Genomic DNA, 57,671 nt, shown 5'->3' with positions numbered 1-57,671 from the left:
TGGTATCCCTTCGGACCACCATGCAGGCAATGTCCGTAGTTATTGCGCGGCAACTGGTATTCAACACCATCCAGCGTAAACTTTCCCTGATTGATGCGATTGGCATAACGGCCTATGCTCGCACCAAAATCCGAAGGTTTGCTGATATAATCCTGAATGGAATCGAAGCCAAGTACCACATCACGCATCACCCCGTCTTTACCGGGAACCATCACCGAAACGATGCGTCCGCCAAAGTTAGTGACACAAACCTCCATGTTGTTCTGATTCCGGAGTACGTATAAATCGGTTTTCTTTCCGTTCACTTCAGTCCGGAAGTTACTCTTCACCAAACCGGAATCCGTAGTAGTCTGTTCTGTCTTTGCACAACCGGCTACAAAGAGGGCACCAAGTGCCCATACAGCTAATTTCTTCATGATTAAACTGTTTTGAGTTCACCATAGATTACACAGATTTCCACAGATTAATAAATTGTCCTATTGAGACTTTATATCAAAAATTCTGTGGTAATCCGCGTAATCTGTGGTGAATCGTATTCTTTTCTGTTTCGTTATATTCTTATTGTATACTATTCAGCATATCCACTTTACCTTCGTTCACCAGTTTCAGGATCAATTCGCCGAACAAAGTGTTCTGCCACGCAAACCAGGCACGGGTAAATTTCTCCGGATTGTCTTTGTGGAACGATTCGTGCATAAAGCCTGTACCCGCATCCGTATTCATCAGCATTTTAATGCACGACTTGATTTCTGCATCGTCTTTGCTGGTGAAAGCCTTCATCATGATACTCATAGGCCATACCATATCGTAACCGATATGCGGTCCGCCAATGCCTTCGCCTGCCTTACCTTTAAAGAAGTAAGGATTGTCGAGGCTCCACACAAAGCGACGGGTATTCTGATAAATCGGATCGTCCAGTGAAACATCGCCCAGATAAGGCATAGCCAGCAAACTCGGAACGTTTGCATCGTCCATCAGCATATGGTTACCAAAACCGTCTACCTCGAAAGCATAGATCTTTCCGTATTTGGGATGATTGTAAACAGCATATTTTTTCAAGGCTGTCTCCACTTCATCTGCCAAAGCCTTACATTCGTTGGCCAAAGCGGTCCTTTTATTTACCGTTGTCAGAATCTCGGCTGCCTTACGAAGCGAAGACACGGCAAAGAAATTCGAAGGAACCAGATATTGCAGTGTAGTAGCATCATCCGAAGGACGGAAAGTAGAAACAATCAGTCCGACAGGTTTCACCGGGTTACCCAGTCCGTCGTTAGTCACCGTGTCGAGTGCACGCTCTGTCTTACGCTGAAACTTATACGGGCCTACACCGTCTTTACGCTGTTGTTCTTTAAAAGTACGCAATACATTGGTAATCGCCTGTATCCATTCTTCATCGAAGATACTGGCATCACCTGTTGTCTTCCAGTACTGATAAGCCAGACGCAAGGGATAGCAGAGTGAGTCGATTTCCCATTTACGTTCATGCAGTTCAGGCTTCATGTCCGTCAGGTCACTCATCCATTCGCCGCCTTTAGGACCGTCATTGAACGCATTGGCATACGGATCGATATTGATACACTTGAATTGGCGGTTGATCACTCCGGCAAGCATTTTTTTCAACTCCGGATCGGAGTTGGCGAGCTGTACATAAGGCCATACCTGGGCGCCCGAGTCGCGAAGCCACATGGCATGAATATCTCCGGTATAAACAAAAGTATCAGGTTTGCCATCCTTGCCCATACGAAAGTGTACGGTGGTATCCAGCGTATTCGGAAAACAGTTGGTAAACATCCAGGCCAACTTCGAATTACGCAACAACTTCTGTACGCGGATAATTTCATTTTCTACTGCCTGTGAACGGAACAGACGTTTAGCCGGTTCCGGACGGTTGTCTTTCTGAATAGCATCTGCCACACAAGTATAATGTGACAACATACCTTCTGCCTTCAGAACCGAAGGTACACAGAGCAATGCCGCAGTTACGACACATGCCCCGATCATTTTCTTTGAGTTTTTTCCTGGCATAATCTTGATTGGTTTATATAAGTTATCTTTTTTGCAGCCTCAACGAACTTCTTTAGAAAACGAATATGGAAAATCCGATTCACGCACTCCGCGCTGTTTGTTGGGAGTAGACGACATTTTCATCGTGATCTTCGCACCGTTCATCAGTTCTTTATGTGTCAGGTAATTGCGGGTTGACGACTTACCATTTACAGTCATCGACGCGATGTAACGGTTTTCATCACTATTACCCGGTGCACTGATTACCACCGTCTTGCCATTTTCGAGATGCAGTTTCATCTGCTTGAAGTACGGTGTACCCATCACGTACTGATCCGTTCCCGGACATACAGGATAGAATCCCATTGCAGAGAACACATACCAGGCCGATGTCTGCCCGTTGTCTTCGTCGCCGCAATAACCGTCAGGATTGGGTGTATAGAGTTTATCCATCACTTCACGAATCCAATGCTGTGCTTTCCACGGTTGTCCCGAGTAATTGTACAGATAAAGCATATGCTGGATAGGCTGGTTACCGTGGGCATACTGTCCCATATTCATGATCTGCATTTCACGGATCTCATGAATCACACCACCGTAATAGCTGTCATCAAATACAGGAGGCAGGATAAACACCGAGTCCATCATTTGGTTGAATCCTTGCTGTCCGCCCATCAGATCGATCAGTCCCTGAGGATCATGGAATACGGACCAGGTATAATGCCAGCTGTTTCCTTCGGTGAAAGCGTCACCCCACTTCAGCGGGTTGAATGGTGACTGGAATTGTCCGTCCTTATTCTTGCCACGCATCAGCTTATGTTCTTTATCGTACAGGTTCTTATAATTCATGGCACGCTGTGCATAGACGGCTATCTCTTCTTCGGGCTTATTCAGCGCCCGGCCCAGTTGATAGATACACCAGTCATCATAAGCATATTCCAGCGTACGGGCGGCATTCTCGTTAATACCTACATTGTAGGGTACGTAACCCAGTTTATTGTAATACTCGTAACCGAGACGTCCGGTAGAGGAAACCTGCGGATGAACAGCATTCGCACCATGCTTCACTGCCTCCCAGAGGGTTTCTATCTCGTATCCTTTCAGACCTTTCAGATAGGCATCGGCCACTACCGAAGCGGAATTGTTTCCTACCATACAGCCTCTGTGACCCGGGCTTGCCCATTCGGGAAGAAATCCACTCTCTTTATAAGTATTCACCAATCCTTCTTGCATCTTTTCGTTCATCGAAGGATACATCAGGTTGAGGAACGGGAACAGGCAACGGAAAGTATCCCAGAAACCGGTATCGGTAAACATATAACCCGGCAAGACTTTCCCATTGTAGGGGCTGTAATGTACCGGGCTTCCTTTGGCATCCAGTTCATAAAAACTTCTCGGGAAGAGTACCGAACGATACAGACAAGAATAGAACGTGCGGAGATGATCCATATTATCGTCTTCCACCTCAATGCGTCCCAGCACCTTGTTCCACTCCTGGCGTCCTTTGGCAGCAACAGCTTCCAGATTGTCTTTGCCCAGTTCTTTCAGGTTCTGTTCAGCCTGTTCGGGACTGATGAAGGAGGAAGCGACACGCACGTTTACCGTTTCTCCACGACGGGTGGAGAAACCGATAATACCACCGGCATGTTTATCTTTCGATTCCAATTCACCCGGACGGATATTACCGTTGGTTACTGCCGCAGTGAAAGTGAACGGTTTATCGAAAACCAGTACAAAGTAATTTTTAAAGTTCTCGGGTACACCTCCACTGTTCTTGGTCGTGTATCCGATGATTTTATTCTCTTCCGGAATCACCTTCACATACGAACCGTTGTCGAAAGCATCTACCACCACATAAGAGTCATTGCTTTCAGGGAAAGTGAAACGGAACATAGCCGCACGGCTGGTCGGAGCAATCTCGGTAGTTACATCATGATCGGCCAGATATACTTTATAATAATACGGTTTGGCAACCTCAGCTTTATGCGAGAACCAGCTTGCGCGCTGATCCTGATCGAATACCACCTTTCCCGTAACAGGCATAATGGCAAACTGCCCGTAGTCATTAATCCACGGGCTGGGCTGGTGAGTTTGTTTAAACCCTCTGATTTTATCAGCATCATACGTATAAGCCCATCCGTCACCCATTTTCCCGGTTTGTGCCACCCAGAAGTTCATCCCCCAAGGCATGGCAATAGCCGGATATGTATTTCCGGTAGACAAAGCATGTTTTGACTGGGTACCAACCAACGGACTCACATAGTCCACCGGCTCTGTTGTGTTCTTTGCAAAAGTACAAAGAGCAGTACCCAGTACGCCAACAAGTAATAGCGCTAATTTCTTCATGATAATAATGGTTTTAAATTCACCACAGATTACGCGGATTAACACAGATTTTTTAATCTTCAATATCAATGGGAAAAATGATTAACCTGTGAAAATCCGTGTAACCTGTGACAGAATCTTATTTTTTCAACTTCTTCTCAAGCATCTTGATATAGTATCCGCCTACTACCGAACGAGCCTGGAAACCTCTCTGGTTGGGACGATCGGTAAATACCCAGTCAGACATCGGTACACGGTCGGTAGTCTCGTTCATGAACAGGTAAACCGGGTCGATAAACTTCTCGAATGTGGCTTTATCCGGTGCCAGTGTAGCAGTCCACATAATCCAGTCGGTCTTGGTATAAGTTTCACGGTTATCCAGCGGCAATCCATATCTGTTCTGCTTGCCAAGATAGTAAGCTATCTCTTTCTGTGCAACTGTTTCAGGGAATATCTGCAGATTCATCAGTTTATCCCATACCAGATTGTACTTCTGGCTCCAAGTTCCGGGCTTGTCAAAGGTCAGGCGGTAGTGATCACCGTCATCTGCCATCTTCACCCATTCGGCAGCCATTTCTTTGGCTTTCTGTGTATATTTCTCAGCCACTTCTTTCTTGCCCAACTTATCAGCCAGGTAGCCATAAGATGCTACACCCAGAATGGCTTTGATAGACAGGTTGGCGTTGTGTGCAAAGTGTCCGGCAAAGTCGTCTGTACACAACTGGGTATCCGGATCCAGACCGTATTCTGCCAGATAATCCGTCCAGGTGGTCAGTACATCCCAATGTTTCTGAGCATAGTCGGCATTCCCCTCAACAGCAGCGACAGCAGCAGTCAGTACCAATATATTTCCCGATTCTTCTACCGGCATATCGCCACCGTATGTCTGACCGTTAGCCAACGGATAAGTACCTACATCATGTGCGGCAAACGGCTTGTTCCATTTTCCACTTTCGCTATAATAGAAGATGTGGTTCATCAAACCTTTTGCCAATTCCGGATTGTACATAAGGAACAAAGGAGAAGAAGGATAAGTGATGTCTACCGTACCGATTGAACCATTGCTGAAGTTTTCTTTTGAAAGGAACAGCAGGTCCTTGTTCGGAGCTTCCACCAACTTATGGGCAGCGATAGCCTGGCGATAAGCCAGCGCACAGAGCTCGGCATATTTACGCCCACCGGCCTCGGTGGCTTCTTTCATCAGATTGGCATCGAATGCGGCACATTTATCCATCAATGCATCGTACTCTTTATCGGCTTTTGCAAACTGTGACAGAATGGTTTCGGTTCCGGTACGATTCCAGTACGGACGGAGGTTCTCACCAAAATACTGAACAGAATATAAATCATCGTATCCCAGGAGCAGATGTCCTTCTGCTTTCTTCGTTTCACCCAGTGAGCGAACCAATGCCAACTTATCACTTCCATCGGTTTTCGATGAAGTCAGTTGTCCGTCGATGAAGCTCTTTCTCAGTGTTTTTCCATCTCCGGTTGCACAAGTGCTGTTTTCCTTGTCAGCAGCCAGATAGAAATATCCCCAGTCAATGCGGACATCATCGCCTTTTTTACCCAATATTTCCTGATTGCGGCTTCCTGTCTTGAGGTATACCAAATCACCTTCGGTAAAGCTTTCGGCTACGGCTTCTTGATGAGGTTGGTCGAGTGCCCACTGCGGACCGGCTTCAAAATAAAGTTCTACGTTATGTGTTTTTCCATCATTCGAAGCTACTTCATATGTAAGGTAGTTCACCGGACGAGCCATCAAATCGAGATTGTCCATAAAGAGAGGTGAAGTGAAGATAAGTTTCAGATCCACCGGTCCACAAGTAAATTCGTAATTGGTCTGCATTGCCTGCACATCTGCTGATTTCTGCACGGCTGTCTGAGTAAAGTTCTGTGTATTGTCCTTCTCTACCAACAGACCGCAATCGATCAGACCGTTGGCAACACGGTTGTTACAGTAAATTGCAATCAGGTTCTCTCCCTGTTTCAGTGCGGCCACAGCCTCTTCCGGCAGTTTGGCAAGCATGTGTTTTTTAGCCGAGTTACCGGTATCCACCACCTTCACGCCATTCACATAGATGATGGCGTCATCGTCGTGAGAATATTCCAGATATACATTTTTACCTTGCAGGTTGTCTTTAATATCCGCTTTACGGCGTATCCAGATATACTCTTCTCCCCATTGGGTTTTGGCTGTACTTTCATTTTCCATAGTACCGAAAGCGCCCTCGCCTTCTTTCCATGCAGCATCATTAAAATCGGCATTTTGCCAGCCGTCAGCCGGTTTCGTTGTTGTATACTTAGCCGTCCACTTGCCCTGTTCCGAGGTCTTTACCAGCGGGAGCAGTTCCAGTTCTTCCGTTCCCATGAAACGGTAAATCTGTCCGTCTACCTTGGCAACACCCAGGAACGGGAAATCCTTACCCGTCCAGTGTTTCACCGGTCCGTCATACAGATTATCCGTAAACGACCAGGCACTGGTATAAGGGTCAATTGTCACCAACGGATAAGCCGGCGCACGCAACTCATTTTTGTCACTCTTGATGTCCTGCGGTGCACCACAACTGCTCAGCATGGCGGCTGCACCTAAGAACAGAGTCGATAGTTTAAGTTTCATAACTTCAGATTCTTTTTTTATAGTTTTTACCATTCAATATCTACTTGCACGCCGGCGGGATCATTCTCAAACCTCAACAGTAAGGTACCCGAACGCTCTTCCCACAATTTTCCCGGTTCAAGTTCTTCTTTCCCGTTCACACAAACCCGTCGCGGTTGTTTCGGAAGAAGCACTCTCGAAACATTGGTTGTATGCAACGGGCTTTTCGCAACAAATGAATAACTGCGTTTTCCTATCTTTTCATCATATATCCGGGAAGCACCGCAAAGGACTTTTGCCTTTGTCCGGCCCGGAACCCGATCGACATTATATAAATAACCCTGTTCACCGGGACGAATTACTTTACGAGTCAGCACCGGAAGATCTTTATCAAACAGATCGATATATAATCCCGAAAGTTCCATCGGAGCATCAGAGACGCTTTCGTTCAATACGGCAGCAATGGTATAGGGTCCCCGTTCAAGCAGGAAACTATTTTTCAGTTCTATTTCTTTCTTGGCAGTCTTTCTGTAAGCAGCCGAAACCGTGTCAAAATATCGTTGGTCATTCCCACTTTTCAGCACAAAATGTTTCGGATCCTCACGCAGGACGGTCACTGTTCCTTTCCCACAAGAATAAGTCCCGTTGACAGGCGACTTATCCAGTCCCAGCTTTTCGAACAAATGTTCCGAAGGGACTTTATACCGGTTACCATTGGAGTTCCACCATTCCAGTACTGACTGATAGGGGTCAATATCTTCACCACAATAAATCAAGGCTCCCCCTTTTTTCACCCAGGTTGCCAGGAAATCATGGTAACGGGATTCCATCGGCTTCATATTCGAATAAGACATGACCAACACTTTCAACCCTTCAAACGTCTCCTCAAACGGAGTATTCTCCATATGTACCAATTCTACCGGTATTCCCCTTTTAAGTAATGGCAAGGTCTGCCCATAGAAACTGCTGAATTGCGGATCGTCATAACCATCGTGGTCGGGAAAGCGCTGGAACATCAGTGAATTTGCCATCAGCACTCCGATGCCGTGCGTACCGCTTACCCGGGTTTCCGAAGTCCGTATATCGTTCAGCGTATTTACCATAATCTGCATTTGTGTAGAGTAGTCACGCGGAATACGTTCTTTCCGGTCTGTCCCCGCCACACGATACAATCCCTGATAAATGCGATCCGGCCAAGGCATCACCTCGTACGTGTCTACTGTCGGATACATCAGTTGGGCAGCAAAAGTAGCCTGATAGTTTATCTTATAGTCAAGCCAGTCCTTCGCCCGATCTTCAATAGGGTCCGTCAGAAAATACATCTTACGGTTCAACGGAGCCGTCATCGATTTCATACATCCATATTCGAGAAAAGCATTCTCAAATACCCGCTCTTTCTTCACTCCGTTATAATAGTTCGGTTCGCGGGCAGTTCCTGTCCAGACTTGCGCTATATATCCATCTACACAATCCAGCGAAGCCAGACTCGCTTCGGGGCTTACAATCTGCCACGACGTATAATTGACCAGTGAATGTGTAGGCACAAAGCACTTCACATCCAGCCCCTTCGATTTTCCATATGCTTTGGCATACGTAAATATCTCGTTAAGAGCGTTATAATAAAGATAATATTTCAGTTTATTCGATAAGTACGTATTCTCAGGAGATTCCTGTTGATCTCTCCAGGGAAATCCGTAATATTTCTGCCATTCGGACTTGAAAGCTTCACTATATCCGCTCCGCATCCAAAATTCCGGTTCTTCCAGATAAATAGAAGTAATGCCCGCATCGATCACCCGTTTGATCTGCTTTTCCTGCATGTAACGGATAAAGCTCTCGGTAGGTACGATATAAGGAATCAGGTGCCCGTGCGCAATTTCCCGTCCTTCGCGGTCACGCTGCCCCTCTTTGAGGTGATCTTTCACCCCATCCCATTTTCCAAGAAAATAATCCTGATAATCTCCCCAGGCCACCCCTGTCATAAACTCGGCCCGGTATCCTTTGTCTCTCCACGATTGTACGCGTTGCTCAAAAGTAACGCCTTTCTTATCCAGCGTTCCGTATACCATCACGGCATCGGCACGCACATCTGTTTCCGGTTTCCACGGCTCTGCTGTCTGGAAATTCGTTTTTGTGCCTGTGGCGGTTTGAGAATAGACGCCGCCACAGGCCAAAAACAAACCAATCAAAACTAATACCCTCTTACTCATGTGTTTGTGTTGTCACGTGTTTGTGTTGTTATTTGAATGGAGAAATCACTTGCATCAAAGCGGGACATCCGCTGGCATCATAGCTTTCCATCACACCTGTCGGACAGGGTTTGGCTGCATCTTTGAATGTCACGTTGCGTTTCATATCCCGGTTGTTCCACGCCACGTCTATGTTGTGGCGTAACCAATCCATATACTGAGGCTGATTGCCATCTTCTATCAGGCGAATGATGTACTGTGCAAAGATGGCGGCATAAATACCTTGTTCCACTCCGTTCTTGAACGGCAGCAGTCCGTCAGAATCACACATCTCGTTGCGAACATAGTCCGCAGCCAGAATGGCATCGTCCAAGTAAGACTTTTCGCCGGTTGCTTTGTAAAGCATCACTGCCGATCCGATGAATGTAGCCTGATTATAAAGTTGGGTGGTCCAGTCAATATCCATACCATTCTGTCTCTGGAAATGATAGTGCATATTGTCTGCTATACGGCCTTTCTCTTTATCGAAGAAAACATCCCTCGACCATGCATATACATTTTTAGCCTTTTCCAGATAGTCGGGATCTTTGGTTACATTATAAAGAGTCATGGCACCCACCGTAGTCGGATAGTTGATGCAAGCCATCTTGCCATCGTGCTTGAAGTTCCACCACAAGCCACCCCGCTCTTTATCATACGACTCTTTCCAGACATGGTAGAATCCCGAAGAGGCATGTGCCAGATATTTCGGATCATCGGTGATTTCGTAAGCACGCGCCAACGAAATAATCCACCACATCATATCGTCATAAATAAACCATTCTATTTTATTGTCCCAATTGTATTTATCGTATTGTTCGTATCCGCCTTGATACACCTCTTCTATCAACCGGCGATATTCAGGAGCCTTCGTACGTTTATACGCGTTCATAATCATATCCCAATAGATAGCCTGTACCCAGATGGCAGCTCTTCCTTTCATATCCGAAGAAATGGCATACAGTTTCATCTCCGGATTATAAAAAGTAGAATGAAAAGCATCGATTGCCGTCGTTGCGTCTTTCTTCGTAAAGTGCTTCAGTTTTCCATCCCCGGGCTGAGCGGCCCATGCGAGTGTACAGGGAAGAATTAATAAGATAGTTACCAGGGTCAGTACTTTGTTTTTCATGTCTTTGCCTCAGATTTTAAATTTTGATGTTACAAAGATTGGGGAAATATTGGAGAAAGGAGGATAATTATTATTCAATAAATAGCAAAAACTGACCAAAAACAAGGGATAGAACACTTAATATCAATATTGGAACATTTGTAGCAGGCTTTTGACCTGAATTTGTTCATTCCATATTCTGCGTGACCAAGAAACACATTCAGCAATATGAAAAGAATTCATTTGTAGTTCTCGCTATGCCGTCTCTCATACAAAAAATGCATTCCAATCTTCCATCTTCCACCTTTCAACGATTATCATTCTAATAATCAGCAGGATGACTTGGTGGAAGATCGCGTTTTCAGCCCGTTTATCTTCCACCTGTATCTTCCATCTTCCACCCACTGTTTTAGGAGAATAATTCAGAATAAAGAACTGATTCACAAAGAATAAAGTCGAGTTTTCTAAGCAAATATGCCGTATAAAGCATTTTGTTTTTCCCTATTACTTAGCTGAAAATGGTGCGATGTTTACCCCGTCCCGTATGCCCGGGCCCATGAGCCCGCGTGCCTGTGCCCATGAGCCCGCATACCCGGGCCCGTCAGCCCGGGTATGCGGGACGAGATAGAGATAACGGAATAAGACGTAGCATATCGGTATACAGACCATTAGAAGTATAGCAGAATACTGATGTTTACCCCCTTATTTGTGCCGGATAACAGGGGCTTTTGCTTGCAACGACGGTGTATCCCCCTCTACAACAGGCCACCCTTTTTTCCAGTTTACACGGTCGAGCATCAACACTCTTCCTTCAGGATTGGCTACACTGACAGCGTGATAAAACATCCAGTCCGCTCCTTTATCATCTGTTACGATTTCAGAGTTATGCCCGGGGCCCACGAATGCTGCATTTTTATCAATCAGCACTTCGTGGTGATTCTCCAGCATCGATGCCCCTTTTTTATCTACGTAAGGACCGAATAAGTGTTTTGACCGCCCCACTACCGTGGTATAGGTACTCTTTAACCCTTCACAACAGCGCCCGATGGAAGCAAACAAATAGTAGTAACCTCCCCGCTTGTGAATATAAGTTCCTTCATAGGCTGTGCCTGCCACCTGCTGTGGTTTCATTCCTTCTTTCAGTAAGAGTCCGTCATCACTCAACTCGGCTCCATAAATGCCATGAAAACTCCCCCAAAAAAGATATTTCTTGCCGCCATCTTCTATATAGAAAGGATCGATACAGTTCTGAATTTCGATTTCGTTACTGCGGAACAGTTTCCCATGATCGGTAAAAGGTCCCTCAGGTTTATCTGCCGTAGCCACACCAATCCCACAGGTCCACTCTCCACCCCAAACAGACATGGAGTAATACATCACATACCGATCACCGATTTTATTTATATCCGGCGCCCAAAGATTTCCTTTCGGCTCGAATGTAGGGCGGGTTTCATTGGTAAAAGCCGTACCCACAAAGCTCCAGTTTACCATATCTTTCGATCGGTGAATAGGGAGATTCCGGATATTTTCCGTTGCATACAGGTAATAATAACCATCATCTGCCTTGATAACCGTAGGGTCGGGAAGGCTGTAATTAATAACGGGGTTGGAATACTGCTGTGCAATGGAAGGAACACAGAAAGAAAAAACAGTAAAAAGGGAAAATAAAAGTTTCTTCATGCTGAATATATAAATTAAGAAAAGTCCCCTTATTCAGAATCTTCGGAATGTGATCTAAATAAGGGGAAACTTTTGATTTAACAAGCTATTAATTTATCTTTCTCTGATATAATAATACCGAGTTTCATATTTAATCGTAGAGCTACTGCTACTCTCATTATAACTAGTACTGATGGTAAAACGATTTGCTTTAATTTCTTCGGTTATTATCTCCCCGGTCCAACTATCTGCTGTATACCACAATCTATAAGAATCACCATTATCTACATGACAGAATATCTCTACTCTTCCACCACGTTTTGTTTTAATTCTCAAGACTTTCTTAGTAGGATCCAATAATTCTATTTCTTCAAACAAACCGGAACCACTCTGAGTACCAATCTCCAAATAATATTCGGTAGTAGCCACTTTATCCACACTACTTACCTCAATTTGTTCATTATCCGACGTATTAGCCATCACATTTGTCATACCTAAAGATACTAACACTAACGCAGTTATAAAAAATTTCTTATTCATGATAACATAAAATTTAAAAATTAATAAAAAGTTTACTAAAAAAAGAAAAAGGTATCAGGAAAGCCGGATACCCTTTTCCCTATTAAACATTGATATAAATTATTTCAGTCGGACCACAGGAGAGTAAATTCCCTGATCTGCGCCAGAAGACCAAACACATACACGAGCGAAAACAGTTTTTGCTTTTTGGAAAGCATCGTTATCTGTTAGATCCCGTTCCATAGAATAAGCTCCTTCTGCATTCCATACACTTTCTCTGTCAGCATCATCTGCACGCAGAATATTATGCCAAACATCATCTACAAAATTAGTGGTATTCATCAACAAAATGATACGATCAATTTTAGTTCCGGCAACTTTATTAATAGTAAAGTTAGCCTTAACTGTATTACCTGCTAATGAAATATCAGCATTAGAAATAGTATAGAATGGAGTTACTTCTACATCATGCGTAGTATTACCCTTTACTTGAATAATGGTAGTATCACGGCTATTCACCCAAGGACCATTATGGTCTCTAGTTACCATTTTATACTCACCGTCAAATAGTTTGGCAGAGTACACACCATCCTGACCAACAAAAACACTGATCGGATCATGTTTTTCGTATCCATCTTGATAAAGCTGAAGTTGGATAGCTTCACTAGTACCACGCAACTGCAAAGGTTCTCCCTTGTAAACGATACGTCCCATCAATGTAGATTCCGGAGCATCGTAGTTATCTTTTGTACAACTTGTAGTAGTTACTATCAAGCCTAACAGCAGTGTCGAAAATATAGTTTTGATTTTCATTGTATTCCACGAATTAAAAATTATTGATACGGGTTTTTCACCAATTTCGGGTTATTATTCAACCAACCATTCTCAAACTCACCATAATAATGTCTAAGTTCAAATTTCAACGGATAAGGATAAATTTCGGTCATATTCTTCTCAAAGAAAACCCACTTTCCATGATTTGCGTCTCCTTTATCTACCACTAAATAAGGCCATAAGCCACGACGTTGTGCAGAAGGATTATTGCTGTCACCATTCCAAATTTTATCAGCCAAACGCCAGCGTTTCAAATCCCACCAACGATGTCCTTCAAAAGCAAACTCAACTTGATTCTCGTGAACTATATTCTCAAAAGTCAAAGCCGTCAATGGTTGTACACCAGCACGTTCACGTATAGCATTGATATAACCCAAAGATTCAGTTGTACTACCTTTTAATTCAAAGGAGGCCTCTGCAGCTATCAAGTATGCTTCTGCTAAACGGAAATAAGGTGACCACATCTCAGAACCACGACCTATTGTACCCGCAGACGGAGTAGTATCCAAGAATTTACGAATATAAAAACCCGTTCTATTACATTGACGGTCATCACGTGGTTCGTAAGGTCCACTAATAGCTGTAATGACATTGCCATCACTATCTTGCGTACCTCTTGTACTTGTTTTAATCGTCCATGCTCCATTTTCTTTATTTAACTGGCCACCCTGCAGTTCCGTTTCCATCCCATTAAAGAATGACCCAGGATAAAGCACAGTACCTCCTAAACGAGGATCACGGGCCGTAAACAATTCAGTCGGGGTATCAAAGAAAACAGGATCTTGTACATTACCCGTTTCAAATTTAGCAGCTACACCCGGAGTAGAAGTAGACAATGGTTCATATGCTTCTACCAGATTCAACAGAACAGACATCATAGATGATTCCACATCTTGATTCATATTACGAGGTATACAGGACTTTGTAAACCCGTGTGTCTGACCGGGATATACATAATCACGCACCCACATAACCTCAGTATTGCCATTCTTCTCACAGATCGCGTTATAGAAATTATCAGCTAAGTCCTGCCACTTTGTAGAATTGGTTTTCATCAAAGAATAAGGAGAGGAAGTAATAACCTCTTGAGCAGCAGTTAAAGCTATTTCATAATAACTATTTGCTTTACTAGCATCAATACCCACCTCAGCACCTTCTGTTTTTAAAGGATTTACCATCATAGCATTATACTTAGCTATTGAAGCAGCATACAAAGCAGCACGAGCCTCTAGCATTTTAGCGGTCCATCTATTAGCACGAGCAGAATTTTTATTTGTCTCTCTGCTCATCATATCTGCAATAGTATGACATTCGTTTATGATATAATCATAAGTCGCAGCCTCTGTTGATCGTGGAATCTGGACAGTAGTAATATCCATACCCGGTGTATAATCAAACACTTCATCACCTACTATAGGCACCCCGCCTAATACGCGGCAAGAACAGAAATAGTACCAAGCACGCATCAACCGTACTTCACCTTCCAATGGAGCTTTTTCTGTATCAGAAAGTGCAGTAGACTCTCTTAATCCCTGTAAAAATTGATTCATCTTTCTAACCAAATCATAATTGTATTGTATCCACCAATTACGTCCTTGGTCTTGGCGTTCTTCACGCCAATAGCGAATAGATTCATCCAAAAAAGTATAATCTTCTGGAGCATCTAATCTCTGTCCAAAAGTAATATCTCCGTACAACTTGGCTAGTGCAGATTTAATCAAAACCGGATCACTATATAATTGATCATTGGTTATAATTGTATCCGGATCTTGGTCCAGAAAGCCACTACAGCTACTCAATGACAAAAGTCCTGCAGCAATAACCGAAAATAAATATTTCTTCTTCATACTTTAATCAAAATTTGAGGTTCACACCAATATTAATCACGCGCATAGTCGGATAGTCCAAACCATTATCAGCAATACCTTCCGGATCAACCGGTACATTAGAGAACGTTAACAGATTAGTTCCCGACAAATATACACGCATGCTGCTTATACCGGCTTTAGTTGTAATCACCTTCGGTAAAGTATATCCCAATTCCAGATTACGTAATTTGATATAGCGTACATTATGCAACCAGAAATCACTCGTCCAATAGCTACTATCGTTATCACCCAAACGAACTAATGGATATTTACCTGGGATTAATTCACTATCAGCATCCCAGATATCAGCTAAATGCCAAGCATCCTTGAACACTTCACTCGGGCTATTACCGTCGTTTTGGAACGGGCGAGCTGTTTCATATCTCTGTGCCCAAGAGCTAAGCCCTGAGCCAGTCCAATCCATAGCAAAGTCAAATCCTTTCCACGATGCAGCCACATTAATACCATAATTTAAGTTCGGAGTCGAGTCAGAGCGATAACCGATAGGACGTTCGTCCATACCGTTGATTACACCGTCACCATTGACATCTTTATATTTAAAGTCACCCGGAACAATAGTTGTATTACCTTTACGGTCATTATCAATAGGATAATTAGCAATATCTTCCCAATCTTTAAAACGACCAACAACTTCATGTCCCCAATTGATATAACCTACACGATGCCAAATACTATTCCGGTATCTATCCCAAGAGTTGCTACGACGATCATCATACTGTTCCCAATCGTAGAAGCGAGAATAGGTTACATTACCAGCAACACTATAGTTGAAATCATTAATATTATCCGTCCAACGTACCATAGCATCATAACCAATATGTACATCTGAGTTTAGATTCTCTTTCGGTAAACTAAATCCCAATTCTGAAGGAAGTAATACGTCATAACGTCCTGCTGGTAAACCGGTACGCACGCGACGGAAGAAATCCACTTGCGCATTTAAACGATTATTGAAGAATCCCATATCTACACCAATATCAAGAATCTTTGCCTTCTTCCATGATATAGTAGTATTAGGTAATCCACGCGGATCAGAACCTACTACATATTGCCCGTCAATTACCGCACCACCATTGTTATAATTGTAACCCGGCATATAACCAAAAGCACTATAATCTCCTCCCATATCATCATCACCGACAACTCCATAAGATCCACGTATCTTAAAATCTGAGAAAACATTTACCATCTTACTCTCTTGCCAGAAATTTTCCTGAGAGATTCTCCAACCCAAAGACGCCGAAGGGAAAAATCCCCAGCGTTTACTTGGTTTAAATTTCCAAGAGCCATCCCAGCGACCAATAACCTCAACAAGGTATTTATCGGCATAACTATAATTAATACGCCCTAACCAACCTAAACGTGCCTGAGTTCTATTTCCCAGATCTTCGTAAGTGTCCATTTCTTTGAAGTTTATCAGGTCCATATTATTGGCAACAGGAATAGAGTGTACTTTCGTAAACGGTTCATCACGCTTAGAAGCTTCAAAGGCAGCTACAGCATTAATAGAATGATCTCCAAATTTATTATCGTAATTCAACTGAAAATTAGAAAAAATATCTTCTTTTCTCTCACGTATACGTTCACGATAAGGGTTACTCATATTCACATCTACCGGATACGTATCTGTAGCAGCATCATAACGATACAATTTATAAGTATATTCATGATTATCCATTTCACGATAAGCAAAATAATAACCTACCATACCCTTAGCTTTCAAGCCTTTCATAAGCTCATATTCCGCAGTCGCTTGCATCTGGATAACACGCCATACATCACTCAAACGACCAGACTTGTCATAGTTCAAAATGGCAAAGTTCGTAGCATCATCTGATGAAACCTTTTGCGGGTAAAGAGGATTATCATTAGCATACGGACCTTTTGTCGGCTGATTCTTCATCACAGCATAACGAGGTAGCCAATAGTCATCTCCCCCTGGTACACCTGGGTTTCTACGAGCCTCAATACGCCCATTCATAGTAGCACCAATCTTGAATCTTTCATTCACATTCATATCAATATTCATCTGAACATTGGTACGTTTGAAGCCACCATAATTACGTACTGTAGCATCTTGTCCCAAATGAGAAATAGCAACATAATAATTTGACTTATCTGAACCTCCCTGGAAATTAGTGTTGATATAATACTGAGGAGCAGAAGTCCAAATATAATCACGCCAATTGAATCCTTTATAGCCTGTTTCAGTACCATCCATCCATTTATCGTATTCAGATTTCGGATAGCGACGATCACCTTCTGACTTTCTTGCCCAAGTTTCAGCTGCAACATAAGCATTTACATAAGTCTTAGTGTCCGAAGGTTTAATCCATACTGAATTTTTCTGCCAACCATAATAAGCATTCACGGATACGGTGTTTTTACTATTACGATGCCCTTTCTTAGTAGTAACCACTACTACACCATTTGCCGCACGAATACCATAAATGGCAGCAGACGCATCTTTCAATATGGAAATGTTTTCAATATCATTAAAATCCAAGTTATTAAATTGTCCTCCATCAGATTGTACACCGTCAATTACATACAATGGATCACCCATATTACGAATCTGCAACTGTGTGGATGCACCCGGACGCCCATCATTCTGACGAGTATTCAGACCTGCGATCTTACCAACCAATGCTCCTGAAGCAGTAGATGCAGCTGAACGCTCGATATCCGTTGATTTAATCGCAGAAACGGCACCTGTCAAAGTAGCTTTTTTCTGTGACATACCGAAACCGGTAATAACGACTTCATCGAGTACTTTTGTGTCTTCCTGTAGAATTACTTTAACTGTGTTTGATGCGCCTACGTTTACTTTTTGTGTTGTGTAACCAATAAATGAGATTTCAAGTGTAGCTTTAGGGCCGACACTCAGCGAGAATTCACCGTTCATATCGGTGATGGTACCAGTCGTGCTTCCCGGCTCTTTTACATTAGCACCAATTACCGCTTCGCCATTGGCGTCGATAACTATACCCTTTACGGTCCGTTGTTGTTGAACGGAGTTCACAGCCCATACAGTTTCTGCTGCCGGATTTTCGGCACCGGCGAAACTGTAGGCACTTGGCAAAAGCGAAAAGGCAGCCATACAAAGTGGTATGCGCCACATTCTGCTACGACTTGCGAGCCAAAACATTTGTTCTTTTTTACGCATAGTACATAAATTTAAAAAACAGGTTCTATAAATCTTTAATGTATAAAAGCATCGTTATGGAAATAATCCCCGGGATATAAGACGGGATGTATTTCATAGTATAGCTCTTACGGTTTCGAAACATTGCAAAGGAAAGTTATATTTAGCTAATAAGACGATAATTTTCGTTCAATAAACAACAAAATCTGTTCTTTTTCAATATTTCAACTCTATTCACAGAGCCTCAAAACGACATCTGAACAGATTCTGCTATTTATTGAACAGTATTTTTCATCTCCTTTCTACGAATTTGGTCACCTTTGTATAATTCCTCATTTATTAATTAAATAATGTATTAAGCAAACATGAAATTACACATTGCTATGCTGGCAGCTACCCTGCTGTTATCCGGAGGAGCCTCGTACGCCCAAGGGAATAAACAGGAAAAAAAGGCGAAAGCCTACATGGTGGCAGATGCCCATCTGGACACTCAGTGGAACTGGGATGTACAGACTACCATTAAAGAGTATGTTTGGAATACGATCAGCCAGAACCTGTTTCTGCTGAAAAAGTATCCGAACTATGTGTTCAACTTTGAAGGCGGAGTGAAATATGCCTGGATGAAGGAGTACTACCCTGCACAATACGAAGAAATGAAGAAGTACATCGGGGAAGGCCGCTGGCACATTTCCGGAAGTAGCTGGGACGCAACGGACGCTCTGGTACCTTCGACTGAATCGTTCATCCGCAATATTATGCTGGGACAACAGTATTACAGACAAGAATTCGGAGTAGAAAGCACGGACATCTTCCTGCCCGACTGTTTCGGATTTGGCTGGACACTGCCTACCATCGCTTCACATTGTGGACTGATTGGTTTCTCTTCACAAAAGCTGGACTGGCGTGTGCATCCATTCTATGGTAAGAGCAAGCATCCGTTTACAATCGGCTTGTGGAAAGGAATAGACGGATCGTCTATCATGCTGGCACATGGATATGATTATGGCAGAAGATGGAATGACGAAGACCTTTCAGAAAACAAACAACTGAAAGAGCTGGCAGGCCGTACACCTCTTAATACAGTATACAGATATTACGGTACAGGCGATATCGGCGGATCACCGACACTGGGGTCCGTCCGATCTGTGGAGAAAGGGCTCCGAGGGAACGGTCCGGTAGAAATTGTCAGTGCGACCAGCGACCAGCTTTATAAAGACTACCTTCCTTATAAGAATCATCCGGAATTACCGGTATTCGACGGTGAACTGCTGATGGATGTTCATGGTACAGGATGCTACACCTCACAGGCCGCCATGAAATTGTACAACCGCCAGAACGAATTGCTGGGAGATGCTGCCGAAAGAGCTGCCGTAACTGCCGAATGGCTGAATCAGGCCAAATACCCGGGAAGCACCATCAATGAAGCATGGAAACGCTTCATTTATCATCAGTTCCACGATGACCTGACAGGAACCAGCATACCGCGTGCCTACGAATTCTCATGGAACGATGAACTGATCTCACTGAAACAGTTCTCCAATGTACTGACTTCCTCCATCCATGGCATCGGCAGGGAATTGGATACACGGGTTAGCGGTATTCCGGTAATCCTTTATAATGCACTGGGATTTACAGTTTCAGATATTGCCGAAATCGAACTTGACCTTCCGAAAGCTCCTAAAGGAGTAACAGTATACGATGAAAAGGGCAAAAAAGTATCTGCACAGCTCATTTCTTATACTGACGGAAAGGCACGCATCCTGGTAGAAGCAACAGTTCCGGCTACAGGATATGTGGTATATGACGTACGCACATCGGGAACCGCCACAGGTGATGTTGCCCCCAACGTCAATACTTTGGAAAACTCCCTGTATAAGATTACATTGGATAAAAACGGAGATATCGTCTCTCTGACTGACAAAAAGAACGGCAAAGAGCTGGTGAAAGCCGGGAAAGCAATCCGCCTGGCACTCTTCACTCAAAATAAGTCGTACAACTGGCCGGCATGGGAAGTGCTGAAAGAGACAACTGACCGAACTCCGGTTTCGATTACGGATGATGTAAAAATGACTTTAGTAGAGAACGGAATCTTACGTAAATCGCTTTGTATAGAGAAACGTCATGGAGAATCGGTATTCCGCCAATATATACGGCTATATGAAGGCAGCCGTGCAGAACGCATCGACTTCTATAATGAAGTAGACTGGCAATCGACTAACGCACTGCTGAAAGCCGAATTTCCTCTCAACATTGAGAACGAGAAAGCTACATACGACTTAGGTATCGGAAGCATCGAACGTGGAAATAATATCGAAACCGCTTATGAAGTATATGCACAATATTGGGCCGACCTGACCGATCGTGACGGAAGTTATGGTGTATCGGTGATGAACGACAGCAAATATGGATGGGACAAGCCGGATAACCATACGATCCGCCTCACACTGCTTCACACACCGGAAACACGCAACGGTTATGCATATCAGGATCACCAGGATTTCGGACATCATGTGTTCACTTATAGCCTCGTACCACATCAGGGAAAGCTGGACAAGCCCGGTACTGTGGAGAAAGCTGAGATACTGAATCAACAGTTGAAAGCCTTCCGTACTGAAAAGCACAAAGGAAATGCCGGAAAATCGTTCTCGTTTGCTTCTTCGGACAACCGCAACGTACTGATCAAAGCACTGAAAAAAGCGGAAGAAACCGATGAGTATGTAGTGCGCGTATACGAAACCGAGGGTCGGAAAGCACAGAGTGCCACACTGACTTTTGCCGGTGAGATCATCAGTGCCAGCGAAGCCAACGGTACGGAAAAGGCAATCGGCGATGCAACTTTCGAAGGAAACAAATTGCAGGTAAACATTACTCCTTATTCTGTAAGAACTTACAAGGTTCGCCTCAAACCATCAGGACGTGAGGCATCTCCGATCGAATATGCCGCTTTACCGCTTGACTACGACCGCAAATGTGCTTCTTATAATGAATTCCGCGGAGAAGGCGACTTCGAATCGGGTTATTCTTTTGCTGCCGAGCTCCTGCCGGATTCACTGATAGCCGGTCAGATCACTTTCCGCTTGGGAGAAAAAGAGATTGCGAACGGAATGACTTGTGAGGGTGACACCTTGCAACTGCCTGCGGGAAACAAATACAACCGTCTCTATATCCTCGCCGCCTCTACCGAAGGAGACAATCAGGCCGACTTCCGCATTGGCAAGCAGACCGCTTCATTCGTTGTGCCTTCTTATACCGGCTTCATCGGCCAATGGGGACATAAAGGACACACCGAAGGATATCTCAAAGACGCCGAGATTGCCTATGTCGGTACACACCGCCATGCATCCAACGGTGATCAGCCTTATGAATTCACTTATATGTTCAAGTTTGGTATGGATATTCCGAAAGGAGCTACCAGCGTAATCTTGCCCCGAAATGAAAAGGTGGTTTTATTTGCTGCTACCTTGGTTGCCGAAAATGAACCGGTTACAACCGTAGCCAGTGCTCTTTTCCGCACCAATAACGTAGGCAATGCAGCTACTGCCGGAGAAGGTAAAGAAGTAGTACGGGAAAATATCCTGAAAGGAGCTAAAATCATTGCTTGTTCAGGATACACCAACGATGAAGAAAAACCGGACTTCCTGCTGGATGGCAAGACGGATACAAAATGGTGTGACGTTTCACAAACGCCGAACTATGTAGACTTCGATCTGGGTAAAGCACAAAACATCAGCGGTTGGAAGATGGTGAACGCCGGACAGGAAAGTCACTCATACATCACCAATGGTTGCTTCCTGCAAGGGAAAATGAACCCGGGCGATGAATGGACCACTCTGGATGCTATCGACGGTAATCATGCAAATGTCATTTCACGTCCGCTGAACTATGACGGAAAAGTACGTTACATCCGTCTGCTTGTGACCCGTCCTACACAGAGCACCGGAGGCAGAGATACACGTATCTACGAACTGGAAGTTTATAAATAATGCAAATCAGTAGTGGAAGATTTGAAATTCAACTACTAACTTGCATAAACAAAGAAATAAGAAGAGTGGCTAATGGTTATGTACTGTCAGCCACTCTTTTTTCACATAACTCCCCTCAGAGTTTGATTTGCCTTGACATATCCCTGAATTTCAGTGCATCCTTCCTATCCAAGTTGGCCAACCTCGGTGAGTTAAGCAGACTGGGCCTACGGCCAGCATTGATTCACACCCAAACATCCTTATTAGTTAATTAGTTAGGAGCTCCAATGGAGTATCTTCTATAGGGAAATTAAGAAAGGGTTGTGTCCAAGCCGAACAAGCTTTGGATACAACCCTTAACAGTAAACTCTATTATATACCGGTTCTTATTATTTCTGCATTTTATCCATCAATACCTTCATCCAATAGCCACCGATTACAGAGCGTGCCTTGAAACCGACAAATTTACCACTATCGGTATAATGCCAGTCGCTCAGCGGAACGCGTGATACGGTTTCGTTGGCATACTTATATATGGGAGAAATGAATTTCTCAAAAGTCGCTTTGTCCGAAGACATGGCAGCACTCCACATAATCCAGTCGGACTTAGTATATTCTTTGCGGGAATCCAACGGGAGACCATAAAGATTTTGTTTGGTCAGATAGTAAGCGACTTCTTTCTCCATCACATTGTTGGGGAAGAGGTGCAGATTCCACATTTTGTCCCAAATCATATTGTATTTCTGACTCCAGGTATTCTCACGGTCGAAAGCCAGACGGTAATGATCGCCTTCGCGTGCCATTTGTTCCCATTTGGTGGCCATGGCTTTGGCTTTAGCGGCATACCGGTCGGCTACATCATCCATACCGAGCATACGGGCCATTTCGCTATAACCGGCTACTCCCATGATGGCTTTTACCGAAAGATTGGCATTGTGTGCCCAGTGCCCGGCAAAGTCATCGGTACAAAGTTGATTTTCGGGATCTTGTCCGTATTCTACCAAATAATCCGTCCAGATAGTCAGTAAATCCCAATACTTCTTGGCGTAATCGGCATTTCCTTCTACTTTGGCAATAGCAGCAGTCAGGACCACCATATTTCCACCCTCTTCAATCGGCATATCTCCTCCGTAAACCTGTCCGTTCGCAATAGGATATGTACCTATGTCATGAGCCGGGAAAGGTTTGTTCCAACGTCCGCTGGCACTGTATTCAAAAATACTGGTCATCATACCTTTCTGCAATTCGGGGTTATAAGCCAGGAAGAGAGGGGCAGACGGATAGGTAAGGTCGACGGTATTGATACAACCGTTACTATTGTTCTCTTTAGAGAAGAAGAGCAAGTTACCATCCGCATCCTTGAACAGCTTATGGGCGGCAATCACTTGGCGGTAAGCGAGCGCACACAGTTCAGAGTATTCTTTGCCACCTGCTTTTTCTGCATCGTTCAGAATCATTTGGTCGTAAGCGCGACAGCGTTCCATAACAGATGCATAATTGGCCTTGGCACGTTCGAAGGCATCAAAGATAGTCACTTTACCGTCATGTTTCCAGTAAGCCATACGAGGCTGGTAGAAGTATTCAATAGCTGAGATATCATCATATCCCAACATCAGGAAGCCGGATTTGCCATCGGCACCTACTTTGCCCAGGTTATCGGTATAGGCCATAGCCGGCATCTGGTCGGCACGACGGGTCACGCATTCGGCTTGCGTGGGCAATAAAGTACCCTTAGTCGCAAATTCGTTCTTCATGCCATAATAGTTACCCAGGCTTACAGCCGTATTGGCACCTATATTTCCGGCCAGATAAGCATATCCCCAGTCAATGCAGATTCCATCTCCTTTTCGTCCGAGGATAGGCTGATCGATGGTTCCCGCCTGTACGTAATTGATACCGTTACGACGGATCACTTTCGAACGGGTAGGTTGTGTCAGTTCATTGATGGCAAGCTGTGGAGTGGTCTCCACGTACATCTGCACATCGTGCTGTTTTTTATCCAGCGAACGAACGCGGTAAGAAATATAATTAACGGGAGTAGACAACAAATCGAGGTCGTCCATCATCAAAGGTGCGGTAAACACCAGGTCCAGTTCCACCGGACCGCAAGTAAACGTGTAGTAAGTTTGTGTGGGGAGTACGCTTACCGATTTCTGAACGGCTGCCGTCTCAAAGCCCGTCGTCTGTTTGTTCAGGCGATAAAGGCCGAAATCTACATAAGCACCTCCTGTTGTGTTGTGACAGTGTGCGGCAAGTACGTTTTTTCCTTTTTGCAGCTTCTTCTTGGCTGCGTCCGATAGTTCGAGTAATACGTCGTTGTTCCATGAATAGTCCGTAGCAACCAGCTTTTCACCATTCAGGTAGAGTTCGAATACATCGTCGTGCGAATATTTCAGATAGATGGTTTCTCCGTTCAGGTCGTCATTGATCTGAAATTCACGACGAACCCAGATATCCGGAGTAGTCCAGCGAGTCTGGACACGAGGCATATCGGGAGTACCGAAAGCACCTTGTCCCTCTTTCCATCCGGCAGCATTGAACGAAAGGGTATTCCATCCCGCAGCCGGCTGGTCAAAAGTATAACTTCCCTGCCAGGTATCGGTATCCGTCATCGGAACAAGAGTCTCAAGGTTCAACTTATCTTTGCCCATAAAACGATAGGTTTTCCCATCCACACGTATGGCACCCAACAAAGGATGTTCCGTTCCGGTCCAATGCATCGTGCTGCTTTCATTCAGTGCATCTGTGGGCGACCAGATGGACAGATAAGGGTCGGAAGTGATGAGAGGCACTGCCGGAGCACGCAAAGCTACATTTTTACTCGCTTTGTACAAATCGGCTGCCTGTGCATTACATAGCATACCGACTGCTAAAGCCATTGCAAATAGTTTTTTCATTATTTTATTTATTTGTATGTTTCACTCAAAATCGTATCCTTCAACAATCTATACCTTAATCAAAAACTTGTGTACCTATCGACACCCTACTCTAATCACTTATTTAAAGAATTGCATATCTTGGTATTGATAGCCTTCACCTGGGCTTCATTCACCTTAATCACCTTACGGTCATATGTCATCAGTCCGTTCACTTCCATTTCCACATCAGTGGTCTGTGTGTAGACAGCAGCCGAGAAACCTCGCTGAATCAACCGGTACAATTCATTGCCGTACTCAACATATTGTTTCGTTACTTCCTCCGGAGAATTGAACTTTACGTATCCCCAGTTGTGATTCGGTTCCCAAAGGTGTTCGTTTAATGCCAGTCCGATACCGCCATATTCACCCAATACAGTAACACGTCCGGCATCATAGAAGTCGAGGGACGGATTGGGATAATGATGCAAATCGAGAATGTCACCACAAGGGAAATGATTGCCGCCACTTGCCGGGTTCACCAAGCGTGAAGGATCATACTTCTTTGTCCATGCCGCAATATCTTCGGTCTTGAACTGTCCCCAACGCTCATTGAACGGAACCCATACACCGATGCAAGGATAGTTGTACAAATAGTCCATGATCTCTTTCCACTCTTTACGATAAATCTGTTCCGACTCTTCACTACGATTCAGCTCGTTACCCGTGAAGTAATTATACATCTGCCATTCCGGCTCACGGTCACCGTTCGGCATATCCTGCCATACAATGATACCCAGTTTATCGCAGTGTGTATACCAACGTGCCGGTTCCACCTTCACATGCTTACGGATCATATTGAATCCGAAGTCTTTGGTTTTCTGGATGTCATACACCAACGCCTCGTCTGTCGGAGCTGTATACAACCCGTCGGGCCACCAACCCTGATCGAGCGGACCAAACTGGAACACATCTTCATTATTCAGTTGCAGACGTACAATTCCGTTCTTGTCACGACGGGTAGAATATTTACGCATAGCTGTGTAACTGTCTACTTTATCAGTCACTTTACCATTATTCAACAGAGCTATCTGCATGGAATAGAGAGCCGGAGAGGCAGGACTCCACAATTTTGCATCGGCAGGCATCTGAATGTCGATGGTCTGGCCATTCAGTCCTTTTCCGGTAGCAACCAATTGTTTGCCATCGAACACTTTCACTTCAATAACTTCGGAAGGACAACCGGTACTGGTAGCAACATCTACGGTCAGTTTCTTTCGGTCGATATCCGAAGAAGTACGAACATTCGTTATATGACGTTCGGCCACAGGTTCCATCCAAACAGTCTGCCAGATACCTGTCACGGCCGTATACCAGATACCTTCGGGACGGTTCACCTGTTTGCCGCGAGGCTGAGGTCCGCGGTCTGTCGGATCCCATACTTTCACTACGAGCTTATTGTCTCCCTTAGCAGCCAAAGCAGCTGTAATATCAAGCGAGAAAGGAGTAAATCCGCCGGTATGCTGCCCTACTTTAATATCATTCACCCAAATATCGGCTTTCCAGTCTACAGCACCGAAATTCAACATCACCTTTTTACCTTTCCAAGTGGCAGGTACAGTGAAGTTACGCTGATACCAGAGTTCCTCATCGGGACTTACTTTCTTACCAACACCTGAAAGGCTGGACTCTACGGCAAAAGGAACCAGGATCTGTCCTTCATAAGCCGAAGGAACGGCTCCCTTTTCTGTGATGGCATAATTCCACAAACCATTGAGGTTTTTCCACTCTCCCCGTTCCATTACCGGACGCGGATACTCGGGTAGTACATTCTCAGGGTTTACCTGTTCAGCCCACTTTGTCTTGATTTTGTCTCCTGCCGGTTTCCATTGTGCAAAAGCGGAAGTAGCCATCGACGCTGTCAGAACAGCAATTAAAATGCTCTTTTTCATTGTCTTAAAATTATGTTTAACCTATTGATTACGCAATACGTTCCCCGGGGCAGGTAGTCGGCTACCTGTCAAACTAAGGAAAAACGTTCTAAATAACTATTTTATTTCAAGGGAGTACCCGAAGGCTTCGGCAAGGCGACTCCTGCACGAACCGGAATCCCTAAATCGGGCATTCCGTTAGCATCCCATCCTATTTTCTGTATCCGCGGATTGCGGGTCTCAGGACTACCGGTATCTCCGTTGGTTACCTGACGGGCATGGTAAATCATATACCACTCCGTGCCATCGGGCGACGGAACAAACGAGAGACCACCCGGACCGTATACTTCGTTTTCCAACGATTGCTGGAATACCGGAACCGGACTTTTTGTCCAAGAGGCCGGATCGAGCAGATCACTTTCGGCATCGGCAGTCAGCATTCCGATGCAATAATAAGGTGACCATGAACCACTGGCGGCATAATAGAGAATCAATGTCTTATTATCCTTCGAATGGAAGAACTGAGGTCCTTCATTCACATAAATAGGATAAGCCGTACGGCTACCATCCGGATTTACCCACTGGCGTTCCCACTCATATTCGGGTCTGGATATCAAGACACGGAGAGAGTCAAGTGTCCACGGGTCTTTCATCCGGGCAATATAGATACATTGAGTTTCAGCATTGGTTCTTCTCTTGGGCCAACCGGACCAGGCTAAATAACGAACTCCCTTATGTTCGAAAGTAGTGGCTTGTATACCCCAATTCCATTCGGGATTGGTCATAATGCTCCCCTTCATTTCAAATTTACCCTGCATGGGATCGGGAGAAGAGTTTTCAAGTACGTACAACTGATGGTTGTCCGTATTGCCATCATCGGCAGCATAATAAATATACCATTTATCATTTATATAATGAATCTCCGGTGCCCAGAGGTGACAACAATTGGACGGATCTTCCGGACGCCACACCATTTTACAAACAGAGTGAGCCATATCGGTAATGTCAGACGTTTCCCAAAGCAGGATTTTATCTTCTGTCCCATGTGTATAATAATACTTGCCATTATGGAACAGAGCACTCGGATCGGCTCCTTCCGGAAACAAAGGATTTACATATGTATCCTTTGCTGCACTTACCGACCTCTGTTTCTGCCCGCCGTTCTTGTTTCCACAACCGGCGCAGAAGAATAAGGTAGTAATAAATAGCAGGTAGATCTTTGTTTTCATAGCTTTTCGTTATTAAGATGCTACAAAGAAAAAACATTTTCGTTGAATAAAGGGATAAATACTGCTCAATAAACAAAAGAAACTGTTCTTTTTATGCTCCTATTGTTCACTGAACCTGTATTTCACATCTTATTGGTCAGTAATTGCTATTTATTGAATAGTTTGTTTCACACATTTCATGCAGAATTCACAAACTTTGTAGCATGATATCAGACGAAGCTACTGATTTGTATCGAAATAACCCCTAAATAATAACCATAAGTAAAAGCACCCAAACATGAAAAAGATGAAAAATCTGAAAGGAGGCCTGGCAGGAATCCTGATTACCGCCGGATTACTGGCAGCATCGTGCACTTCCGATCAATCATCGTCGGCAGTAGCTATAGTGAATCGGCCCGACTGTGCACAAACCAACGTAAATTATGTAGGAAACCGCCTGCCACTGAAACCGATGAACTTCATTAAACTACCTGTAGGAAGTATCCAACCCGAAGGATGGTTAAAGAAATATCTGGAACTACAGAAAGATGGACTGACGGGGCATCTGAATGAAATCAGCGCATGGCTGGGTAAGGAGAACAATGCCTGGCTGACCCAAGGAGGAGACCATGGATGGGAAGAGGTTCCCTACTGGCTGAAAGGATATGGAAACCTGGCCTATATATTAAAGGATCAGAAAATGATCGACGAGGCCAAGATATGGCTTGAAGGTGCATTTGCCAGCCAACAGCCTGACGGATATTTCGGTCCTATCAACGAACGAAACGGAAAAAGAGAGTTGTGGGCACAGATGATCATGCTCTGGTGTCTTCAATCCTATTACGAATATTCAAATGATCAACGGGTTATTGACCTGATGACCAATTACTTCAAATGGCAACTGAGTGTACCGGATGAACAGTTTCTGGAAGATTATTGGGAGAACAGCCGTGGCGGGGACAACCTGTTAAGCGTATATTGGCTCTATAACCGTACAGGAGATCAGTTCTTACTGGAACTGGCTGAGAAAATACACCGTAACACAGCAGACTGGACCCGTCCGTCGGCATTGCCAAACTGGCACAACGTGAACATCGCGCAGTGTTTCCGCGAACCGGCTACCTATTATATGATGACGGGAGACTCGACCCTGCTGAAAGCATCTTATAATGTGCACAACCTGATCCGCCGTACTTTCGGACAAGTGCCGGGCGGTATGTTCGGTGCCGATGAAAATGCACGTATGGGATCAATTGACCCGCGCCAGGGAGTAGAAACCTGCGGATTGGTGGAACAGATGGCCTCGGACGAGTTGATGCTGTGTATGACCGGCGATCCTTTTTGGGCAGAACACTGCGAAGAGGTGGCATTCAACAGTTATCCGGCTGCCGTAATGCCGGACTTCAAGGGTTTGCGTTATATCACTTGTCCCAATCAAACTGTCAGTGACTCAAAGAACCATCATCCGGGCATCGATAACCGGGGACCTTTCCTGGCAATGAATCCCTTCAGTAGCCGTTGCTGCCAGCACAATCATGCACAGGGATGGCCTTACTATGCCGAACATCTGATTCTGGCCAGTCCGGATAACGGTATAGCAGCCGCTATGTATGCTGCCTGCAAAGCAACAGTGAAAGTGGGTGACGGAAACGAAATAACTCTTCACGAACAGACTAACTATCCTTTTGAGGAAACGATCCGGTTTACGGTGAATACTCCGAAAGCAGTAAGTTTCCCCTTCTACCTGAGAATTCCTTCATGGACAGAGGGTGCGACTATCTTTGTTAACGGCAAAAAGGTAGCGGCCAACCCCGAAGCCGGACAATATGCCTGCATCCATCGCGAATGGAAAGACAATGACCAAGTGGAAATTCAGCTGCCGATGCAACTTTCGATGCGTACATGGCAAGTGAACAAAAACAGTGTAAGCGTAGACTACGGTCCGTTGACAATGTCACTGAAAATTGACGAAGATTATGTGAAAAAGGACAGCCGCGCTACGGCTATCGGTGACTCCAAATGGCAGGAAGGCGCCGACGCCAGCCAATGGCCGACATACGAGATCTATGCAAAAACTCCTTGGAACTACGCATTGGTACTCGGCAAGGACAAACCTTTGAAAGACTTTAAAGTAGTACGCAAAGAATGGCCGGCAGATAACTTCCCGTTCACCGTAGCAAGTACACCGATTGAAGTAAAAGCCATCGGACGGAAAGTTCCTTCATGGATCATCGACCAATACGATTTGTGCAGCGAACTCCCTGAAATGGATGCACCGAAAGGAGAGAAAGAGGAAATTACACTGATACCGATGGGAGCAGCCAGGCTGCGTGTTTCCGCTTTCCCGAACACCAGAGAATAAAACTTTCTGTACCCAAACATTAATAGAAAAACACTCATGAAGAAAAAGAATACGTTTACATATCTGCTTATCGGACTGAGTCTCTGCTTCTCTTCTTTAGGAAGCGGGCTCCGGGCCGATACCCCCGAAAATTATACCAACAACCGCTATCCGTTGGTGCGCAAGCCTTTTATGGAACTGCCATTGGGCAGTATCAAAGCTAAAGGATGGCTGCAGGAAATGCTGGTCAGGCAGAAAAACGGGGCTACCGGACAAATGGACAAACTGTATCCGTTAGTGATGGGCGAGCGCAACGGTTGGCTCGGCGGCGACGGTGACCAATGGGAAAGAGGACCGTATTGGATTGACGGATTACTCCCACTGGCATACCTTCTGGACGACACACAGCTGAAGGCCAAAGTACAACCCTGGATAGAATGGGCTTTAAATAGCCAGCGGGAAGACGGATTCTTTGGCCCGGCCAAAGACTATCCGGGAGAAGCCGGCATACAACGGGACAACTCACACGACTGGTGGCCACGCATGGTAATGTTAAAGATACTTCAACAATATTATTCCGCCACCAATGACCAGCGGGTTATCAGGTTCATGACCAACTATTTCCGCTACCAACTGAAAACTTTACCGGAAAAACCACTGGGCAACTGGACCTTTTGGGCAGAATTCCGTGCTTGTGATAATCTTCAGGCTGTGTATTGGCTTTATAATATCACCGGAGATTCGTTCCTCCTTGATCTTGGCAAACTGATCCATAAACAGAGTTTTAGTTTTGTAGACATGGTGAACCGGGGTGACCTGAGACGCATCAACACAATTCATTGCGTCAACCTGGCGCAAGGCATCAAAGAACCTGTCATCTATTATCAACAAGAACCGGACAAGGCATATCTCGATGCAGTGAAACGTGCTTTCAGTGATATTCGCCAGTTTCACGGTCAGCCCCAGGGAATGTATGGCGGTGACGAAGCTTTGCATGGCAATAATCCAACTCAGGGTTCCGAACTTTGTTCGGCAGTGGAACTGATGTATTCGCTGGAGAAAATGGTAGAGATCACGGGAGATATCGACTTCGCCGACCATCTGGAAAGGATTGCATTCAATGCACTGCCCACCCAGATTTCTGACGATTTCATGACGAAACAATATTTCCAGCAAGCTAATCAGGTAATGGTGACACGCCACCGCCGCAACTTCGATCAGGATCATGGAGGAACGGACAACTGTTTCGGACTATTGACAGGATATCCTTGTTGCGCATCGAACATGCACCAAGGATGGCCCAAATTCACGCAGAGCCTTTGGTATGCCACACCGGATGGCGGACTGGCTGTTACAGCATATGCCCCATCGGAGGTGACGGCCAAGGTAGCAGAAGGCTGCATGGTGACTTTCCGTGAAGACACTTACTATCCGATGGATGATAAAATCAGTTTCACACTCCAATCTATGGACAAGAAACGGAAAGAAGTCAACTTTGCCCTTCAGTTACGCATCCCCAAATGGTGCAAACAAGCCGGTATATCAGTCAACGGCCAGCTTCTTCAGCATGTGGAAGGTGGACGGATGGCTGTTGTAGACCGTATCTGGAAAAAAGGAGACCGCGTGGAACTACATCTGCCGATGGAAGTCACTGCCGATACCTGGTATGAAAATTCGGTAGCCATTGAACGTGGCCCATTGGTATTTGCCCTGAAGATGGAAGAGAAATGGGAAAAGAAAAAGTTTGAGGAACCTTGGTACGGCCCGTATTATTATGCAGTGACTCCAACAGAACCATGGAATTACGGTCTGGTAGACTTCAACCGCAGCAAAGCGAATGAACATGCCCGGGTAACGATTCATCCGGAAAAGCAATCTTACATATTCCCCTGGAATAAAGAAAATGCTCCGATAGAGATACGGATGAAGGCAAGGCTGATACCGTCATGGAAACTTTACAACGAGATGGCAGGGCCTCAACCCTATTCTTTCTGTAGTGGAGGTGAGGGACCGGAAACAGAGATCACATTGATTCCTTACGGATGCACTACCTTAAGAATAACGGAATTTCCGGTAGTAGGAGCTTCCCATTGATTTCCGCAACAAACAGTGATAACAAAAACAACTTAATATTCACACATAAGCCTTCTTTCCTCTTCTCCCTGTGGGAAGGGATAGGGAGGGAAAGAGGCTTCAAACACACAATTACAATGAAAAAACTTTTAGCAGCAGCAATGCTATTCATGCTGAACAGTTGGTCTTGTTTCAGCGCAGATACTCCGCGAGCGGAGTATCCCCGTCCACAGTTCGAAAGAGAACAGTGGATCAACCTGAACGGTACCTGGACATTTGATTTTGATTTTGGAAAGTCGGGAAAAGACCGCCGCTTGCAATCGGCAGAGAAATTTGATAAAAGCATTACGGTACCTTTCTGTCCGGAAAGCAAACTCTCGGGAGTGGGCTATACCGATTTCATCGAACAGATGTGGTATCAGCGCAACATCACCATTCCATCGGACTGGAATGGAAAGAAAATCTTCCTGAACTTCGGTGCCGTAGATTATTGCGCGGAGATTTTTATCGACGGTAAGTTCGTACAGCGTCACTTCGGCGGTTCATCTTCGTTCGCTGTAGACCTGACCCGTTATGTTACACCCGGAAAGACTCATAACCTGGTAGTATTTGTACAGGACGACCTCCGCTCCGGACTCCAGACCGGAGGAAAACAATGTGGTAACTACTATTCGGGAGGTTGCTCATATACCCGTACTACCGGTATCTGGCAAACCGTATGGATGGAGGCCGTTTCAGCCAATGGACTGAAATCGGTATTCGTCCGTCCGGACATCGACCAAAAGCAGTTGGTCATCGAACCGGAGTTTTACAATGAATCAGCCAACACATTGGAAGTCACTCTAAAAGACGGAAACAAAACCGTGGGCAAAAAGAGCGTAAACTGTGCCAATAGTTCAGTAGTGGTTCTGTCGGTTAAGAATATGAAACTGTGGTCGCCGGAATCTCCGTTCCTGTACGACCTCGTTTATCAGGTAAAGGATGCCAAAGGCAACGTAGTGGATGAAGTAAAATCGTACGCCGGTATGCGTAAAGTACACACAGCCAACGGACGTTTCTACCTGAATAACCAGCCTTATTTCCAGCGTCTGGTACTCGATCAGGGATTCTATCCGGAAGGTATCTGGACAGCTCCGAGTGACGAAGCTTTGAAGAACGATATCGTACTGGGTAAAGAAGCCGGTTTCAACGGGGCACGCCTCCACCAGAAAGTCTTCGAAGAGAGATATTATTACTGGGCCGACAAGTTAGGCTACATCACTTGGGGAGAATCGGCAAGCTGGATGCTGGATGTAAACAAGGAGCTGGCTGCCCGTAACTTCCTGGGCGAATGGAGTGAAGTCGTAGTCCGTGACCGGAATCACCCTTCGCTGGTGACCTGGACTCCTTTTAACGAAACCTGGGGTGGCGGTCCGGATGCTTATGTTCGCCTGATCCGCGACGTATACAACATCACGAAAGCCATCGACCCGACCCGTCCGGTAAATGATGCCAGTGGTGACAATCACGTGATAACAGATATCTGGAGTGTACACAACTACGAACAGGATCGTGTCAAACTGACGGAACAGTTAAAGATGGAAGAGGGCAAAGAGCCTTATCGTAATGCACGCGACAAAGACTTTCTGGCTGTTTACGAAGGACAACCTTACATGGTTGACGAGTTCGGAGGTATCCCCTGGATGGCAGAGAAAGACCGGAAAAATTCATGGGGATACGGAGGCATGCCGGAAAATGCAGAAGCATTCTACAAACGTCTGGAAGGTCAGATCGATGCCTTTATCGACTCACCGCACGTGACGGGATTCTGCTATACACAGCTGACCGACGTGGAACAGGAGAAGAACGGTATCTACTATTACGACCGTACTCCCAAACTGGATATGAAACGGATCAAAGCTATCTTCGAGAAAATAAAGTAAAGAAGGGAGCCTCGCGCCCGGGGATGTACCAAAACTCACCACAGAGGATACAGGGTAACACAGAGTGACTTCTAAGTCACGAATGGTTAATGAATAACCTGTGTAACCTGTGGTGAAAAGGTCCTTGCACCCCGGGAAGCTCTCGACTGCAATCTACAATTTTACTGTTTATGCGAATCAGTAGTTGAGTTATTGTCAAGTCGCACAGCCCGCTCACCGGATTAACGCCTATGAACGCCGTGCCACCTGCCCGACCACCGATCGCCATTATTTGAATATAAGTATGAGAAAATCATTCATTGCCCTCACCTTCTTGCTGGTTCCTGCCTGTTTGTCGGCACAGTTGGGAGGTAAAGTCTACCTTCAAAGAGCCGATTCACTCCTCCAACGGGTACTGTCTCTCTATGAGGTAAAAAAGTATGGATTGCTGATGGAAACTTATCCACGAAATCCGAATCAACAAATTACGTATACAGCCAACACCGGCTCAGAGGTTACCCAACAAGAAGTATCCTTCCTGTGGCCTTATTCGGCAATGGTGTCAGGCTGTGTATCGCTCTATAAAACATCCGGCGACAAAAAGTACAAGAAACTGATGGACAAACAAATCAAGCCCGGACTCGACTTGTACTGGGATACTACCCGCCAACCGGAGTGTTATCAGTCTTATCCCGCCTTTGCCGGCCAGAATGACCGTTACTACGACGACAATGATTGGGTAGCGATTGACTTCTGCGACTATTACGCAGCCACAAAGAATAAGGAATACCTGAAGAAGGCCATTGCCTTGCACGATTACATCTATTCTGGATGGTCGGACGATCTGGGAGGCGGTATCTACTGGTGCGAACAGAAAAAGGAATCAAAGAATACTTGTTCGAATGCTCCTGCAACAGTTCTCTGCATGAAGCTCTACAAACTGACCAAAGAGAAAAAATACCTCGACCAAGCCAAGGCAACTTACCAGTGGACACGTGATAACCTCCGTGACCCGTCTGATTTTGTCTACTGGGACAATAAAAATCTGCAAGGAAAAATCGGTTATGCCAAATATACGTACAACAGCGGACAGATGATCCAAGCAGGCGTATTACTCTATCAGGCTACCGGCGACGAACAGTACCTGAAAGACGCACAGCAGACGGCCAAAGGTGCCTGCCGGCATTTCCTGAAACCGCAGCCTACGGTAAAAGGAGAAATGAAGTTCTTTCCGTCAAGTCCGTGGTTCAACGTCATCCTCTTCCGTGGCTTGAAAGCTCTTTACGAGGTTGATAAAAATGATACATACGTGAAAGCCATGATAGACAATGCGGACTATGCCTGGCAGTATACCCGTGACGAAAACGGATTGCTGAACAATGACTGGTCGGGCAACCGTAAAGACAAGTTCAAAAGCTTGCTGGAAAACTCCTGCATGATTGAGCTGTATTCGGAAATCAGCGAGCTCTAACGCCATCGGCCCACCACAGAGTTCCACAAAGTGTTAATCTCTTGTTTTACTAAGAAATAGATTCCCTGTGGGACTCTGTGCCCTCCGCATGGTTGACCGATTCACGTTAAAATAGCCTAAACTTGCCCCTCTCCGCCTTCAGCCCCCTCAAAAGGTATCTATATTTGTAACGTTGTTGTAAACCCCAAGCCTATGAAACTCATACATATCCCGTTGCTCTTGCTGGCACTCATCTGCTGTCCGGCTTGTCAAAACAAAAAAGCTCCCGTATCCAAGGAGGTCCCTTCCGGAGCCACCTATACCAACCCCCTACTGCCCGTGGGAGCAGAACCATGGGCTGTTTTTCACGAAGGCAAGTATTACTATACACAAGGAGCCGAGAATAAAATCATCCTTTGGGAAACGAATGATATCACCGATCTGGAGCATGCAACCCGGAAAGAGGTGTGGATACCGAAGGAGGTATCCAGCTCGTATCACCTTTGGGGACCGGAAATACACCGGATTGACGGAAAATGGTACGTATACTTCGCCGCGGACGACGGCAATATGGACAATCACCACATCTATGTGATCGAAAATGTCTCAGCCAACCCGCTGGAGGGTGAGTTCGTGATGAAAGGGCGGATCAAAACGGACAAAGACGATAACTGGGCAATCCATGCCAGTACGTTTGAGCACCGGGGTGAACGCTACCTCATCTGGTGCGGATGGCCCAAACAACGGATCGAGGCCGAAACCCAATGCATCTACATAGCCAAGATGGAGAATCCATGGACACTCTCGTCGGACAGGGTGATGATTTCGGAACCGGAGTATGAATGGGAACGTCAATGGATTTCGCCCGACGGCAGTAAAACGGCCTATCCGATCCACGTCAACGAAGCCCCACAGTTCTTTGAGTCGAAAAACAAGGACAAAGTGCTGATATACTACTGTGCAAGTGGAAGTTGGACCCCTTATTACTGCATCGGACTGCTGACTGCCGATGCCGGCAGCGACCTGACAGACGCAGCATCGTGGAAGAAGCTGGACACGCCTGTCTTTGAACAACAACCCGAAGACAGTGTCTTCGGACCGGGCAGCCCTTCTTTCGTACCTTCGCCGGACGGAAAGGAGTGGTATATGCTTTATCATGCCCGAAGAATCCCGAATGACGCTCCGGGCGCAACAGACTCACGCAGTCCACGCCTGCAAAAAATAAGCTGGGATGCCGATGGAATGCCTCTCCTGGGAAAACCTCGCAAAGAAGGGATTAGTGAGAAGTGAAAGACACCTCTCCGGCCGATATTTAATTTATAAAAATTAAGAATCATCCCGACTTCTATCTATAACAGCGGAACAGGGGGTACCGCTACCCCCTCTCCGCCCTAATAACTCTTTCTCCCCCAAAAAACGCCACAAAACGCCTTTCTGAAGGGTTCGGATTTACGCATAGACGGAAATAAATCTGCGTATATGCGCAAACTTGCCTGCGCGTATACGTAAATCCCCCCTTCTCCGGGAGGTCTCCGAAAAGCCGGACCAAGCCATCTTTCAGCAAATGTTTTGGTAAAATATTATTCATCGCAGAAGATGATCAATGATAATCCTTGGGCAACACTCCAAACTGAATCTTAAAGCATTTGGCAAAATAAGACGAAGAACTGAAACCGATCTGCTCACACACGTCAGTAATGCGTACCCCGTTTTTTAATAATTCGGCAGCCTTGTTCAGGCGGATCGTCTTCAGATAGTCATTGGGCGGCATGCCGGCCAGTGCCTTTATCTTGCGATAGAAGTTGGAACGGCTCATATTGAGGGACTCCGCCAATGTGTCGACAGAGAAATGCTCATCAGAGAGCTGCGCCTCAACAGCTGCCCGCACTTTAGCCATCAGTTCGCAATCTTTCTGCGAAACGGAATATTCTACGAGACTGACGGGCGAAGCTCCACTGTTGCCGGACAATTCGGTCATCATTTTATGGAACGACTGGCGCAACTTCAGCAGGTTTTCAATCTGTTTGTGCAACTGGCGGATGGAGAACGGCTTTTCGATATACACGTCCGCTCCATACTCAAAACCTTCAACCTTAGCTTCCAACGTAGTTTTTGCCGTCAGCAGGATGACAGGAATATGGGAGTATTCAATATCTGTCTTGACTTTAGCTGTCAACTCCAAACCATTCATCTCAGGCATCATCACGTCGCTGACAATCACGTCTACGGTTTCATTGGCAAGCACTTCAAGCGCCTGCCAGCCGTTCTGGGCTTTCAGGACTTTAAACCAGGTGCTCAGTGACTCCCGCGTCAAATTCAACAGATCTACGTTATCTTCTACCAGCAGGATGGTAAACTTACTGCCCGGCGCCTCGGAAACCGATTCCTCGGCAACCGGATTCTGACTTTCCGGTATCAGCACTTCGGGCTCTTCAGAAACCACCTCCTCGCCCCAAGGCAAAGTGAGCACGAAAGAAGAACCGCCATACACGCTGTCCTCAAGACTTAACGTACCATGATGTGCTTCGGCCAACGACTTGGAGAAGGCCAGTCCGATACCTGTGCCCACCGCACCCGACTTACCGTCCTTCACCTGGTAGAAGGCCTCAAACACTTTCTGCTTCTCTCCATCCGGAATACCCGGACCGTCATCGCTCACCGAAACCCGGAAACCTTCACCGGAAGATACCAATTTAATGTCGATACGGCTCTGGGCATATTTCACCGCATTACCTATCAGGTTGACAATAATCTTACAGACCTTTTCGCGATCCACCGAGGCAAAGATCTCACCTTCCGGGAGATCAAGCATCACCGAGATGCCTTTCAGTTCGGCAGGGCTTGTAAACTGCCCATAAACATCGCTTACCAGCTGATTGATATCGCATTTCTTCAGATTCAACTGTACTCCGCCGTTCTCCATCTTCTGAAAATCAAGCAGTTGATTGGTGACTCCCAAAAGGTAATTGACATTCCGGTCGATCACCGACAGGTACTTGGCATCCCGTCCTTCTCGTTTATCTTCCAGCAACCTTTCAAGAGGAAGACGGATCAGACTCAACGGAGTGCGGATTTCGTGCACCAGATTGATGAAGAAACTAATTTTTGATTTGTAGACTTCCTTCTCCTTCGCAGTCTGATACTCTTCCATCCGGTGTTTATACTTCTTCTTCACATGCCGGTTCCATCGCCAGCCTGCATAATAGGCAAGTCCGATGAGAAGAAGCGTATAGATGCAGTATGCCCATGTAGTCAGCCACCATGGAGGCGTGATTACAATCAGGAGAGAGGTAGTCTGGTCATTCCACTTATGATCATTATTCGAGCCTCTTACTTCGAACACATATTTGCCAGGAGGCAAATTGGTGTAAGAAGCCGTATTCAGTTCTGAATTGACCACCCACTCTTTGTCCACCCCTTTCAAGCGGTAGGAATAACGGTTCTTCAACGGATCTTCGTAACTCAAGGCAACGAAGCTAACCGAGAAAGTATTATATTCGTAAGGCAACGTAATGGTCTTGGCACGATAAAGAGGCTCTTCCAGATGAAGAATATCCTGCACCACCCGTTCATCTGTCGTATAGGGCAGACGTATTTCGGTGATATATACAGAAGGGATGTACTGGTTATCCATGAACTGGTCGGGAACAAAAGAATTGAACCCACTGATTCCGCCGAAATAGAGCTTGCCGCTTGCCGTCTTCAAAGATGACTGGGCAGTGAACTGGTTACCTTGCAGACCGTCATTGACCGTGAACTGGCGGAAATGCTGCTTGGTGATCGGGTTAATCGTTATCAGTCCCGCATTGCTTGATATCCAGAAATCGCCCGTCTTATCCTGCTCGATGGAGTAGATGACCCGATTGGGCAATATGGTATTGTCCGGATCAAAGTCAACGAATGTCTCCGTCTTCGGATCAAATGAACAAAGTCCTCCACCGTTCGTACCAACCCACATGGTACCTTTCAGGTCCTCAAACAGTGTAATCACGGAGTTGTTGGTAATGGTAGTCGAATCATTCCTTTCGTGCTGGAAATGTTTCCAGTGTCCGTTCCGTGTGTTAAAGCGGAACACCCCACTGTTGGATGTGCCAATCCACAAATTGTCATACATGTCCTCCAGAATATCGACCACAGATACCATCGATCCTACCGTAGTGATGGTTGAAAAGTTATCTTCCTGAGGATTGTAACGGCACAGCCCCCAACTGGTCCCGACAAAAATATCTCCGCTGCGATCTTTGTAGACAGCCAGAACATCGTCACTGCAAATCGTGTTCGGGGTGTCCTGCAGATGATTGTACGACTTCACATGCCCGGTCCGGAGGTCGAGTACCTTCAACCCTTCGGCATAAGTGCCTATCCACAGACGGTCACCATCCAGCAACAAAGAGCGTATGTCATATTTCTTGTCTGCTTTCCCACCGATCGGATAAGCGGTCAACTGATAAGTGGACACGTCGAAGAAACATAAACCGTCGCGGGTACCCACCCAGATATTTCCTGCGGCATTCTCACAGAAAGGACCTACCACTTTCCCGGCAGTTACCCCCCCCATCCCGGTAGACAGGAGGATAATAGTCGAATCTTTTGGTAGGTTTAGCCAGATAATTCACTCCTCCGAGATTGGTCAGTACCCAGATTCCACCTTCCGCATCACGCATCATCGCATTGATCGACTGGTCACTCAGGCTTCTGGGATCTGACGGGTTATCGATCCGCGAAAAAGTTTTATCACGCAAGTCAAAAAGGTAAAGCCCGTTGTCAGTGCCTACCAGAAGTTCTGTTTCCGAATAACTCAGCAGGCAGCGGATAACACCGAAGTTCAGATGGGAGGCATTATAACTGTCCAGCTTTCCGGTGCGCTCGTTCAGGCAATACAGCAGATTGCTTCCGGCTCCGAACCAAATATCGCTGCGAATATCGAGCAAACAGTTAATGCGATAATTATCGGGATTATTCCCCGCGGATAAAAGAGGATAAGACTGTAGAAATTTGCCGCTCTCATCGAAGCAAAGCAAGCCCTCCTGTAAGGAAGAAGCATAAATGTGGCGGGAGTTACTTTCACAGACATCCCATACAAAAGAAGTCTGAAGGCTGTTTTGTGTCAGCACATCGGTCTTAGGATCATAGACAAACAATCCCTGCCCCAGAGTGGCAATCCAGATCAATCCGCTCTCGGTCTTTATGATTTTCTTAATCTCACTGCTGATAAAGACTCCATAACGGGTTTTCTTGTCAAAATAGCTGAAACGGTCATGTTCCCGGTCATAAATATAAAGTCCCCAGTTGGTTCCCACCCATATATTCTGATTCTCTTCCTCAAAAAGCGCCTGCACAAAGTTATTCTCCAACGAGAACTTATCATTCAGGATATTCCTGTAAACCTTGTTGCCCCGCCCGTTATAACAATTTAAACCGTCGCTCGTGCCCAGCCAGATAAAGCCATAGCTGTCTTGCATGGCACACCAGACTGTGTTATGTGATAATCCGTCTTCTACCTGATACTTCTTAAAAGAGAAATAGGAGAATGCCTGCAACGGTGTTATCCCAAAAGCAAATAAAGTAATTAGTAGAGTGATGATTCGCATGTGTTGTATTCATTTAAGATTAAAAAAAACGACTTGTTGTTATGTATGTGCCTATTTGCCCAATGAAAGCGTCACCGGTTCAACCACGGTTCGGGGTTCAACTTATCCCTCTCTCTGCGCAGTTGGAAATGAAGGACAGTCCGCCCATTGTCACTGCCGTCTGAGAAAATCGGACCGATAGCCTGCTTGGTGGTTACCGTATCACCGGATTTCACAGAAGCAGACGAGAGGTTACAATATACCGAAATGTAATCCCCGTGACGTATCAGTACATTAAAAAGCCCGTTCAACTGGAACACGGCTGCTACTTTACCATCGAAGATAGCACGTGCCTGTGCACCCGGCTTGCCTTGTATATCAATTCCTTTATTATCGAGTTTCACATTACGCAATCCTTCCACGGCATATTGTCCGTAATGGCTGGTAATGATGTAAGGACCTGTGATAGGCATCGGCAGTTTGCCCCGGTTGCTCACGAAATTACCCGAAAGTTCCCGGTCGGCCTTACTCATAGTGAAACGTTCCAGAGGCGCCGCCTTTTTCTTTGCCGGAGCAGTGCCGCTTCCCGTTGAGGAGGTCTTGTCCTCTTTGGCAGCCGCTTTCCGGCGGGCAGCTGCTTCCCGGCGAGCTTCTTCTTCGGCACGCTTGCGGGCACGCTCTATCTCTTCTGCAATCAGCTTGTCGATTTTTGCATTCAGCTGGTTAGCCTCACGCCGTTTTTTATTAATTTCGTTTTGCAGCCCCTTCTGTTTCTTCTGAAGGCTGGCCACCATCTCACGTTTCTCTTTCTCCTGTGCTTCCAGTTTAGCCTTTTCGCCCTCCCGTTCACGCAACAAGTTTTCTTTAGCGGCTTTCACCTGCTGAAGTTCTTTCTTCTTACGGTTCACCTGTTCCTGTTTCTTCAAGATCTCTTCTCCCTGCAGACGTTGATAAGTGGCATATTCTCTCACATAACGGAGGCGCCGGTAAGTCTGTCCAAGGCTTTTCGCAGAAAAAATAAACATCAGTTTCTCTTCAACCGATTTATTTTTATACAAGTACTGTACGGATGACTCATATTTCTTCTTTTTATCTTTCAGGTCACGCTGAAGCCCTCTGAGCTGACGCTCCAATCCGGAGATTTCTCTACCGACAGCCTCTACGTCATTGTTCATGGCAATGATATAGCGCTTTCTCTCCTCTATCTGTCCGGTAAGGGCGGCAAGTCCGTTCAACTGGCTGCCTACATCTTTCTTCGTATTCTTCAGCAATGACTCAGTCTCCGCAATCTGTTGTTGCAAGGCACCACGCTTACTCTCCAGCTCCTTAATCAGTTTATTGGACTGAGCTGAAACAACAGTTGTCAAACAAAGACAGCTTACCAGAATCAAAAGAAAGCGGTTCATAGTTTCATCAGCATTTTTAGCAAGTCTTCCAATGCCACCTGAGTATATCTGGATGATACCTCGGTGGGGATTAATTCAAATTCGGCGGTCGAAAAATCAGACAGTCTCACTTTGGCTTTCTCCAAAGAAGGAATCCCCAATTCACGTCCTGTAAGCTCTTTCTTCTCTCCCGGAAGGGAAGCCTTGAACAAAAGTTTCTCTAACCGGTCGAAATCGGCATTCTCAGGCAATAACTCTTTCAGTTCATCACGGGTTGCCCGTACATAACGTTTATTCATACGGTCTATCAGCAATACTTCATCCGGAGTGACCTCCATGCGCATTACTTCCGAACGGAACACCGGCATCAGGACAGACAGCTGAATCCGTTCGCCACTTTTCATTTTCATACTGCCACTTACAGTAATACTGCCGTTTTTGTTAGGCACTGTCAACTGCAGCTTAGACGAAAGGTAAGCCGGTTCCACCGGTGCGGTCTTGACAACCTTCGATGTTTTACAACCCGCAAGCAGCATTACCAAAAGTAGTAAAGGCAGCAGGTATGACTGTCTGATAACAGATTTCTTAAACATACATCCTTTCATTCCGCAATGTATTTCTTCTTTTCTATTTTCTGTTTAAGTGTTTTCGATTCAGTACCCAGTTCGAGTGCTTTCTTCCAATATTTCAAGGCACCTTCTACGTCACCGGTCATAAAATAGATATCCCCGCAATGTTCAAACACCACGCTGCTCTCTTCTTCCGGTTTGGTATTCTTGATGGCATCGTCAATATAGATACGGGCCTCAGCATAGTTTCCTTTCTCAAAAAGAATCCAGGCATAAGTATCCAGATAGGTCGCATTACTCGGTGCGGCTTTTACGGTTTTATAACTCATCTCCTCCGCCTTATCGAGATCCCTGCGCTCTACCGATAAATAATAAGCATAATTATTTAGTGCACCGATATTGGACGGATTGTATACCAAAGCCGAATCATATGCTGCATACGCCTCCTTCATCAACTTTTTGGTATGATATACATCACCCGTAATTGTATAGAAATCGGAGACCATTTGCTTGTCACTCTCCGGAGTGACATGTTCCAGTGCTTTCAGGCTGACTTCCAGTACATCGTCCCAACGTTCGGCCTGATTATATGCAATAGCCAGATAAAAATAAAACTCCAAGGCATCCGGAGTTGCTTCAATCCCCGGCTCACAGATCTTAATCACCTGTTCATAATCATTCTTTCGGATGGCGGAACCTAATAAAGTCATGCGTGCAGCTTTATTGGTAGGATCTATCTGTACTACTTGCTCCAATACCGGAATAGACTGTGCCTCCATCCCTTTGGATAGTAGATACTGTGCATAAAGCATCGGAATTTGCGCGTCGTCCATATCCATTTGCATCATCCGGTCAAACAGTCCGATAACCTGTGTACTGTCTTTTCCCTCCTGTTCGCTCTGGACGATAAACTGCCTCATCACATTCACCTTTGTATCCGAAGGAACTTTCCGGTTCAGTAGCAAAGTATCCATCTGTTGTTCAAACAGTTCTTTCTGTCCGGTCTGCTCGTAATACGAAGCCAATGAAAACAATGCCATCGGATTGTCCGGTTCTGCGGCAAGTACTTTCTTATAAGTATCATAAGCTTCCTGCTTCTTGCCATTCTGCATATAGACATCGCCCAGAATCACCTGATAGCGGTAGTCCATCGGATACTCATTGACCAGGCTCTCTATTTCTTCAAAAGCCTTTTTGTCATCCTTCATTTGCAGATAGATACGAAACTTCTCCATTGTAATCTGCTCATTCTTCCCCATTTTTTCCTCTATACGGTTTAGGGTAGAAATAACTTTGCCATAGTCTTCCTTCTGATTATATAAATCGAGCAGGTTGAACAACGGATCTTGTTTAGCGGGAAAACGTGTCGCCATCTTTTCGAGTATTCCGATCGCTTTTTCTTTCTGATCCTGCTGTTGGTACAGACTGGCCAATGCCTGACTATACCAATAATTATCAGGAGCATAAGCAACTGCTTTCTCCAATGCTTCCTGCCCCTGCGCCACTTGTTTAAGAAAAAGATAATACTGGGAAATCTCGTATAGAGCTGCCGAACCGGTTGGATTAATAGCCAAACAATGTTGTAACAGGTCGAAGGCGGCCGTATACTCCTTTTTCACTTTCAGACGTGATGCTTCAAGAAAGAAATAGTCATATTTACGTTGCTGCTCCGGAGCGAGTTTTATCTCCTGAACGGCAGCTTGCCCTGACGGTTTCTCCACCTTACGGGATGAACCACAGGAGGCAAACAGAAGCAACAGCACTCCGAAAAGCAATTTATCTATCTTCATTTTACTACAATTATTGATTCAATCGAACTTCTATCCTCTTCCGGTATGCCCGAAGCCACCTGCACCCCGTTCCGTTTCGTCCAAGATCTCTACTTCTTGCCACATCGCCTGCTCATGACGTGCAATCACCATCTGTGCAATACGTTCCCCATCTTCAATGACAAACGTCTCAGCCGAAAGATTCACCAGGATAATACAAATCTCCCCACGATAATCGGCATCAATTGTTCCGGGAGAATTCAAGACAGTAATCCCTTTCTTCAAAGCCAGTCCGCTCCGAGGACGAATTTGCGCTTCAAATCCCTGTGGAAGAGCGATAAACAGTCCTGTAGGAACCAGACACCGTTGCATCGGCTCTAAAGAAATCGGTTCGGAAATATTAGCGCGGATGTCCATTCCTGCAGAAAGTTCGGTTGCATATGCCGGAAGCGGATGCTTCGATTTATTGATTACTTGTACGTTCATATTCAGTATGTTTACTATTTAACGGGCGAAAATACGCAATTTGAGCCTAAAATTCATACTTTTGCAGTTAAATAATGTGCAAATACCCAATTGTAAAGATCATGATGGACTGGAAAAGATTGATTTCAGCTAAACGTTTCGGCATGGAAGAGTTTCACGAGGAGCGTCAGGAAAACCGTTCGGAATTTCAGCGGGACTACGACCGCCTTGTTTTTTCTGCCCCTTTCAGAAGGTTACAGAACAAAACACAGGTTTTTCCGCTCCCGGGCAGTATATTTGTTCACAACCGATTGACGCATAGTCTTGAAGTATCTTGCGTGGGACGCTCTTTGGGCAATGATGTATCAAAAGCGATCCTCACACGGCAACCCCAATTACAAGACTCTTTTCTGCCGGAGATAGGCTCTATTGTTTCTGCCGCCTGCCTGGCACACGATTTGGGTAACCCTCCCTTTGGACACTCCGGCGAAAAAGCGATTTCCACTTTCTTCTCGGAAGGTAAAGGAACACGGCTGCAAGATCAGCTTTCACCGATGGAATGGGATGATTTGACACATTTTGAAGGAAATGCCAACGCTTTCCGCTTATTGACACACCAGTTTGAAGGACGCCGGAAAGGGGGATTCGTACTAACTTATTCTACCCTGGCTTCTATTGTCAAATATCCTTTTTCATCGAGCCTTGCAGGAAACAAGTCCAAGTTCGGTTTTTTCACGACCGAAGAAGAAGGATTCCGCCGCATCGCAACGGAACTGGGACTTATCCAGATTAGTGATCAGCCATTAAAATACGTACGCCATCCATTAGTTTACCTCGTAGAAGCAGCCGATGACATCTGTTACCAAATGATGGATATCGAGGATGCCCACAAGTTGAAAATCCTGACTACGGAAGAGACTAAGGAGCTGCTTCTGGCTTATTTCACAGAGGAACGCCAATCACGTATTCGTAAAACGTTCAACATTGTCAACGACACAAACGAACAGATAGCCTACCTCCGTTCTTCTGTCATTGGCCTGCTGATCAAGGAATGTACCCGGGCATTCTTAGATAACGAAACCGAAATCCTTTCCGGCACATTTGAAGGACCTCTTATCAAGCACATCTCGGAGCGTCCGGAAAAAGCATACAAACATTGCTCGGAAGTATCGTTTAAGAAGATTTACCGTTCACGGGACGTACTGGACATTGAGTTAGCAGGTTTCCGGGTCATCAACACGCTCCTTGAATTAATGATAGATGCTGTCACTTCGCCGGAGAAAGCCTATTCACAGCTGCTTATTAACCGCGTATCAGGGCAATATAATATAAAAGCGCCTGCACTCTACGAAAGAGTACAGGCGGTGCTTGATTATATTTCGGGCATGACCGATGTCTTTGCCCTGGATCTTTATCGTAAAATTAACGGGAACAGTCTTCCTGCGGTGTAACCACTTTCGGAGTGAAAACTTTATTTACACCGGAAGTTATCTGGCAGTCTTCCGGATCGTTCTTAACAAACGATTCGATGTGACGCATGCGCTTTTCTTCAAGAATTTCGTCTACAGCAATCAGGATACCGGTTTCCTCCACATCTCCAAATCCATAATTAATAGCCGTGCCAAACATACGCATAGTCGGGCTCAGACTCATATAAGCATTTACCAGAGGGGGGATATTAAAGCCAAGCTTACGGATCTCACCGTTCAGTATCCGATAATCATCTTTAAATGAATCTTTGCAGAAGATTCTCGCCAGTTCCGCCTCTTCTGTTTCCATCTCAAGCGGTTTCATCGGGGTAATGAGTCCGTCTTTATCCCCAAAATGTTTCTTCAGGAAATACAGAATCATGTCTCTCCCCTGACGGTGATAACTGGGATACATGGTTACTTTACCAAAGAAATATTTCACATTCGGCATAACTACTGTCAATGCTCCCAATCCGTCCCACAAATTATCCAAGGCAAATAATCCCTTGCTTCCGGCACGGGTTGACTGATATTCCAACGTAACGAACGAACGTCCAAGTTCAATAGTCGTAGGCAGGAACTCCTTCACAAATTTATCCGAGAAATTAAACATGTGTGAAGTAGCGAGAACCGGCGCACCATGCTCGTCAAAACGTACGTCTGTCCCCAGAATGTACCGATAACCTCCCAGAATTTCTTCTGCTTCAGGATTCCAGACAATCAATTGTTTATACGGATTCTCCATGGTGTCATACTCATCGATATCCATCGATAATCCCGTACCGCCTCCTGCTGCCCGAAAAGCAATCTCACGCAAACGCCCGATCTCCCGCATAATATTGGGAGAATCCTGATAAGTAATAATATATATCTGGTTATTACTCTTATTGGTCATACGTAGCCGCTTGTCTTCAGTCAACTCAGCTTTAATCAGCTCCTTGCTTACCGGTTCAATAACTTCTTCCATATACTTTGTTAGTAGTTGTTCCTTAATCTGTTACAGTTTATACACGATATCTTTCACATACTGTGCCCACTCTGCCGGAGTTTTCGATTTATCGAAAGTCTGCCATGGAATGGGTTTACCGAAAGTGACAGTAAATGTTTTATGACGATTTTTCAGCATCTCGTCTGCCAAATAAAGCATAGCAATATTGAATTTGATCCCCAGTGTCTTGCAGACATTAGCCAAATTATAAAAGAAATCAGAATTACGACCCTCAAAATGGACAGGAACCACATCACGCTGGAACTGGACACTTTTTACGATAAATGTTTTCTTCCAGTCAGGGTCCCGGATCACTCCATTCCGACGCCGGGAACAGAGTCCCGCAGGAAACATAATGAGTTGGTCATCCGACTTGAATCCGGCTTCTACCATCTTCGGAAAATCTTTGGCCTGCTTGCCCGTTTTATTAATAGGAATACACAAGGGTGCCAATCCGCGAAGATTCATCAACAAATCATTTACCAGATACTTCACCTTCCCGTCAAAACGGCGTCCCAAAATATACCCGAGAGAAACTCCGTCCTGTCCTCCCAACGGATGATTGGACACAAACGTATATAAACCATCTTTCGGAATATTTTCCAGTCCTTTCACATCCAGCTTTGCATCCAGAAACTCAAGACAAGCCTCCAGAAAATCCACTCCCACTTTATCTTTTGAGTCGCGCAGAAAAACGTTTAGTTCCTCCTGATGAACGATTCTCTTCAGATAGGAGACGACAAACTTTGGTATGTACTTGGAGTGCTTCGGAGCTTTCGTCTGAAGTATCTTATCAATATCTATTAAAAATAAAGAGTCGTCAGCCATTCTTTTTAGATGAAATGATTGCGCAAAATTAACTGTTCTTTTTTATTAATCGCAATAAATCGGTAGAAAATACAGATTTTGTCCTATCAAAAAAAGAAAAAGAAGGCGATTTATGAGAAAATGGAGAAGAAAAAAGAGAAGAAAGAGTGCTAATAATCAAGCGATAAAGAACAATACACAAAAGAGGGCCATGCCCGAAGACGGGAGTTTAAACTTCCCATCCGTCGGTATGGTCCTGTCCATATTCAGGTATTCCACTTAATCATGGTGATGCTCACTCTCTACACCGCCTGTCGTACTTAATACGATATTACGTGCTACGTAAGTTTCATTACCAGACCGGTCCAAACAGTATACCATCAGATGATAATTTCCCGGAGTGGCATCTGCCGGTATCTTAATGTCATGGTTATGTACACGCGCCTGTTTTTGGCCTGCCTTATCCGTATATGTTCTCTCAAAAGCAAAAGGTTTGGTTGTTCCTCCTTCTGAAGCCCTGGTATGCGAATGGCCGTCAAAATTATTATGAATATTAATCTTATAGGAAGCAATTGCTTCGTTATCAGCTATATCCATCTCAAAATGCACTCCGTTAGCATCTCCGATCTTCAACACTGCACCTTCTTCAGGTTCCAACAGATTAATAACGGGCTTTACCGTATCGCCTTCGTCATCTTTTGAACAGGACACAAACAAGAAAGAAAAAGCCATCAGGCCGATTATTGATAAATAAATTCTGGTTTTCATTTTAATAAACTTTTAAATGGTACTTTAATTAAAATCTGAAAGTTACGTCCCGGTTCCGGGATTTCAACTTTCCGGTAAAAACTAAGGTGATTAAGATATCTGGTATCGGATAAATTCCGACCCGATAAAGTAATTTCTGCTAATACACCTCCCATTCGGAGATTGGCGGATATCCCGGCATTCAGTAACTGCGCTCCGGGAGTAGGATCCTCATTCCGTGCTACCCGGTGTTGTGCGGCAATGTGCTGCACCTCACCATAAATACTGAAGTTTTTATACCTCCACGTCAGCGTATTGCGAAGGGAAGCCGGAGGGGAAAAACTCAGGGGAATATGTTCGTCACAATTATAAGTATAGACATATTCTCCACTGACACGATAGTTGAAATGACGTAAAAAGTCAATTCCCACTGTCGCCTCACCACCCGCAAACAACGCTTCCGCACCGGTATAACGGTAAATCTGTCCGGCATGGGGCAACACCGACCATTCTCCGGTAGGCCGAAGAAAGATGTAATTGCTGAACCAACTGATAAATGGCGAAAAATTGACCGATAACGGACCATTCTCATAGGTATACGAGACATCCAGTTGCCAACCACGCTCGGACGAAAGAGCCGCATCTCCCTGTTCATGACGGAAAGTGCCGTGATGAACACCGTTCGATGCCAGTTCATTGGCCCCCGGCAAGCGGAAACTATGCCCGATATTCACTTGAAGCATGTGTCCTCCGGAAGGGGTCCACACCACTCCCAGCGAACCGGAATAATCACCAAAATGGCGATGGACAGCATAGCTACGCCACTCATATTTCCGGATAAAATCATCATCATATCCCTGCTCCCGCAGATAAATCGCAAGATAAGGATCAGTATAAGCAGATGCATCTATCTTTCCGTAATCATAGCGAAAGCCCCCACTGACTGACAAAGCAGGACCCGGACGGTAAGTTGTCATCCAGAAAGCCCCTGTGGTGAATCTCCGGTAAGCAGGCAAAAGGAATGAATATCCGGAAATAGTATTCCTCTGATACTGTATATCCCAACCTGCTATATGTTGCCACGAAGCAGCTCCAAACAACTTCAACTTAACAGCCGAACTATAAGTATTCAATATAAAAGCCAACTCTTTGTCAGGATCCTTCTCCGGAACGGGCTGAGTATCATAATGGGTATGAAACCGGCTCCATTCCTCACGATGATTCTTCTGATAGCCGATATCCCATATCAATGCAGATCGATCCCACAAGAAGCTCTGCTGGGCAGATACCTTCAGATGGTTCACCTGACTGTAAGGTAGTTCTATATTGCGGCTGTTCCCATCATCCTGCAAACGCGATATATCAGGAATACCGTGTGCTCCGGGAAAGAAACCGGTTTTCTGAAAAACATTACTTACTGAATAGGAAGACTTGTATCGTCCATACCTGAAACCGGCTGTCCAACTGACATCTCGCTCAAAACCTGCCGTGTTTTTCAGTTTCCGGTGATAGACAGGCATCCGTTGGGTAAGATACACAATGGTATCTGCCGGAATACGATAATCGCCAAAATGCTGCTCCGAATATCTCGCCCAGGTATACCAGGCGTCTTTCTTTATTCCAAGCATCAGCGAGCCTCCCAACGTTCCGTTTACAGATTTTCCCAGCAAGTCCGCTTCACCAAGCAACTGGTTACTGGTGGGTAATGGTAATGGAGCCAATTCAATAGCACCTCCCATAGCATCACTGCCATAGAGCAGTGAAGCAGGTCCTTTACGGATAGTCACCTGTCCTGCATTGAATGCATCCAGTTCCAGCCCATGATCGGCTCCCCACTGTTGTCCCTCTTGCTTGATTCCATTCTCTACAACCGAAATCCGGTTGAATCCCATTCCCCGGATCATCGGCTTAGAAAAGCCCGAACCGACATCCATCGAATGTATTCCCGGAATCGTTCCAAGAGTCTGTATCAAGTTGCCAGTGAAGTGTTCACGCAAAAACTCCTTCCCTACCACCTCCATATGCCATGTCGAATTCTTATTCTTCAGATGTCGGTAACTCTCCGTCACCACCACTTCGGATAAGGACACAGCTTTCAGTGAATCGGGCTCCTGGGCATGCAAGGTAGAGGTTAAACACAATCCACCCAGCATACCCGAAATAAATCCGATACGCATACTTAATCGTTTTAGTTAGATAAAACTGATAAACGGGCAAACAACAGATATCTGCCCGAGAAATTATACGATATGACGAAAATTGGAAGGAGGTCCGCGAAGATAATGCGGATAAAAAGCAGTAGCAAGCTTCTTATCCTGAAAAGTTCCGGTCTCCCATCTTATATAGAAAGGTATATAAGTCAAAAGAGCAGGAGACGTCTCGATGAATGGAGAAAGCATGAATTGGCAAATGGGACAGGTGTCACATGCGTGATGTGTTTTCCCGGGCTGCGTATTTGTGCAGGTTACCGATGTTTCATCGCAATGATTATGAAAAACCTTCACCACGGACAAGGGCATGAATGTCATCAGCAACATCCATGCAAGCCAAATCCTATGTATAGTATTTCTCCTCATGCCCATTCATATTTAAACCGACGCAAAGATAGAAAACCTCTTGTCTCAAAAACACCCAAAAACTATCAAAATACACCTAAAAACTATCATTTGACAGTTTTCGCCCTGTTTTAAGCCTAAATTTCCCCCATCACAATTAAAAAAATGCCGTAAACTTGCATCATCGAAAAACAACGAATATTCACAATTTAAAAAGCAACGTTATGAAAAGTTTAAGCTTCAGAAAAGATTTAATTGGAGTTCAGGAAGAACTACTTCGCTTTGCATACAAACTAACAACCGACCGTGAAGAAGCAAACGATTTGTTGCAGGAAACCTCTCTTAAAGCGTTAGATAACGAAGATAAATATACTCCCGACACTAACTTTAAAGGATGGATGTACACTATCATGCGCAACATCTTCATTAACAACTACCGTAAAGTGGTACGCGATCAGACTTTTGTAGATCAGACCGATAACCTCTATCACCTGAGCCTTCCGCAAGAGTCCGGATTCGACAGCACCGAAAGCCGTTATGACTTGAAAGAAATGCACCGCATTGTCAATTCATTACCCAAAGAATATAAAGTACCTTTCTCCATGCATGTTTCCGGATTCAAATACCGAGAAATAGCCGAGAAACTGGACCTGCCGCTCGGAACAGTAAAAAGCCGCATCTTTTTCACTCGCCAGCGTCTACAGGAAGAACTGAAAGACTTTAGACAATAGGCCACATACATTGTCGATTTCAATAAATCATTTTAGTGCAGATTTTTAGTTGTGTATCAAGGAGCAGGAAGAGAGTGATTCCCTTTCTGCTCCTTTTATCATTTCACACAAGATTCAACAAACACTTTGACAGCTTGATTATCTATTCCGGTAGTTGGAATTAATGCCTTAACAATGCGATTATCAACATCCAGACGCAATAACATTGGCGTAGGAACATATTTGAGTTCTCTCCTTATCAAATCTTTTGTATCTATATAAATAAATCCATGATACTCATTAAAGCGCTGCACAGATGCCAAACCTGAAATCATAGAACCAATTACCTTCACATACTCCTTTCCTTTCTTTTTATCTATACTATTAACAATAGTAAACCCTGTTTTAACACAGGTACCACAATCGTGATAGTTAAATAAAAACAGAACTTTTTCATGCGATATGTCATCAGACAGAATGGAATCAACACTATTTATTCTCTTGCCCACCAGCCAAGCAATATCCTTCTCTATTAGGTTTTGAACTCTTGTTTGTCCCGATATTAGCTTCTCCGCATCAGAGCTTTTTACCCCACTACAACTAAATGTAAGCAACACAAAAACACTAATCGGGAACAGGAAAAGCCAATTTTTCAATACGTTCATTACTATAATTTGTTGCGAAAATATAATCAGGAGTAACACAGAAGGAGGTATAAATTTTACCCGGGAGTACATAAATAGCATCCAACTGCAACTTAGGTTCTGTTTTCAAACTCAATATCTTATTTACCCGAAACCCTCCTTTGTCCCGATCTTTCAATTCCGCACAAAGCAGATACAATTTACCATTCATTGTGTAAACATCTGAAATAAAAACATAATAACTCCGCGGATCATAGGGTTGACTCTTTTCGTAAGCCAAATTTTCTTTCATTAAAGAAATGGATGTCAGATCGAAAGTACCCTCTTGTCTATTGGATAATAAATCATATTTTCCTAATAAGGAAGAACTACTTGCAATACCATACAACGAAGTGTCATCCCTCACTAAATGTCTCTGATTTAGCGAAGCGTTTCTTTTAACATCACCAAAATCATGAACATCTCCCGCAAAAACAAGTGCAGACAAATCACCCCTCTGCCAGTTTTCGGCACTCTTCATATAAAAAGTGGAATCAGTAACTGATGATAAAAAAGCAGTGTCCTTATTCATAAAAAAACGATACGAGTTTGCAGCAGGGACAGAAAAAGAGGATATAAATTCTGAATTAACATATTTTTTCACACTCACGGTACCCCCATCCAGTATATAGACCGTGTCCTTCTCAACATAAAGTCCTACAGGTCGAGCCAACTCGCCAGGTCCTTCTCCGGGCTTCCCAATCAAACTGAAATCAGAAAACTCCAAATTCATGGTAGCGACATCTCTCCGAGCCTCATCTAACACATAAATTTTACCATCCTGATATTGCATTGTACTCACCTGAGAAAAAAATGAAGAATCAGGATAACTCTTTATATAAGAAACCAGTTCACATTTCAGCATTTTCTCCGAAGAATCGGTCGCATGTCCACATCCCCCAAACAACAGTGCCCAAACCGGACTCAATAGCAAAAAGCCTATCAAGCTCCTCCTATCTAAAACTTCCAACAGATCATCCATAATCAACATTCTGTTTTTTTACCGTCACACTCCACCCAACGAATCTCTTTGATAAAAACAGTCCCTTCCGTCCTGATTCCTCGCTTACAATGGCACCCCAGCAAGTAATACTGCCGTCAACATTCCCTGCCCAATTATAACAATTAGACGTAATCTTACAAGCTCCCGCAAGTGAAAGTTCAGTATCCCCAGGAGTTTCAGCCTCAATCATTGCCATCGCCTCTATAGCGGCAAGTCGGATCTTCATTTTTTTATTAGTAGAAGTAACTGAGATCCACACGTTAACAAAAGAGACAGTAGCCATAAGTACTACAATCAAACTAAAAACGTTCCGTTTCATAATTATTTTCATTATAAGTTTATCAAAAAGCACAATATTCATATAATGTTTTGCAATATATGAATATTTTTATTAAAGCACAATCTATTTTATATTATTTTTCTTAAATATACGGCTGAAACTACAAAATAACACACAAAACCAAACCACCCTCCAGACCAACTTCATAAAGAAAGCCCCCAAACCAACAAAAAAACGCACAATAATACCTTTCTCACTTGTGCATCTCCATACTTTAGCATATCTTTGCTCAAAATTTATGATATAAAACATCCGGATGTTATACATCAAAACACCCGGATTTTTTATATCAGAACATCCGGATGTTATTTATTAAAACATCCGAATGTTTTTAAACATAACTTATAGATGTTATATACCTATATAATAAGAGACAAAAAGGAAATGTATTCATATTAAAAACCTAAAATACGAATGTCCATCAACTACGCAGTCACTAAGAAAGTAGACAAAAGTAAAGGTGTCGTCAAAGAACGATATTATGCCACAACACGAGCTTTACAGAAAAAGCCTGTAAACAGTGTACAGATTGCTAATCAGCTCGCAGAAAGAAGTTCTCTTCAAAACGGAGACGTACTCTCTGCACTTACTCAACTATCGGACATTATTGCCGCCCACTTGAAGGAAGGCCGCACCGTTTCTATCGATGGATTGGGCAATTTTTATCCCAGCATCACCAGTGAAGCGGTGGATAAACCGGAAGAATGTACCGCCAACAAAGTATGGGTATCCCGCATTTGCTTCAAAGCCGCCCCGACTTTCCTGAACAACGTGAGGAAAACCGATTTTGTCAGCCTGCAACTAAAATACGGACGGAAGCCCACAAAGCCACAAAACGGCTCCGGGAAGGACACAACCGACTCTATCCCCCACCAGCAAAGCATCTCCGAACATAATTCATTATCAGACGAATAAGCAATTAACAATCGGTTGAAAACTTCTCCGAAAGTTTTTGGTGGAAAATTGTGGGGAATTGTGGGGAAATACCTACTTTTACGGTCGCTTATTATAATAAGGTGAAATGATACGTTTTTTAGGCAATATTGAAGCTAAGGCGGACGCGAAAGGAAGAGTTTTTATCCCCGCCCAATTCAGACGGCAGCTACAAGCCGGTTCTGAAGACAAGCTCATCATGCGCAAAGACGTATTTCAAGACTGCTTGGTACTCTATCCGGAAGAAGTCTGGAATGAAGAGCTGAATGAACTCCGGCAACGACTAAATAAATGGAACGCTAACCACCAACTTATCTTCCGCCAATTCGTCAGTGATGTAGAAATTATCACGATAGACGGAAACGGGCGGATATTAATACCCAAACGCTATCTGCAAATAGCCGGTATACAAAGCGACGTGCGCTTTATCGGCGTAGACAGCAAGATAGAAATATGGGCTAAGGAACGTACGGAAATGCCCTTTATGGCCCCCGATGCATTTGGTGCAGCCCTGGAGGAAATTATGAAAGAAGAACGGTGAACAACGAACAAAGAGGTAAAATGAAAGAAGAAGAAACAACATATCATGTACCGGTACTGCTGAAGGAAAGCGTAGATGCCATGAACATTACCCCGGACGGGACGTATGTAGACGTTACCTTCGGCGGGGGAGGACATTCCCGCGAAATACTTTCGCGTCTTGGAAACGGCGGACGCCTGTTGGGTTTCGATCAGGACGAGGATGCCGAACGTAACATTGTAAACGACCCGCACTTCACTTTTGTACGGAGCAATTTCCGTTATTTGCATAATTTTCTGCGCTACCACGATATTGAAGGAGTAGATTCCATATTGGCTGATCTGGGAGTATCTTCACATCACTTCGATGACAGTGAACGGGGATTCTCTTTCCGCTTTGACGGAAAACTGGATATGCGCATGAATAAGCGTGCAGGCATCACAGCGGCCGATGTGGTAAATACATACGAAGAAGAACGCCTGGCAGATATTTTTTACCTATATGGTGAACTGAAAAACAGCCGCAAACTGGCTTCCGTCATAGTCAAAGCACGCAGCGGACAGAAAATAGAAACGATCGGTGAATTTCTTGAAGTAGTGAAACCGCTTTTCGGACGCGAACGCGAAAAGAAAGAATTGGCAAAGGTATTTCAGGCACTCCGCATTGAAGTAAACCAGGAAATGGAAGCACTGAAGGAAATGCTGATGGCAGCAACAGAAGCATTGAAGCCAGGAGGACGGCTGGTGGTAATCACCTATCACTCTTTGGAAGATCGTATGGTGAAAAACATCATGAAAACCGGTAATGTAGAAGGTAAAACAACGCAGGACTTTTTCGGCAACCTGCAAACTCCCTTCCGCCTGGTAAACAACAAAGTAATTGTGCCCGATGAAGAAGAGATAGCACGCAATCCGCGTTCACGCAGTGCCAAACTGAGAATAGCCGAAAAGAAGTAAGAGAACAGAGTGAAATAAGAGAAGTGAAATGGAAGATAAAGAAGCAAAAAAGAAGAAAAGCAATTCCCTGAAAAGTATTCTGGGAGGTGATATTCTGGCAACGGATTTTTTTCGCCGCCAGACTAAATTGCTGGTACTGATTATGGTGCTTGTCATTTTCTACATTCATAA

At 44.8% G+C, this 57,671-nt stretch carries 37 protein-coding genes and 1 pseudogene (2 of these 38 running past the window's edge); 12 read left to right on the top strand and 26 right to left on the bottom strand.

Annotation, left to right across the window (positions count from 1 at the left end):
* The 11 genes from DBK98_RS05825 to DBK98_RS05775 all read right to left on the bottom strand — a co-directional run.
* Positions 1–416, bottom strand: the start of a protein-coding gene (locus tag DBK98_RS05825) for an aldose epimerase family protein (RefSeq protein WP_005779199.1). Its footprint begins 721 nt before the window's first position; 416 of the gene's 1,137 nt are visible here — the first part of the coding sequence; its start codon is at positions 414–416; its stop codon lies off the left edge, out of view.
* 142 nt (positions 417–558) lie between these two features.
* Complete coding sequence (locus tag DBK98_RS05820) at positions 559–2,025, bottom strand: glycoside hydrolase family 125 protein (RefSeq protein WP_032536449.1); 1,467 nt, start codon at positions 2,023–2,025, stop codon at positions 559–561.
* A 39-nt stretch (positions 2,026–2,064) separates the two neighbouring features.
* Complete coding sequence (locus tag DBK98_RS05815) at positions 2,065–4,350, bottom strand: GH92 family glycosyl hydrolase (protein WP_032536450.1); 2,286 nt, start codon at positions 4,348–4,350, stop codon at positions 2,065–2,067.
* 118 nt (positions 4,351–4,468) lie between these two features.
* Positions 4,469–6,949, bottom strand: a complete 2,481-nt coding sequence (locus DBK98_RS05810; RefSeq protein WP_005822815.1) for a glutaminase domain-containing protein — start codon at positions 6,947–6,949, stop codon at positions 4,469–4,471.
* A gap of 26 nt (positions 6,950–6,975) precedes the next feature.
* On the bottom strand, positions 6,976–9,138 hold the full coding sequence (locus DBK98_RS05805) for a hypothetical protein (protein WP_032536451.1): 2,163 nt from the start codon (positions 9,136–9,138) through the stop codon (positions 6,976–6,978).
* A gap of 28 nt (positions 9,139–9,166) precedes the next feature.
* Positions 9,167–10,285 carry a glycoside hydrolase family 76 protein gene (locus DBK98_RS05800; RefSeq protein WP_005812081.1) on the bottom strand — a complete coding sequence of 373 codons (1,119 nt, stop codon included), beginning with the start codon at positions 10,283–10,285 and terminating at the stop codon, positions 9,167–9,169.
* A gap of 681 nt (positions 10,286–10,966) precedes the next feature.
* Entirely contained in the window at positions 10,967–11,944 is a 978-nt protein-coding gene (locus tag DBK98_RS05795) for a family 43 glycosylhydrolase (protein ID WP_032536452.1), read from the bottom strand.
* 93 nt (positions 11,945–12,037) lie between these two features.
* A complete protein-coding gene (locus DBK98_RS05790; RefSeq protein ID WP_005812085.1) occupies positions 12,038–12,463 on the bottom strand; it encodes a hypothetical protein in 426 nt (141 codons plus the stop codon).
* Between the two features lie 99 nt (positions 12,464–12,562).
* Positions 12,563–13,255 (bottom strand): DUF3823 domain-containing protein, encoded by a 693-nt coding sequence (locus tag DBK98_RS05785; protein ID WP_005812087.1) that lies wholly within the window; start codon positions 13,253–13,255, stop codon positions 12,563–12,565.
* 20 nt (positions 13,256–13,275) lie between these two features.
* The gene (locus tag DBK98_RS05780) at positions 13,276–15,123 is read right to left on the bottom strand and encodes a RagB/SusD family nutrient uptake outer membrane protein (RefSeq protein ID WP_005796696.1); all 1,848 of its coding nucleotides are present in this window, start codon (positions 15,121–15,123) and stop codon (positions 13,276–13,278) included.
* A gap of 7 nt (positions 15,124–15,130) precedes the next feature.
* Positions 15,131–18,331, bottom strand: a complete 3,201-nt coding sequence (locus tag DBK98_RS05775) for a TonB-dependent receptor (RefSeq protein WP_032536453.1) — start codon at positions 18,329–18,331, stop codon at positions 15,131–15,133.
* Between the two features lie 344 nt (positions 18,332–18,675).
* Between DBK98_RS05775 and DBK98_RS05770 the strand changes: the two genes are divergently transcribed.
* Complete coding sequence (locus DBK98_RS05770; protein WP_032536454.1) at positions 18,676–22,293, top strand: glycoside hydrolase family 38 C-terminal domain-containing protein; 3,618 nt, start codon at positions 18,676–18,678, stop codon at positions 22,291–22,293.
* A 368-nt stretch (positions 22,294–22,661) separates the two neighbouring features.
* Here the strand turns inward: DBK98_RS05770 and DBK98_RS05765 are convergent, their stop codons facing one another.
* The 3 genes from DBK98_RS05765 to DBK98_RS05755 all read right to left on the bottom strand — a co-directional run bounded on the left by DBK98_RS05765 (position 22,662) and on the right by DBK98_RS05755 (position 28,287).
* The gene (locus DBK98_RS05765; protein ID WP_032536455.1) at positions 22,662–25,169 is read right to left on the bottom strand and encodes a glutaminase domain-containing protein; all 2,508 of its coding nucleotides are present in this window, start codon (positions 25,167–25,169) and stop codon (positions 22,662–22,664) included.
* A 95-nt stretch (positions 25,170–25,264) separates the two neighbouring features.
* Positions 25,265–27,079 (bottom strand): glycoside hydrolase family 2 protein, encoded by a 1,815-nt coding sequence (locus tag DBK98_RS05760; RefSeq protein WP_005779224.1) that lies wholly within the window; start codon positions 27,077–27,079, stop codon positions 25,265–25,267.
* 101 nt (positions 27,080–27,180) lie between these two features.
* Positions 27,181–28,287, bottom strand: a complete 1,107-nt coding sequence (locus tag DBK98_RS05755) for a family 43 glycosylhydrolase (RefSeq protein WP_005812095.1) — start codon at positions 28,285–28,287, stop codon at positions 27,181–27,183.
* A 277-nt stretch (positions 28,288–28,564) separates the two neighbouring features.
* Between DBK98_RS05755 and DBK98_RS05750 the strand changes: the two genes are divergently transcribed.
* The 5 genes from DBK98_RS05750 to DBK98_RS05730 all read left to right on the top strand — a co-directional run bounded on the left by DBK98_RS05750 (position 28,565) and on the right by DBK98_RS05730 (position 37,321).
* The gene (locus DBK98_RS05750; RefSeq protein WP_005812097.1) at positions 28,565–30,628 is read left to right on the top strand and encodes a beta-L-arabinofuranosidase domain-containing protein; all 2,064 of its coding nucleotides are present in this window, start codon (positions 28,565–28,567) and stop codon (positions 30,626–30,628) included.
* Between the two features lie 36 nt (positions 30,629–30,664).
* Positions 30,665–32,701 (top strand): beta-L-arabinofuranosidase domain-containing protein, encoded by a 2,037-nt coding sequence (locus DBK98_RS05745; protein WP_032536456.1) that lies wholly within the window; start codon positions 30,665–30,667, stop codon positions 32,699–32,701.
* A 116-nt stretch (positions 32,702–32,817) separates the two neighbouring features.
* Positions 32,818–34,602, top strand: a complete 1,785-nt coding sequence (locus DBK98_RS05740; RefSeq protein WP_032536457.1) for a glycoside hydrolase family 2 protein — start codon at positions 32,818–32,820, stop codon at positions 34,600–34,602.
* Positions 34,603–34,885: 283 nt separating this feature from the next.
* Positions 34,886–36,052, top strand: coding sequence for a glycoside hydrolase family 76 protein (locus DBK98_RS05735; RefSeq protein WP_032536501.1), 1,167 nt, complete (start codon positions 34,886–34,888; stop codon positions 36,050–36,052).
* Positions 36,053–36,244: 192 nt separating this feature from the next.
* Positions 36,245–37,321, top strand: coding sequence for a family 43 glycosylhydrolase (locus DBK98_RS05730; RefSeq protein WP_032536458.1), 1,077 nt, complete (start codon positions 36,245–36,247; stop codon positions 37,319–37,321).
* Positions 37,322–37,631: 310 nt separating this feature from the next.
* Here the strand turns inward: DBK98_RS05730 and DBK98_RS05725 are convergent.
* The 5 genes and pseudogenes from DBK98_RS05725 to dut all read right to left on the bottom strand — a co-directional run bounded on the left by DBK98_RS05725 (position 37,632) and on the right by dut (position 45,810).
* A pseudogene (locus DBK98_RS05725) lies at positions 37,632–41,622 on the bottom strand (two-component regulator propeller domain-containing protein).
* 71 nt (positions 41,623–41,693) lie between these two features.
* Positions 41,694–43,007, bottom strand: coding sequence for a murein hydrolase activator EnvC (locus DBK98_RS05720; protein ID WP_005812111.1), 1,314 nt, complete (start codon positions 43,005–43,007; stop codon positions 41,694–41,696).
* Positions 43,004–43,579: a DUF4292 domain-containing protein gene (locus DBK98_RS05715; protein WP_005779240.1), complete on the bottom strand. Its 576-nt coding sequence runs from the start codon at positions 43,577–43,579 to the stop codon at positions 43,004–43,006. The genes DBK98_RS05720 and DBK98_RS05715 overlap by 4 nt, the downstream gene beginning before the upstream one ends.
* A gap of 8 nt (positions 43,580–43,587) precedes the next feature.
* Positions 43,588–45,345 (bottom strand): tetratricopeptide repeat protein, encoded by a 1,758-nt coding sequence (locus DBK98_RS05710; protein WP_032531049.1) that lies wholly within the window; start codon positions 45,343–45,345, stop codon positions 43,588–43,590.
* 30 nt (positions 45,346–45,375) lie between these two features.
* The gene (dut, locus tag DBK98_RS05705) at positions 45,376–45,810 is read right to left on the bottom strand and encodes a dUTP diphosphatase (protein ID WP_005812117.1); all 435 of its coding nucleotides are present in this window, start codon (positions 45,808–45,810) and stop codon (positions 45,376–45,378) included.
* A gap of 101 nt (positions 45,811–45,911) precedes the next feature.
* Between dut and DBK98_RS05700 the strand changes: the two genes are divergently transcribed.
* Positions 45,912–47,240, top strand: coding sequence for a deoxyguanosinetriphosphate triphosphohydrolase (locus DBK98_RS05700; protein WP_032531048.1), 1,329 nt, complete (start codon positions 45,912–45,914; stop codon positions 47,238–47,240).
* Here DBK98_RS05700 and DBK98_RS05695 read toward each other — a convergent pair.
* From DBK98_RS05695 to DBK98_RS05680, 4 genes are all read right to left on the bottom strand, one after another.
* Positions 47,212–48,225 (bottom strand): GNAT family N-acetyltransferase, encoded by a 1,014-nt coding sequence (locus tag DBK98_RS05695; RefSeq protein WP_005822786.1) that lies wholly within the window; start codon positions 48,223–48,225, stop codon positions 47,212–47,214. The genes DBK98_RS05700 and DBK98_RS05695 overlap by 29 nt on opposite strands.
* A gap of 30 nt (positions 48,226–48,255) precedes the next feature.
* Entirely contained in the window at positions 48,256–49,074 is an 819-nt protein-coding gene (locus DBK98_RS05690; RefSeq protein ID WP_005812123.1) for a 1-acyl-sn-glycerol-3-phosphate acyltransferase, read from the bottom strand.
* A gap of 258 nt (positions 49,075–49,332) precedes the next feature.
* The gene (locus DBK98_RS05685; protein WP_005812125.1) at positions 49,333–49,821 is read right to left on the bottom strand and encodes a DUF4625 domain-containing protein; all 489 of its coding nucleotides are present in this window, start codon (positions 49,819–49,821) and stop codon (positions 49,333–49,335) included.
* Positions 49,818–51,977 carry a TonB-dependent receptor gene (locus tag DBK98_RS05680; RefSeq protein WP_032536460.1) on the bottom strand — a complete coding sequence of 720 codons (2,160 nt, stop codon included), beginning with the start codon at positions 51,975–51,977 and terminating at the stop codon, positions 49,818–49,820. The genes DBK98_RS05685 and DBK98_RS05680 overlap by 4 nt, the downstream gene beginning before the upstream one ends.
* Positions 51,978–52,579: 602 nt before the next feature.
* Here DBK98_RS05680 and DBK98_RS05675 point away from each other — a divergent pair.
* On the top strand, positions 52,580–53,086 hold the full coding sequence (locus DBK98_RS05675; protein ID WP_005779258.1) for an RNA polymerase sigma factor: 507 nt from the start codon (positions 52,580–52,582) through the stop codon (positions 53,084–53,086).
* 98 nt (positions 53,087–53,184) lie between these two features.
* Here the strand turns inward: DBK98_RS05675 and DBK98_RS05670 are convergent, their stop codons facing one another.
* Genes DBK98_RS05670 through DBK98_RS05660 form a run of 3 tightly spaced genes read right to left on the bottom strand, consistent with a single transcriptional unit; the run spans position 53,185 to position 54,977 of the window.
* Positions 53,185–53,730, bottom strand: a complete 546-nt coding sequence (locus tag DBK98_RS05670) for a hypothetical protein (RefSeq protein WP_032536461.1) — start codon at positions 53,728–53,730, stop codon at positions 53,185–53,187.
* Entirely contained in the window at positions 53,690–54,730 is a 1,041-nt protein-coding gene (locus DBK98_RS05665; RefSeq protein WP_234072605.1) for a 6-bladed beta-propeller, read from the bottom strand. Before DBK98_RS05665 ends, DBK98_RS05670 begins: the two co-directional genes overlap by 41 nt.
* Positions 54,723–54,977: a hypothetical protein gene (locus tag DBK98_RS05660; protein ID WP_254700832.1), complete on the bottom strand. Its 255-nt coding sequence runs from the start codon at positions 54,975–54,977 to the stop codon at positions 54,723–54,725. Before DBK98_RS05660 ends, DBK98_RS05665 begins: the two co-directional genes overlap by 8 nt.
* A gap of 528 nt (positions 54,978–55,505) precedes the next feature.
* Between DBK98_RS05660 and DBK98_RS05655 the strand changes: the two genes are divergently transcribed.
* From DBK98_RS05655 to DBK98_RS05640, 4 genes are all read left to right on the top strand, one after another.
* Entirely contained in the window at positions 55,506–56,006 is a 501-nt protein-coding gene (locus DBK98_RS05655) for an HU family DNA-binding protein (RefSeq protein ID WP_005812140.1), read from the top strand.
* A gap of 106 nt (positions 56,007–56,112) precedes the next feature.
* On the top strand, positions 56,113–56,565 hold the full coding sequence (gene mraZ / locus DBK98_RS05650) for a division/cell wall cluster transcriptional repressor MraZ (protein ID WP_022012506.1): 453 nt from the start codon (positions 56,113–56,115) through the stop codon (positions 56,563–56,565).
* A gap of 20 nt (positions 56,566–56,585) precedes the next feature.
* Positions 56,586–57,500, top strand: a complete 915-nt coding sequence (gene rsmH, locus DBK98_RS05645) for a 16S rRNA (cytosine(1402)-N(4))-methyltransferase RsmH (protein ID WP_005812144.1) — start codon at positions 56,586–56,588, stop codon at positions 57,498–57,500.
* Positions 57,501–57,528: 28 nt separating this feature from the next.
* A protein-coding gene (locus DBK98_RS05640) for an FtsL-like putative cell division protein (protein ID WP_005779267.1) crosses the window boundary here: on the top strand, positions 57,529–57,671 show its 5' end (the start). 199 nt of this gene lie beyond the right edge of the window; 143 of the gene's 342 nt are visible here — the first part of the coding sequence; it begins with the start codon at positions 57,529–57,531; its stop codon lies off the right edge, out of view.

This window comes from Bacteroides sp. PHL 2737 (assembly GCF_004115325.2).
GTDB lineage: Bacteria > Bacteroidota > Bacteroidia > Bacteroidales > Bacteroidaceae > Bacteroides > Bacteroides hominis.
This window is presented reverse-complemented; position numbering and strand designations above follow the sequence as displayed.

What these genes read in the sequence shown, in the direction of transcription:
- DBK98_RS05735 (WP_032536501.1), top strand. Translation starts at nt 34,886, where the DNA reads ATGAGAAAATCATTCATTGCCCTCACCTTCTTGCTGGTTCCTGCCTGT.
- DBK98_RS05740 (WP_032536457.1), top strand. Translation starts at nt 32,818, where the DNA reads ATGAAAAAACTTTTAGCAGCAGCAATGCTATTCATGCTGAACAGTTGG.
- DBK98_RS05695 (WP_005822786.1), bottom strand. Translation starts at nt 48,225, where the DNA reads ATGGAAGAAGTTATTGAACCGGTAAGCAAGGAGCTGATTAAAGCTGAG.
- dut (WP_005812117.1), bottom strand. Translation starts at nt 45,810, where the DNA reads ATGAACGTACAAGTAATCAATAAATCGAAGCATCCGCTTCCGGCATAT.
- DBK98_RS05790 (WP_005812085.1), bottom strand. Translation starts at nt 12,463, where the DNA reads ATGAATAAGAAATTTTTTATAACTGCGTTAGTGTTAGTATCTTTAGGT.
- DBK98_RS05815 (WP_032536450.1), bottom strand. Translation starts at nt 4,350, where the DNA reads ATGAAGAAATTAGCGCTATTACTTGTTGGCGTACTGGGTACTGCTCTT.
- DBK98_RS05780 (WP_005796696.1), bottom strand. Translation starts at nt 15,123, where the DNA reads ATGAAGAAGAAATATTTATTTTCGGTTATTGCTGCAGGACTTTTGTCA.
- rsmH (WP_005812144.1), top strand. Translation starts at nt 56,586, where the DNA reads ATGAAAGAAGAAGAAACAACATATCATGTACCGGTACTGCTGAAGGAA.
- DBK98_RS05805 (WP_032536451.1), bottom strand. Translation starts at nt 9,138, where the DNA reads ATGAGTAAGAGGGTATTAGTTTTGATTGGTTTGTTTTTGGCCTGTGGC.
- DBK98_RS05760 (WP_005779224.1), bottom strand. Translation starts at nt 27,079, where the DNA reads ATGAAAAAGAGCATTTTAATTGCTGTTCTGACAGCGTCGATGGCTACT.
- DBK98_RS05820 (WP_032536449.1), bottom strand. Translation starts at nt 2,025, where the DNA reads ATGCCAGGAAAAAACTCAAAGAAAATGATCGGGGCATGTGTCGTAACT.
- DBK98_RS05675 (WP_005779258.1), top strand. Translation starts at nt 52,580, where the DNA reads ATGAAAAGTTTAAGCTTCAGAAAAGATTTAATTGGAGTTCAGGAAGAA.
- DBK98_RS05710 (WP_032531049.1), bottom strand. Translation starts at nt 45,345, where the DNA reads ATGAAGATAGATAAATTGCTTTTCGGAGTGCTGTTGCTTCTGTTTGCC.
- DBK98_RS05700 (WP_032531048.1), top strand. Translation starts at nt 45,912, where the DNA reads ATGATGGACTGGAAAAGATTGATTTCAGCTAAACGTTTCGGCATGGAA.
- mraZ (WP_022012506.1), top strand. Translation starts at nt 56,113, where the DNA reads ATGATACGTTTTTTAGGCAATATTGAAGCTAAGGCGGACGCGAAAGGA.
- DBK98_RS05655 (WP_005812140.1), top strand. Translation starts at nt 55,506, where the DNA reads ATGTCCATCAACTACGCAGTCACTAAGAAAGTAGACAAAAGTAAAGGT.
- DBK98_RS05755 (WP_005812095.1), bottom strand. Translation starts at nt 28,287, where the DNA reads ATGAAAACAAAGATCTACCTGCTATTTATTACTACCTTATTCTTCTGC.
- DBK98_RS05795 (WP_032536452.1), bottom strand. Translation starts at nt 11,944, where the DNA reads ATGAAGAAACTTTTATTTTCCCTTTTTACTGTTTTTTCTTTCTGTGTT.
- DBK98_RS05775 (WP_032536453.1), bottom strand. Translation starts at nt 18,331, where the DNA reads ATGCGTAAAAAAGAACAAATGTTTTGGCTCGCAAGTCGTAGCAGAATG.
- DBK98_RS05720 (WP_005812111.1), bottom strand. Translation starts at nt 43,007, where the DNA reads ATGAACCGCTTTCTTTTGATTCTGGTAAGCTGTCTTTGTTTGACAACT.
- DBK98_RS05680 (WP_032536460.1), bottom strand. Translation starts at nt 51,977, where the DNA reads ATGCGTATCGGATTTATTTCGGGTATGCTGGGTGGATTGTGTTTAACC.
- DBK98_RS05770 (WP_032536454.1), top strand. Translation starts at nt 18,676, where the DNA reads ATGAAATTACACATTGCTATGCTGGCAGCTACCCTGCTGTTATCCGGA.
- DBK98_RS05685 (WP_005812125.1), bottom strand. Translation starts at nt 49,821, where the DNA reads ATGAAAACCAGAATTTATTTATCAATAATCGGCCTGATGGCTTTTTCT.
- DBK98_RS05810 (WP_005822815.1), bottom strand. Translation starts at nt 6,949, where the DNA reads ATGAAACTTAAACTATCGACTCTGTTCTTAGGTGCAGCCGCCATGCTG.
- DBK98_RS05690 (WP_005812123.1), bottom strand. Translation starts at nt 49,074, where the DNA reads ATGGCTGACGACTCTTTATTTTTAATAGATATTGATAAGATACTTCAG.
- DBK98_RS05730 (WP_032536458.1), top strand. Translation starts at nt 36,245, where the DNA reads ATGAAACTCATACATATCCCGTTGCTCTTGCTGGCACTCATCTGCTGT.
- DBK98_RS05660 (WP_254700832.1), bottom strand. Translation starts at nt 54,977, where the DNA reads ATGAAGATCCGACTTGCCGCTATAGAGGCGATGGCAATGATTGAGGCT.
- DBK98_RS05670 (WP_032536461.1), bottom strand. Translation starts at nt 53,730, where the DNA reads ATGAACGTATTGAAAAATTGGCTTTTCCTGTTCCCGATTAGTGTTTTT.
- DBK98_RS05715 (WP_005779240.1), bottom strand. Translation starts at nt 43,579, where the DNA reads ATGTTTAAGAAATCTGTTATCAGACAGTCATACCTGCTGCCTTTACTA.
- DBK98_RS05800 (WP_005812081.1), bottom strand. Translation starts at nt 10,285, where the DNA reads ATGAAAAACAAAGTACTGACCCTGGTAACTATCTTATTAATTCTTCCC.
- DBK98_RS05745 (WP_032536456.1), top strand. Translation starts at nt 30,665, where the DNA reads ATGAAGAAAAAGAATACGTTTACATATCTGCTTATCGGACTGAGTCTC.
- DBK98_RS05665 (WP_234072605.1), bottom strand. Translation starts at nt 54,730, where the DNA reads ATGGATGATCTGTTGGAAGTTTTAGATAGGAGGAGCTTGATAGGCTTT.
- DBK98_RS05750 (WP_005812097.1), top strand. Translation starts at nt 28,565, where the DNA reads ATGAAAAAGATGAAAAATCTGAAAGGAGGCCTGGCAGGAATCCTGATT.
- DBK98_RS05785 (WP_005812087.1), bottom strand. Translation starts at nt 13,255, where the DNA reads ATGAAAATCAAAACTATATTTTCGACACTGCTGTTAGGCTTGATAGTA.
- DBK98_RS05765 (WP_032536455.1), bottom strand. Translation starts at nt 25,169, where the DNA reads ATGAAAAAACTATTTGCAATGGCTTTAGCAGTCGGTATGCTATGTAAT.